Source organism: Streptomyces sp. NBC_01591, assembly GCF_035918155.1.
GTDB lineage: Bacteria > Actinomycetota > Actinomycetes > Streptomycetales > Streptomycetaceae > Streptomyces.
Window position 1 is genome coordinate 57,672 of record NZ_CP109329.1, and the last position, 57,671, is coordinate 115,342.

Sequence of the window (57,671 nt, forward strand, 5' to 3'; positions counted from 1 at the left end):
CGGCAGGCCTCGGCCAGCACTCGTCGCTGGGCCCCGGCGTCGGGGGCGGTGAGGCTCTCCCCGCGGCCGTCGCTGTTGACCGCGCTGCCCCGCAGGACACAGTAGACGCGGTCCCCGTCGGCCAGCGCGGTGTCCAGCGGCTTGAGGACGGCCATGCCGCCGCCCTCTCCGCGCACGATGCCGTCCGCGGCGGCGTCGAAGGTGCGGCAGCGCCCGCTCGGCGAGAGCGCGCCGAGCTGTCGAACCGCTGCCTCCGACTCCGCCGACAGATTGAGCTGCACCCCGCCGACCAGGGCCAGCACGCACTCCCCGCGGCGCAGGCCCGCGGCGGCCTGGTGGAGGGCGGTGAGCGAGGAGGACTGGCCGGTGTCCACCACCATGCTGGGGCCCCGCAGTCCCAGTGTGTAGGAGATCCGGTTGGCCAGGAAGGCACGGCCGGTGCCGGTCATGGTGTAGACGCCGATGTCCGCCGTGCCGCGGGTGCGGGTGAGGTGGGCGTAGTCGTCGCCGCCCGCCCCGACGAACACGCCGGTGCTGGTGCCGGCGAGGGCGTCGGGGGCGGTACGGGCGTCCTCCAGAGCCTCCCAGGCGAGCTCCAGCAGCAGCCGCTGCTGGGGGTCCATGGCCGCCGCCTCCTGGGGCGGGATGCCGAACAGCTCGGCGTCGAACAGGTCGACGCCGTCGAGGTATCCGCCCTCGCTCCGGCCCTCGGCGCGCCAGGCCGGCGGCGGGCCCACGGTGTCGGCGCCGTCGAGCAGCAGCCGCCAGAACGCGGCCGGCGAGTCGGCACCGGGGAAACGGCAGGACAGACCGACTACCGCCAATGGCGCGTCGGGCTCGGCAGGGTGCGGCTGAGCGGGCATTTCGACCTCCGGAGCGGGCCGGGACGGACAGGACTCGGGCGGACGGGCTCAGGAGGGGACCTCGAGTCGCAGGGCAAGGGCCCGTTCCTTCGCCGCCGCGGTCGCCACCCGGTCCCGTGCCGCCTCGCCGGGGCCCTCTGGCAGCAGCGGGACGACGGCGCTGCGGCCGCGGGCCACGGCGGGGTGCCGACGGGCCAGCGCGGTGAGGCTGTTGCCCGGGCCCGTCTCGACCAGCAGGCAGTCGTGGTCGGCGAGCAGCTGGTCCAGGGCGGGCGCGAAATACACGGTCTCGGCGGGCTGCCGGGCCCAGAAGCGGTGGTCCAGGGCGTCCTCGTCAGTGAGCACGCCGCGGGTGTAGGCGGAGTAGACCGGCAGGCGGGGGCGACGCAGCGGCGTGGCCAGCCAGTCCGCCATCGACGCCTCCACCGCGCCCCGGACGATCGGGGTGTGGAACGCCTGCCGGGCCCGGGCGTCGCGGCAGGCGATGCCCTGCTCCCTCAGGGCGGCCGCCGCCCGGTCCAGCGCGGCCCGTTCGCCGGCCAGCAGCAGCTGCCGCCGGGCGTTGACCGCGGCCAGGTGGACATCGCCGTCGAGCCGGCCGTCGATCTCCTCGGGCGAGGCGGCAACGGCGAGCATGCCGCCCGCGGGGGTGCCGGCGAACTGCCGGACGCGATCCCGCATCAGCCGGATGCCGTCCTCGAAAGCCACCACTCCGGCCAGCGTGGCGGCGACCAGTTCGCCCACGCTGTGGCCGAGCAGGGCGACCGGCCGCCCGCCCCAGGAGAGCACCATCCGCCCCAGCGCATGGTCGACCGCGTAGAGCAGCGGCTGTGCGACCGTCACGTCGTCGAAGGCGTCCGACGGCGTGTGTGCCAGCCACTCGGCGCGGATGCGCCGGCCGTCGTCACCGAGGAGCGCGAACGCCTCGTCCATGGCGGCGGTGAACACCGCCTCGTGCCCGTAGAGCCCGGCTGCCATCCGTGGGTGCTGGGCCCCCTGGCCCGGCAGCAGCAGTGCGACGCCCGGTGCGGAGTTCTCGGTGCCGGCGGACATCCGCCCCCCTTTCGTAGCCCGCAGCAAGGGATACGGACCCGGTTTCGAGGCTCGTCCGAGATTCGTCCGAGGATCGTCCGAGCCTCGCGTCTCCGCCCGTTCTCGAAGGGAGCTGGACAGGTGGCGGCCAGGCTCCGGGCGAGCAGCCGACGAACCGCGGACCGAAGGAGTTGCTGTGCGGCTTGACCGTTTGTTCGTGTCCGGCACCGGACTGGCGCTGCCCCGCCGCAGGTCCGTGGAGGAGGCGGTGGTGGAGGGGCGGTGCGACCCGCGGGCGGCGCGCCGGATGCGGATGCGTTCGGTGTGCGTGTCGGATGGGGAGTCCGGCCCCGAGCTGGCGGTGCGTGCGGCCTGCCAGGCGCTGCGGCGCGCGGGCGCGCGGCCCGGCGACATCGATCTGGTGCTGCACGCGGACACCTATCACCAGGGCCACGACCTGTGGGCGCCGGCCTCCTACGTACAGCGCGAGGCCGTCGGCAACGCCTGTCCCGCCCTGGAGGTACGTCAGTTGTCCAACGGCGGGATGGCGGCGCTGGAGCTGGCCGCCTCCCACCTGCTGGCGGACTCGGCGCGGCGCGGCGCCCTGATCACCACCGGGGACCGGTTCTGCCTGCCCGGTTTCGACCGCTGGAACACCGACCCGGGCACGGTCTGCGGCGATGGCGGCACCGCCCTCGTGCTGTCCGCCCGGGACGGCTTCGCGCGGCTGCTTTCCCTGTGCACCGTCTCCGATCCGGGGCTGGAGGCGATGGGCCGCGGCGACGACCCTTTCTCCGATGCTCCGTTGGAGGCCCGGACGCCTATCAGCGTGGAGAAGCACCGGGCGGTGCTGACCCGGGAGCTGGGCATGGGCGAGCTGCTGGAGCGGCTGCTCGGCGGCCAGCGGGCAGCGCTCGACCGGGCGCTGGCCGAGGCCGGGGTGACCAAGGAGGCGGTGGACTGGTTCGTGCTGCCCCATCTGGGGCGTCCCAGGATGGAATTCCAGTTCTTCCAGCCCCTGGGCATCGCCCCGGAGCGTTCCACCTGGTCCTGGGGCAGCGGAGTGGGGCATCTGGGCGCCGGCGACGCCTTCGCAGGGCTGCACCACCTGGCCGTCGAGGGGCAGTTGCGGCCGGGCGGACTGTGCGCGCTGGTGAGCTCCGGCGCAGGCTTTGCCTGGACGGTGGCCGTACTGGAGATCGCCGGGCGCCCGTCCACGGGTGAGGACGAGGAGGTGTCGTGATGCGGGAGATCGTCGATGCCGTCCTGGCCGGGGACCGGTCGGAGCGGACCTTTGGGGCGCTGCCGGTGCCGGAGTCGTACCGGGCGGTGACCGTGCACAAGGACGAGGCCGGGATGTTCGAGGGGCTGGCCGGGGCGGAGAAGGACCCGCGGCACAGCCTGCACCTGGATGAGGTGCCGGTTCCCGAGGTGGGCCCCGGTGAGGCCTTGGTGGCGGTGATGGCGTCCTCGGTCAACTACAACACCGTCTGGTCCTCGATCTTCGAGCCGGTGCCGACCTTCGCGTTCCTGGAGCGCTACGGCCGGACCTCCCCGCTCGCCCGCCGCCACGACCTGCCGTATCACGTGCTGGGCTCCGACCTGTCCGGCGTGGTGCTGCGCACCGGCCCCGGGGTCAATGCCTGGCGGCCGGGCGACGAGGTGGTGGCCCACTGCCTCTCCGTCGAACTGGAGCATCCCGACGGGCACGGCGACACCCTGCTCGACCCGGAGCAGCGGATCTGGGGGTTCGAGACCAACTTCGGCGGGCTCTCCGAGCTGGCGCTGGTGAAGGCCAACCAGCTGATGCCCAAGGCCGCCCACCTCACCTGGGAGGAGGCGGCCGCTCCCGGCCTGGTGAACAGCACCGCCTACCGACAGCTGGTGTCCCGCAACGGCGCGGGGATGAAGCTGGGCGACCTGGTACTGGTCTGGGGCGCAGGCGGCGGCCTGGGCTCGTACGCCACCCAGCTGGTGCTGGCGTCCGGGGCGACGCCGGTGTGCGTGGTGTCCGGCGCCCGGAAGGAGCGGCTGTGCCGGGCTGCCGGGGCGGATCTGGTCGTCGACCGGGCCGCAGAGGGCTACCGGTTCTGGCGGGATGAGCACACCCAGGACCCCAAGGAGTGGCGGCGTCTCGGCGCGCAGATCCGGGAGCTGACCGGCGGCCGGGACCCCGACATCGTCTTCGAGCATCCGGGCCGGGAGACTTTCGGCGCCAGCGTGTACGTGGCCCGGCGCGGCGGCACAGTGGTGAGCTGCGCCTCCACCAGCGGCTTCCTGCACCAGTACGACAACCGCTATCTGTGGATGCACCTCAAGCGGGTGATCGGCTCGCACTTCGCCACCTACAGGGAGGCATGGGAGGCCAACGAGCTGATCCGCCGGGGGCTGATCCACCCCACGCTGAGCCGAACCCATTCCCTCTCCGGGACGGGGCAGGCGGTGTACGAAGTCCACCGCAACCTGCACCACGGCAAGGTGGGCGTGCTGGCGCTGGCCCCGCGCGAGGGGCTGGGCGTCACCGACCACGGGTTGCGGGCACGGTACCGGGAGGCGATCGACCGCTTCCGTACCGTACCGAAAGCGGAAAGAGAACCCCAGGTTCCGTGACTTCACGCGGGCCGGCGGTGTTGCCCGGATATGAACACCGCCCCCGCCGACATCACCCCGTTCCGTGTCGAGATTCCCGAGAGCGCTCTGGAGGACCTTCTGCGCCGCCTCGGCACCACCCGCTGGCCCGAGGAGCCGGACGACTCCGGCTGGGAGCAGGGCGTGCCGCCCGGCTATCTGCGCGAGCTGGCCGGGTACTGGCGCCAGGGCTACGACTGGCGGATCCACGAGGCGGAACTCAACTCCTACCCGCAGTTCACCACCATGGCCGACGGCACCCGGGTGCACTTTCTCCATGTGCCTTCCCCTTCCGCCGACGCACTGCCGCTGCTGCTGGCGCACGGCTGGCCCGGCTCGGTCGTCGAGTTCCTGGACGTGATCGGGCCGCTCACCGATCCGGCCGCGTACGGCGGGGACGCGCGGGACGCCTTCGAGCTGGTGATCCCGAGCCTGCCCGGGTTCGCCTTCTCCGGCCCGGCGGCCGGCGCGGGCTGGGACGTCCCGCGCATGGCCCGTGCCTTCACGGCCCTGATGAGGCACCTGGGCCACACCCGGTACGGGGTGCACGGTGGTGACTGGGGCGCCCGGATCTGCCGGGAGATGGGACTGGCCGACCCGGACGCGGTGGTCGGAGTCCATGTGACGGCGCTGCCCTCGGCAGTCGCCACCCGGATGCCGGAAGAGGACGAGGCCGACGGGCTCGGCGAGGAGGAGCGGGCGCGGATGCGCGCCTCGGCGGCCCGCCGGGCGGCGCTGATGCGGGATTCGATGGCGTACGGCCTCCTGCAGTCCTCCCGCCCGCGCACCCTCGGCTACGCTCTGACCGACTCGCCGGTTGGCCAACTCGCCTGGATCGTCGAGAAGTTCAAGGAGTTCAGCGACTGTGCCAGGGCGCCCGAGGAGGCTGTGGACCGGGACCGGATGCTCACCAATGTGATGCTCTACTGGCTGACCGGCACCGCGGTCTCCTCGGCCCGCCTCTACTACGAGACGGCCCACTCGTCCGTCGGCTGGGATGCCGAGGTGCCGCATTCCAAGACGCCGACCGGAGTGGCGGTCTTCCCCGCCGACCTGGCACTGCCTGTCCGGTCGTTGGCCGAGCAGACCGACAACGTGGTGCACTGGTCGGAGTTCGGCCGTGGCGGCCACTTCCCTGCCCTGGAAGTGCCGGACCTGCTGGTGGGCGACCTACGCGAGTTCTTCCGCACCCTGCGCTGACCAGAGCGCGCCCCCGCCGCGGGCCAGCAGCCCGGCCAGGTCGGCCAGCTGGTGGCACATCACGCCGACCCTGTGGGTGGTCTCCTTGTCGGCAAGGACGTACCGGCCGCCCTCCAGGACGAAGTCGTCGGTCCGGGTGGTCACCACCGTGGAGGTGGCGACGGCGTGCAGGCTGCGCGCCACCGTCCGCAGGTGCTCCAGCGGCTGCTCACTGCCGCGCCGGCCACCGTCCCCGCACAGTGCGACGGGCTTGCCGCGGAATTCGCGTGCGGTCAGATGGTCCAGAGCGCACTTCAGTACCCCGGAGTACGAGTTGTGGTAGACGGGGCTGGCCCAGACGAAGGCGTCCGCCGCGGTGGCGGCCGCCTGCAGTTTCCGCAGCGCCGGGGTCCGGCGCTGCCACGGGGCGCCCTCGCCCTGCGGGACGGCCCACGGCAGGTCGTGCGCCCGCAGGTCGAAGATGCGGGCGCGGTGCCCGTCCAGGGTCAGCCGACGGGCGGCCTCCTCGGCAAGGGCGGCAGTGCGGGACGGGGTCCCGAGACTGCCCTGAATGATCAGTATCTCCATGGGGCCACCTGCCTCCCGGCGGCGCGGGCCGCTCAGCGCCGCCGCCCCGACGGCGCCACGTAACGGCTGTACAGCAGGTCGCGTATGACGTCGTCGCCACCCTCCACCAGGCCCACGTACCGCAGGTCGCGGACCAGCTTGGTGACGGGGTGGCCGTTGGTGTAGCCGAGCCCGCCGAACAACTCCGAACCCATGGTGGCTACGGTCCATCCGGCCTGTCCGCAGTACATCTTGGCGGCGAGTGCCTCCCGCGTGGCCCCGGTGCGGTAGAGGGCTGCGGCCGGGTCCGGGGCGGCCAGCAGGGAGTCGAACCGGGCGGCGGCAGCCAGGCACTGGTTACGCATCACGTCGATCAGCATTTCGATCTGGCCCAGCTTGGCGGCGAAGACCGCGTTCTCGGCGAGCGGTGCGCCCTTGACCCGTTTGTGCACGGCGTACTCCATCGCCAGGTCGCGGATCCGCCGGGAGATCCCGATGGCGGTGGCGGCGATCAGCGTGCGGCTGGCGTTGAGCCCGGCCTCCAGGATCCGCAGTCCGTTGCCCTCGAGGACGTTGTCGGCGGGAATCACGCAGTCCCGCAGCCGTACCTGGTAGGTGCCGGAGCCCCGCATCCCCTGCATGTCCCACCGGCGGACGATTTCGATCCCGGGGGTGTCCCGTTTCACCAACACCACCGAGTGCAGCGACGGGTCCTCGGCAGAGCGGGCGACGACCAGCAGGAAGTCGGCGCCGTCGGTGTTGGTGGAGAACTGCTTGTCCCCGCTGATCACCACGTCCTCACCCTTGCGGTGGTACACCGTGGTGTTCCGGGCCAGTTCGCTGCCCGCCTCGTCCTCACTGACCAGGATCGCGCAGCTCCCGCCCTCGCGGGCCATCATGCCCAGGTGCTTGGCCGCCAGGGCGGGTTCCCCGAAGCAGTGCAGCATCGTCGTGCCGAGCACCGGGAGGAATGAGGCAAAGGCGAAACCTGCGTCACCGTATGCGAGTTCGGAGACGAGGTCGATGCCCGTCGTCAGCGGAGCCCCAGCACCCCCGTGGCTGACGGGCAGCCACCAATTGGCCAGCCCGGCCCGGTGCAGCTCGGCCGAGAGCGGAGTGGGGACGGCCGGGAGTCCGTCGAAGTAGTCTTCCCTGCCGAGCAGCCGGGACCGGGCGAACTCACGTGCGCGGACGACGAGGTCTGCAGTCATCGTGCCTCCCTGAGCAGTGGGGAACGCGCAGAAGGTAGGCCGCCGCCGTCCACGCCGGTTCGTGCGCCGTTCGAGGGTTCTTGGTGCCCGGCGGGGTGCTCAGGCACCGGGCTCGAAGAGCAGGATGATCAGCCGGGCGCCGGGCGAGCTGAAGGGCTGCGCCGAGCAGACCCGTATCCGGCCGACCCGGGGCATGCCGCCCCCGAGGTGCCGCACCGGCAGCACTTCCCCGTCGGCGTGCACCCGGGCCAGGCTGCCGTTCCGGTAGACGGGACCCACCACCGGGTCACGTTCCGCGTGGCGTTCCAGTTCCCGGAGGTCCTCGTTGCCGGGATGGGCGGCGACCGCGGCCCGCAGCCAGGCCGCCAGCCGGGGCGCCCACTGGTCCGACCAGTCGACCAGCTGCCGCTCCCGGGCATCGGGGCACAGCAGCGCCCAGCGCATCAGGTTCTTCTGCCGCAGGCCGATTCGGCCCCCCTCACCAGGGAGGAACATCCGGGCGAACTCGTCGTTGCACTCCAGGACGTTCCAGGCGAGGTCGCAGATCGAGGCGGCCTCTCCGCTGACCCGGTCCACCACTCGGCGCCAGGAGTCGTTGACCGAGGTGCCGGCCTTGGGGTCGGCGGACAGCGGCGGCTCGTGGCCCAGCGCGTACAGGTACAGCGCGCTGCGCTCCTGGTGCTCCATCCGCAGGACCACGGCCACTTTGTCGAGCATCTGCGGGGACGGCGAGCGCAGCTCCCCGCGCTCCAGTTGCGCGTACCAGCGTTCCGTCTTGTAGAGCAACTGGGCGACCTGCGCCTGGGACAGACCTTGGGCGCGGCGTCCCGGGCCGGAAGGGGGCGGCCATCCGATCTCGCTCGGGTCGATTTTTCGCCGCCGGTCGTGCAAAAGGGCCCTGAGGGCTTCCTTTCGGTTCACGTGCTCTCCCCCGTTCGACGGGCGGCACACCGCCCCGATGTGTGGCAGCCAACTCGCGCGGGCTGCCCCGGACGGAGCTTCATCCAGACAGAGGCCCGTATTCAAGGGCTTCGACTGTCCCGTCGCAGCATGGCCGATACAGGGCACTACCTGTCCTAAATGCCCTCTAGCGTCGCCGAGTAGCACGCCGGACCTGAGTTTTAGGAGTGTTTTGCCATGAGCGCGGACCGTACCGACGCCTCTCCCTTACCCCCGAACGTCAGACTCGGTCTCGTACTGTTCGTCTGCTGTGCCGGGCAGTTCCTCGTCGTCCTGGACGCCTCCGTGGTGAACGTCGCGCTCCCGTCCATCAAGGAAGCACTACGTTTCGACACCGAGTCCCTCCAGTGGGTGATCAACGCCTACACGATCCCCTTCGCTGGATTCCTGCTGCTCGGCGGGCGCCTCGCAGACCTCTTCGGCCGGCGGACCGCGTTCCTCGGCGGACTGGCGGTGTTTACCGTCGCCAGCCTGATCGGCGGACTCGCCACCAACGCCGCGACCCTTCTCACCGCCCGGGCGGTGCAGGGCCTCGGCGCCGCTGTGCTCGCCCCCGCCACCCTGACCGTGATCTTCACTTCCTTCACGGACAGCAAAAAACGGGCAAAGGCGTTCGGGATGTGGAGCGCGGTCGCCGCGGCGGGCGGCGCGGTCGGCGTGCTGCTGGGCGGGGCCATCACCGAGTGGGTCTCCTGGCGATGGATCCTGCTCATCAACGTGCCCGTCGGTGTGGTCCTGATCGTCTGTGTGCTCCGTGTCATCACCGAGGCCCGCAACGCGAAGGCGCAGTCCCGGATGGACACGCCGGGCGCGGTCGCCATCACCCTGGGCGTGGTTGCCCTCGCCTACGGCCTGGTGCTCTCGCTGGACGAGGGCTGGGGCTCCGGCAAGGTGCTGGGCGTGCTCGCCGCAGCGGTTGTCCTGCTCGGCCTGTTCGTGCTCAACGAGGCCAAGCTCGCCGCCAATCCGCTGGTGCCGCTGTCCGTGTTCCGCAACCGTTCCGTCTCGGCCGGCAACATCGTCGCGCTGACCAGCAGCGCGGCGCTGTGGGGCACGTTCTACCTGTTCACCCTGCTACTCCAGCTGGGCCTGGGGTACAGCCCCCTGCGCACCGGCCTCGCCTATCTTCCACTGGCCATCGGCATGTTCGTGGCCGCGCGCGGGATCGCCGGGCATATTGACCGGTTCGGCGCGCGGTCGATCCTGCTGACGGGGCTGACCCTGTCGGCGGTCGGGCTCGTGTGGCTGTCCTTCGCCGACGCCGAGGCGGACTTCGCCGCCGACCTGTTCGGGCCCACCCTTTTGCTCGGCGTCGGCCAGGGGCTGGTGTCCGCGTCGATGACTGTGGCCGCCACCACTGGCGTGCCCTGGCAGCAGGCGGGGCTGGTGTCCGGCCTGCTGAACACCAGCCGCCAGGTGGGCGGCGCGCTGGGGCTCGCCGCGCTGGCCGTGGTGGCCGCCTCCTACTCGGGCGCCGACGCCACCTCGCCGGCTGCTCTGGTGGACGGGTACGGCGCGGCGTTCCTGGTCTCCGCCGCCTTCCCGGCGGCGGGCCTGCTCGCCGCCCTCGCCGTGCCACGCCCGCCGCGCGAGAAGACCACGGCATCTGTCCCGGCCAAGAGCGAACCCTCCAAGGGCTGACCCTCCAAGGCGCCGCCCCCAGGCCAGCGCCCGCCTCCCCGACCGCCCCTGTCGTACAGCGGAACCGATCCCCCCGGCCGCGTACGACGGGGGCTCCGGCATGGGCGTACGGTGCATGGACGCCGTGAAGGGCGGGCACCGCCACCGGCCCGACCCTCGCACCACCGGCCTCAACCCTGAAAGCCTCAGTAGCAATCCCGCATGTGCACTCCTCCTGTTTCTGTCCGTCACGGCTGCACCGCAGGAATCGAGGCAGGTCTGCGCAACTGCAGCAGACGCAGCTGACTCAGCGGACCCTTGCCGGTATCGGCCTGTCCGAATGTCTCCCGGCGGGTTCCGACCAGCCGGGGCCTTTCTCCACGGTCGGTCGAGGAAGTACGCCGGGAGCCGGCGTTCGGGCGGCCGACCGCCCCGTACCGCCCGACCGTCCGACCTCGCAGGTCCGGCTCAGGGAACTCGTCATGCGTCAGCCGGCCGGCTTCTGGCAGGTGGCCGGTTCGGTGATGAGCGCGGTGATCTCCTGGGCGAGCTCCGGGCCGAGTTCGCCCCAGCCGTCCCTGTAGCCGTGGACACTCGCCAGGGTGCGGGCGTCGTAGTCGCCGTTCGTGATCTCGATATCTCGATGTCGGTGGTGGTGATGAGTGCAGGGTGAGCGGCGCCGACAGCTCCCGAGCACCCCGGCGCGGCCGACAGAACCTGGACGCCCGGCGACCTTCCGGACCGCGGCGCGCCGAAGGAGCGCAGTGCGGCGGTCTACGTCCGGGTGGCGTGGCACGCGCTGCCGATCGTCCTGGTCGTCCGGCCGCACACCGCGCAGCCGTACCGGACGGACGGCGGCACACGCCTCGACGTCCTCGACCCGGGCCCGTGGTCGGGGTGGATCTGGCCGACACTCGCCGGACTCGCCGACACTCGCCCGACTCGTGACACTCGACGCGATCCGGGCGGTGCGGGTGTGGATGTTCACGTCGCGGTCTGGAGCATCGCCGCCGAGGCAGCCTTCGCACTGCCACTCGCACGGGTCCTGCACCGGCAGGACCTGTTCAACCCGGCCTTCCTGCCCGACGCCAATGGAGGCTGGCAGGCCCCACAGTGCCTCTAGACCGTGGCAGCGGTAGGGGTACTCGCTGTCAGCGCCCGCGAGGTGGTGAAGCGGTTCCGCGAGACGCAGAACTGAGCCCGCGGCAGCTGCTGAGATCTGCGCACAGGACCTGCTGTAGGGGGTGAGCCTGCGGCTTCGTGACGAAGCCGCAGGGTCGGCCTCCAGGAGCAGAGGCCATCCCCGCGGATGCGGGGAGCAGTTGCCCCAGTAGCCGGTAGCCCGGGTGTTCTGGGGACCATCCCTGCGGATGCGGGGAACAGTCCTGGGACGTCATGGTGTCCGGCGTCGAGAAGGGACCAACCCTGCAGGTCCGGGGAGCAGAGCAGGTACGCTCCCCCGCCGTTCTTGCAGGCGGAACCACCCGCACAGTTGCGGGAAGCAGACTCGCGGGGGCCGCAGCGCTCGCAGCGCCCGAGATCCATCCCGCGGATGCGGGGAGCAAACGACGCCCCAGGCCTGGGCGGCGTTGAGCTGGGAGCCATCCCTTGCAGGTACTGGGCAGATGATCACCGGGTCTCGTACGAACTCCGTTACATGGGTCGTCTCTCGCAGTGCGGAGTGGTGTTTCGTCTCGTCCTGCGCCTGATCGACAGCGGGACCATCCTCTGGGGTGCCGGGCTCAACGAGTCAGGAGCAGTCCGCAGCCGTACGCGCGAGCGTGTCCGATCCCCTGGCTCATCGAGTCGACCAGTGCAGCGGGGTCGGTGACTGTGAGCGTGCCCCGGATTTCCGCGCGGACGATGCGCAGGCCGTGGTGGGGGCGAGGGCTGGTGACGGTGGGGAGCATGCGGATGCCCAGGGTCTCCTCCTCGGTTGTGGCACCGATGCGGACGACACCATCAGGGGCTCTGCGTGGGTCGCCCAACGGTTGGAGACGGCGTACGAACCAGTTCTTCACGTGGTCGGGGCGGGTGTGGGCAGTTCTCCGGCCGCGGGCGCGGTCCGGGGCCGGGGACCCGGTCGGGCGGCTGTGGATGGGGTTGACGACCGTCCGGAAGGTCAGGGAGTCGCCGACGTGGAAGGTACGGTCGACTGTGATCACGTGCGGTTTGTCGGTGAGCGCGCCACGGGGTATTCCTGCCCAGTCGCCCGGGACTCGGGACTGGACGACCAGGACGAGTGCACCTGCCTTGAGATCGACCGACCAGGTGGACAGCACCCCCATCTGGGCACGAGCGTCGGGGTCACCGTCCGAGACCCAGCCGCGGAAGCCGCTCATGACGGTGCGGTGCATGTCCTGGGCGTCGACGAGGGACTTGGCGGTGTAAGGGTGCCGGGCGTCCATGGTCAGGACGCTGTGCGTGGCAACAAAACGGGCGGCAGGGGGCTTGGTCACGGGATGACGTCCCATTCGGTGGCGTTCTCGGCAATGGTGACGCAGGTCCGTGTCTCCCACCGCGTGGTGTGTGTGCGACGGTCCGCGTCGAAGGTGACGGGCTGGTCCGGTACGGGGGCTGCTCCGGCGGTGCCCGGTTCCGCTTCGATCCAGGCCCAGGGCCGGGGCGACGGCCGCGCCCCGACACCCTGCGAAGGCAGCAGTGCGGTGGACCGGTAGGCGTCTTCGATCGTTCCGCCGTCCAGCGGTCCGGCCAGTGTTCCGGACGGCGGGCACGACTTGCGGCCCAGCCACAACAGGCGCTTCGGGCGTTCCAGCGCTGTGGCGACGGTTTCGAGGAAAGCCCGATCTGGATGCTGCAGAGCAGCGACGAACGCGGCGTCCGCCAGGTACCAGCGTTCGGTGATGAGTGCCCCCCTGGAGAGCTGCTTCGAGACCAGGGCACCCGAATCCGGTTCGGAGACGATGTACTTCGGTGCTCCGTACCAGTCGGCAAGCTCGTAGTGCCCGAACGCATTGCCCTTGGTACTCGCCATGTCGGCGGACAGGGCTGCGGCCCTGCGGTGGTCGGTGATGATGTCACGTGGACGGACGGGGTATTTGCCGGCGCCGACGACGTGGTAGTCGCGCACCGGAGTGCCGGGGTGGTCGGCGCGGACGCCGAAACGGACGGCCGCGAGTTCGCCGAGTTCCTCGGCGCGGTCGTGTCCGAGGGCCGCGGCGCACAGACCGATGACCCCGGATTTCGTCGGGCGGCTGTGGGTGTCGCGGCGGGAGAACCTGGACACCACCCCCCAGGACTGCAGGGGGGCGGCAAGCCTGATGAGCAGGACGTGTCCGCTCACGCCGTCAGCTCCTCGACTGACTCGATGTCCTTGACTCCCAGTTCCTGCAGGACTGCGTGGACGGCGGGCTCGTAGGTGAGAACGCGGCCTGCGGTGATGTCGTCACGCCGGCGGCGGACGAAGTTGTGGTGGTCGAGGAGTCGGCGTACGGCGAGCTCCCCGGCCGGTCCCCCGTCGGCGACTTCATCGATGGGCTTCTGGAAGGCTGCCGCGTAGTTGAACGGGCGGTCTCCGTCGAAGGCGAGGACCAGGGCGGGCAGTGAACCGGTCGAGGCGGTCGAGTTCTTCTTGGCCTGCGGGAAGGCGTTGACGAAGGCGCTGACGAACTCGGCCTCGGCGGCAACGGCGGCTGCTTCGCTGTCCTGTTCGGACATGCCTGCGGCGCGCAGGTTCTGTCGCAGCTTGCGGCGGTCCAGAACGGCGTGCCGGTAGAACGTGCCGGAGATGAGGGACTGGTAGCCGGTCATGCCGGCTCCGGAGTCGTCGGCGACATCGAGGAAGTCGAGGGCGTTGCTCTTGCGGTTGAGCTTGGCGTCGTCGGCGGCGGCGTAGAAGTCGTCTGTGTGTTCGGCCTCATGGACGGTGAAGGCGTGACCGCTCTGGATCGCACCGTCGACGTTCGGCGAGTCCGCGATCTCGGCGAGGAAGCGGCCGTAGAGCGCGATGTCGATCGCATCCCGGGGCGCCAGCGCGGTCAGGACCGCTTCCCGCGTCGCCTTGGGCAGAGCGGGGAGCTTGGCAGCGCCGGCGTCCGTTGCGGAGTCCGCGTCGTCCGCGCTCACCTCTGCTTCCTCCTGGGGGCTGCTCTTGCGCCGCCCCTTCGTCTTCTTTCCTGCCGCTGCCGCCTGGGCCAGGACGGTGTAGTTCTCTGCCCAGGCGCCGAGCGATTCCCGTTCGGCGTTGAGGTGGTCGGCAATGCGATCGCCCGCATCCGCTGGCGCGAAGAGCAGCACCTTGGTCAGGTTGGCGACTGTCGGCTTGGCCGAGTCGCCGAACTTGAGGCCGATGGCCTGCAGAACCGCTCGCGCTGTCGCCAGCGCCTGCTCCTTGGGCCAGCCGTGCCTGGTCTCCAGGGCGCGGGCAGTCACCAGCGCCCATTCGCGGGTACGGACGCCCATGGTGTGTCCGGCGAGCGGGCCCATCTGATCGTTGGCCCGGTCGCGGGAGTACACGCGCTCGGCGCGACGGCGCGCCTGGCTGGTGATCATGTGCCGTTCCACGCCGCCGTAAACGATGGATTTGGGTGCCCCGTTCTCGTCCCGGACGGGAAGGACGGCAACGAGCGTCTCCAGCAGGTGAAGGGAGAGGAACTGGTGCCCGGTCAGGGAAACGTGGGTACTCACGTCAGCGTGTCCTTCGTCGTGGTCGTGGTCGTCCTGGTGTTCCTGGCGGCTTTCGGCGGCGGCGCGTGGAAGTCGACGGCCCAGCGGTAGCGGATGCGGGCCTGACGGTCGCTCCAGCGGGCGATGTCGTCCGCGAGCCGTGCCCAGGAGGGTGGTGGCTCGCCGCACGACCGCAGCCGGGCGATGGCGTGCTGCAGGTGTCGCTGGGGGGGCCGGCGGCTCGCGACGATGCGGTCCATCAGTCGGCCGGCGCCCGCGTCGTCGGGCCCGCGCCCGATGCTGCTGCCGATCCGGCGGGCGGCGTACCCGAGGCTTCCGTAACCCCATGACGGCTCGGCGGCGCCCCGGTGGTAGACGGCGAACAGGAACGCCACCTGTTCGAAGACCTCGCGACGCTCTTCATCGATCCAGCCCGCTTCGATGTGAGCGCGCTCGCTGACACTCGGTCGGCGCAGTTCGGCGAGCCTGCCGTAGTCCCGGCTGTTCACCAAGCCGACGAGCCACTGGGCGAGCTGCTGGCTGCGTGCGGGCTCACGTGGCTCGGCGCCATCCGCGACTGCACTCCCGGTGCCCGGTTTGTCGGCGATCACTTCCGCTCCCCCTTCAGTTCGTCCGGGGCTTTGGACCCGGTGAGGTCGTTCTCCAGACAACGGACCGCCTTCGCATGTGCCTGGTAACCGCGCGAGTTGGCGGGCAGCGAGTCGAGCCGGTTACGCAGGAAGCGCCCGGCGGCCTCGGCGAGCACGGCCGCGTACTCGACGAGCGCCGCGTCCACCTGTTCGTCGTTCTCGGCCGCTGCCGTGTCGTCCAGCAGCATGTGGAAGGGCTCCTCCGAGTGAGCCCAGTGCTCTGGCCGCGCGTCGAACCGGGCGATCTGTCGCTTCTTGTCGGCCGGCTTCGGGTTGGGATAAGTCACGGTCCAGGCGACGTAAGCTGCCCGGGAAAGGCTGGAGGCCACGTACTCGGCGACGAGCGAAGCCCGCTCAGCCGCGTACCTGAGGTCGCGCTCCCGGCCGGGCACGAAGGGAAACGTGTCCGACACCCAGGTGACGACCGTGGTCTGCTTGGCGATCAGACCGACGGTCCACAGGTTGAGCCGACGGCCGCTGAGCCTGGCAAGGCGGTCGTAGAGATCGGGTCCGTGGTCCCGGTCCGCAACGGCGGCGTACAGAGCGTGCGCCTCGCGCCACAGGGCCCGGGAGGCCGAGGGCCGCAGCGGCTTCACCGTTCCGTTGGGTGCCTTCTCGTACACGGCGTCCTGCATGTGGTGCGGGGCCAGTGGTTCAAGGATTTCTCCGGCCGCCAGCAGTACGCGGTCGACGGCCGGCTGCCCGTCCTCGGTGACGGCGGGCCGCATGAGGACCGAGCGTCCCAGGACGGTGTGCAGGTCGGCCGGACCATCCACCCGTCGCCCCGACGGCTTGGTCAGAAATCCCCGGCGGGGCTCGGGGGCCACCGTCCAGGTGCGGTTGAAACGGCCCGGGGCTTCGTCGGTCGGTATGAGGTTGAGCCGGAGGGTGTCGCCGAGCGTCTCCCCGAGCGCGATGACACGGATACGTGTGCCGAGGCGTCCGGCGGCCAGATTGGTGAGGGTGGGGCCCAAGGTCCCCTTGCCGGAGATCCGGGCGCGGCCGCCGGGTCCGTAGGCGTGCTGGGTGAGCATGGCGCGGAAGGCGGCATCGGCGGGCAGCGGCGCCGGGTGTTCGAGGTGGTGGTGGTCGAAGAACTGGTTGTAGTCCCCGGCGTGCTCGATCACCAGCTGGGCGGGACCTGCTCCGTGTTCGTCGAGGTAGGGGGCGAGAAGAGCGTTCTGGCCCAGCGGCTCCACGGGATGGAAAAGGTCCCAGTGCTCGTCGGGACGGCGATCCAGCCAGTCCGCCGCATCGGTCAGCGGGCTGCGGTCGTGGACCCGGTCACGCCACTCGTCGACCGTCGCCGGGCAGTCCCCGGAGGCGTAGCAGACGCCGAGGAGGTACTCGATCAGGGCGACGGCCTCTCCGGCAGTCGCCCCGGATAAGCTGCGCAGTTCGTCCGCGTGCTGCAGAGCGTGGACCAAGGTGACGGTGGCGTTTTCCCCGGCAGTTGTCAGTACCGGAACGCATGCTTGTCGTCGTGGGTCCCAGCTGGGGCGTATCTCCCCCGCCGGATAGGGGCGCGTTTCGGACAGTGTCACCTGATCCTTACTCCAATCTCCACAGTTGTCTGGTGAGATGAGCCAGGACCGTAGCACGCCGGATGAGGGCAATGTGAGCGAACCAGGAGAACTCAACAGCACTGCGCACAAATGGTGTTGGGGAACGATCGATCTCTCCGACCACACGGTTCGAAGGGGCGGACCCGTGTGGAATCCGCTCGTCGCCGAGATGGTCACCGCCGGTGCCGTAATGCTCGAACTGTGGGACCGGGTACTGAGCCCACGGCAACGAGCCGATATCGCGGAGGGCTTCGCGGCCGAGAGCGAGCAGAGCGCTCGCCTGGTGGCCGCCTTCCTCGCAGGGGTCAGCCGCATCGGCCACGCGAGCCCGCCGCACATGGTCGCGTTCGGCGCGGGGCAGCAGCCCTCCCCCGCAGGCGAAAAGGCCCGCGCCGACTGGCAGGAGAAGGCATTGCGGTCGGGCCTGCCGCTGCCACCGGCCGGTGCCCGGGTCCGCCATGCGGCCCCGGAGCACATCGCGGCGGCGGTTCTGCCGCGACTGACCGGCTGCGACTGCACGGGGTACGTCGACGGTGAGCGCTGCCACGACCGGGAACACCAGGGGCTCTACGTGGCTGCGTACGCGCTCAACCAGCACCGCGCCGACACCCTGCACGCCGACACCGTCGCCAAGGCGTACCGGGCGACCGGCGGCCCCGCCTGGGACGCGGTCCGCGCCGCCTTGGTGGACGCCGTCGCCCGCCATGCAGGACTCGACGCCCGGAGTCTTCCCCTCCTGATCCGGCCGACTGATCCCGCACGTCTGACAGCCTTTGGCCGCCTGAGCTCCCAGAGCAACGGGCTGTCGCAAGGAGACGCATCTCATGGCTTCGCATCCCCTCACGACACCCGGGAGGCGGTGTCCGAAAGAGCACGGCTGCACGCGCAGCAAGCCGTCTCACGGATGTTGGTGGCCGGATGACAGCTGCTGGACGGCTGCGCTCCCCGCTCTGCGGGGCTGATGCAACTTCAGTCGCCACAAGGGCCATCTCCGCGGGCGCGGAGGGGATGGGCCGTCCGATGCGGCGAGCCGATGGTAGTGGGCATGGCAGCTGGTGACCAGCAATATCCGCTCTGCCCCGTGGGCTGCTCCTAGGACTGTGGCAGACACAGCGTCGCGGCGGCCGTCCCAGCCGGACCGCTGAAGGCGATCAAAGGCTGCGAAGTCCCCTGGACACTGTGGTGGGGCAGGACGCCGAGGGACGTCAGGGGTGCCGCAGTGACCAGCCGCAGCAGCTCTTCTCCTGTGTGGAAGTCCCAGAGACGCAGAGTCGTGTCTGTCAGGCCGGCGCTGACGATCAGGTTGCGGGAGTCGGCCGACCGGACGATGCCGAGGGCGGATACGGGCCCGTCGTGCCGGGTCGGCAGCGTGAACGTCTCCTTCTCCGGAGAGTCCGGCGCCCACAGACGTATGGTGCCGTCGACTCCCCCTGTGACCAGGTACCACTCGCCCTCCTCCTCTCCTTGGCAGACGGCCAGGGACGCGACGGCGCCGGGCCGTTGACCGGGCCATTCGTCGTGCGGCGCGTGCAACGGACGGCACAGCAAGATGTCTTGATCGGCAGCAACAGCCAGAAGACCCCCCGTAGGCAGGGGCAGATATGCCAGCGCTCGGACGGGGCCACCGGATCCCTCACCGTGGTGCCACTCCAGCACTTCGCGGGTGGCCAGGTCGCAGTACACGATCGAGCCGCGGCTCGTCCCCACAGCCAGGACGGTCCGCGTCCCTTCCACGAAGGTGGTGAACGCGGTGGGATGGTCCTCTGACGAGGTCCAGGCGTGCATCGTCGCCCAGTCGTCGTTCCAGCACCCGACCGATCCGTCCGGCAGTCCGACGACGACCGTCGTGGAGCCGTCCGACGCTGTGTATGTGGCGAGAGCCGTCACCGGCCCGTCGACTCCTCTGCGGGGCAGGTCGATCGTGCGCGTGACCACGCCCGTGCCGGCCGACTTCACGATCAGGTTGCGGTCGGGGCCGACCGAGATGAGCTCGGCCGGACCCGGGCTCGGGCTTCCGGACAGCATCGCGAGCAGTGTTCCACCGGTGGGACGGGAGGGCGGTCGCACTGTACGCCTGGCCCACACCTCGGGGTTCCAGACACGGACGGTCCGGTCGAGCGAGCCCGATACCAGGATCTGGACCTCTTCGGGACCGGGTACGACGGCGAGGCCCGTCACCGCGCTCGTGTGATCGGTGGGAAACCGGCAGGTCTGCTCGCTTGTTTCCGGGTCCCATATCTGTACGGCACCGTCATGGCCGCCGAGTGCGAGCAGGGTGCCGGAGCCTGGCTGCCGGTAGGGCGTCAGGACGGCTGCGGACTGTCTGATCGTGCGGTGCCGTTGTTCCACACCCGTCAGGGCATCCCAGAACCTGACCGTTCCCGAGGCTGTCCGCGTGGCCACGGCGAGCACCGGTTCGCCGTCCCGCTTCTCGAGCAGGGCCAGCGCGGAGATCTTCCCTCCCGGAATCGGAACGGTGCACACCAGGTCGAGACCGGCCCCGTCGAGCACGTCGACGGCATCTGCTCCGTTGACGGCGAGCAGGGTTCGGCCCCCGGCGCCGGTCAGGACAGCGAGTGCGTTCACCGCGCTCGCCCCGGCGGCGTACTCCACGTCGGCCACCACGGCCCCGGTGAGCGGATCGCACACGACGACACCGTCGGATGTGCGGATCGCCAGCCGCGCTGCCTCCCGGTCGGTGAAAGAAGCCAGGTCGTGGACCGTTGCCGTGACCGGCAGCTGTCGGTCCTGACCGCTCAACGGGTCGCACGTCCACGCACCGCTGTCGCAGCCAACGGCCAGAAGAGGCTCGCCGGACAGCCTCGGCACCACGGCCAGCGCCCGCACCAAGGGCCCCGGCCCATGAATCGGTGGGCCGACCGGCGTCACGGTGGACGGATCCCACACCCGTACGGCACCGTCGGCGCCGCCCACTGCGACCAGCGGCGTCCCGTCCCGCAGGGTGAAGGACACGAGGGAGCAGACATCCGCGTCCGACCGCGCCAGGACGTTGCCCGGCACCGCGAGGTCCTTCCATCTCGGCACGAGATGTGCCGCGGCCGGGCTGCCGGTGTCGCGGTTGCCCGGGAGCACATCAGCGTCCGGCTCCCACAGGGAGAAGCGCAGGCTCTCCGCGCGCGCGAGGGGCGGTGCGTCGGCGAGAAAGGGTTCGATCCGTGTCCACGCGAGGAGGCGCTTCGTGCCCTCGGCGTGCTCCGACAGAAGTCCGAGCGCGCCCCGCACGTTCCCGCTCGTCTCGTAGGGGAGAAACTTCTCGGTGACGACCTGGTCGTTCAGCACGCCTCCGGCCGCCGCGTGCTGAACGAGGTGGTGGCGCAGATAAGGGTGCGGCGGCTCGTCTTCCTTCTGTAGAGCGCTGAACTTGACGGCCAGTTGTCGATGGGACTCTCTGGTTACCATCGACGATGCCTCGGGCGGGCTGGACGGCGTTCCGTCACCGAGAAGGGCATACGGGGTCTGCCGCAGTACTTCGCTGATGCGCTCGTGGATCGGCCGGTAGACGAACCTGCCGTCCTCGACGTCGGTCGTCAGATAGCCCGCGAGCCGAGTCTCGCGTACCCGACGGATCGCCGTCTCAGGAGCGATGATGTCGCCTGCCGTAAGCGCTGCCACCGCGCACGGCCACACTTCGGCCCAAGGAAGACCGGCCCCTTGCGCAAGCGCTGTGGCCCGCAGGACCTGCATGACATGCTCGGCCGGCAGGCCGATATTGCGCCGTACTTCCTCGATGTCCTGCCGCAGAAGCTCCTGTGTCCCCTGGCGCAGGGTGCGCCGCCACTCCGGATCGTCCGGATCGGGCAGCCGGTCTCTTGCGTAGAGCGCCTCGGCGGCGAGGCGTGCGTCCAGGAACGAGGGCGCCACCTCCTCGGCCACGGCAGCCGCCAGCTCGTCCAGGCTGCGGTCATCCGGGCGTACCGAGGAGTCACGGCGGTCGAACAGGGTCCTCAGCAACGTGCTCGCATAGGCGGAAATGTCCTCCGCGGCGCCGGTGTCCGCCCGCAGGGGTTCGTCCGCACCTGTGGAACGGACGAGCAGGTTCAGCAGATCCGACGTCCGGTCCTGCGACGGACGGAGTCGGCCCGCAGTGTCCGCGTGGGCACTGCGGATGCCCAGAAGCATTCGTACAGCGGGATGCCCGTCGTCCGTCCACTGTTCGGCCAGCGGGCGGATGAGGTTGGTGATGATCCTCGCGGGATTCCTCGCCTCGTCGATGCCGTCGATGACGATCGTCAGCGGCCGCCTCGTCCGACGGACGGATCCCAGCACGTGGTCCAGAAGCTGATCGAGTGGCCCGACCCCCCTGTCCCCTGCGGGCGGCTCGTCGGTGAGCGCCGTGTACAGCACCGCTGCCAGTTCGTCAGCATCCGTATTACGCGCGACCACCGCAGCATCGACAGCTCCCTCGGGCACAAGAAGGTCGGGCGGTGTCGCGTCTATGAGGGGCCGGTACGTCGGGTCGGACCTGAACTGCTTATCGCTGAGAGTGACGACCCGAGCGAGGAGAGCCGACTTGCCCGAGCCTGCCTCCCCGGTGACGACGAGCGTGCCTCCTTCCCCCTTCAGGAACTCGGTCATGCGCCGTACATGGGTAGTCCGACCGGTGAAGTACCAGCCGGAGTCAGCAGGGGAAGGCCGACCGGAGGCGCGCAGGAGCCAGTAGGAGTCGAGGTCGGGCTGGGTTCGGTAGCCGGGGTTGGGGAGGCAGGGGCTGGGCTGCTGATGGTCCTTGTCCCTCTGCAGCGACTCTTCCGGCCACAGAGGCCGTACATTGGCCATGCCCTGGGGCTCGAACAGCTTCGTCATCGCCCCGAAGAAGTCCTCGAAGCTCAGATAAGGAAGCGCGTACCCAGAGGCTACGTCCTTGAAGTACGCCATCACCGCCTTGAGAGCACTGGAGAATTCCTCCAGGCGCGGGGACGTGTACTCGCTCGCCGACGCCAGGACGACAAGAGAGTTCAAATTGCGCCGCTCGTCATTGAGTGCTTCAAGCCGACGAAATAGGTCCTTGCGCAGTACTCCCGAGAAGCAGGAGTCGACCATCACGAGGACATGTTCGGCGCGGGAGTCCAGCACGGCCGTGATCAGGTCGGCGGTTTGGACCGCAGTGCCCAGGACCCGGTCCCGATCGGAGTCCGGCATGAGCAGAAAATGGACCTCGGAGTCGCGGCTCACACCGTGGCCCGTGATGTATACGACGATAACCTCGTCGTAGTCCACGTCGTCCAGTTCCTGCTTGTCCATGAAACGGCGCAGGTCCCGAGCTGTTCGTAGACCCTCCGGCTTCACCAGACTGAAGCGACGCTTCTCATCCAGCGATCCATCGGCCCACCACTCCTCGACGACTGCGACCTGGGCATTGATACCTTTTTTGAACGAGGTCTGCTCACCTGGCGTGCTGTCTTCGTCGTCGTACTCCGAGACCGCAATCTCGATGAGCCGCCTCGCGCCCCACTCGTAATCCGCAGCCTGGCTCACCGTCCGTCGGCCGCGATCGCCCGTGCGACCGGAGTGGTCCGCAGGTAGCGCAAGACACTGTGCGGATCACCGATCCCGTTGGCGACCTCAGCATCGGTGGTCCCCGGCGAGACGTCGCTGAGGCCTCTCCCCCCGGTGATGACGTCCCCAGGGTCGAAGACGTTGACCCACTCGATGTCACCGGGCAGCTTCAGGGGTTCGCCGTCGACGATGTTCAGCCCACGCCGTACGGAGGCGATTCCCAGCGGTGAACCGCAGGTCACGAACGTACGCACGCCGGACACACGGTCCGGCGAGATCTGGCCCCTGCGCAGCAGGTCGTAGGCGATCACACTGCCCAGCGAGTGCCCTACGACGACGGACGTGTTCTCGCCGAAGGCCTCGGCGACCAATGCTCGGACCTGCGCTGCGAGGTCGGGCTCGTACAGGTAGAACCGCACTTCCCGCATCGCACTCACAAAGAGTCTGCCCCCACCTCGGGGGAAGCGCCGGTCGTACGCCATCACCAGACGCGTGAGACGGGCCGGCCAGAGCTGCGGCGGCCCAAGTGTCTGCAGCGGCAGTTCCTGCACACGGGCGAGGTCTTCCTGGCGAACCACTTCCTCCAGTGCCCCGGCGACGAACTCGGCTTCACTCTCGCTCAAGGGCACCGTGGCATCGAAGGGATCGTCCTCGGGGCCTAGACGATCTGCTCCGCGCGCAAGGAGCCCGGTCCAGTGGGGCAGTTCCAACGTGGTGGTGGGTATGCCTGGCTGTCCCAGCGCACCGAGGCCGCGGTTGATCGCCTTGCACCATTCAGCTGTCAGCCGGGACTTCGATGTCTTCGACTGCCGAATGCCGTGTACCCCAACAATGCCCGTCACGCTCGTGCTTCCCCCGCCTACGTGTCGTTCGGTCAGGTAATGAGGTTAGTGGGCCTAAAACCTCTGACGGGCGGATTCCTCCCCTTGCACTCGGGACTGCCCGACGACCTCGTCCTCGTGCCGGGCCACACTTGGGCTGATTGCTAACGGGCTGCCCCGCGATTGATCATGAGGCGTGTTGGCCTGGGGAGTTAGCTGGTGGGTGATTCAGCAGGCCGTCGTGCGGACGGGCATGAGTTCGGTACTCGTCTTGTGCCGGGTGGGCCGCTGGGCGCGATCGGAGACGAGGGCGGCGATGGCCTGGTGGGTTTCCCCGTAGGTTTCGCGGCGGCCGGTGTATCGCTGGAGTGGGCGCCACTGGCGTACTTCTGCATTCGCGTGCTCGACGCAGATCCGCCGGGAGGACTGACGGCGCTTGTGCTCGCGCCAGCCGTAGTGCTCGGTGAGCGGCCGCTCGGCCGGGTCTTTCGCGGTCTTCGGTTTCTTCGGCGGGGCAAAGACGTGGTCGGGGAACTCGTTGGCGAGACCGCGGTAGCCGTCGTCGACCTCGGCTTTCACGCCGGGATGCTGGTGGACCTGTTCGGCGATGCCCTCGGTGCGCAGCGCGGTCTGGTCGTGCATGCGGCCGGGCCGCAGGGTGCGGCCCTGGCGGTCGCTGATCGTGGTGGTCTTGAGGGTGTTCTGCCTGCGCTTGCCGCAGACGAAGGCGCGGCGGCCAGGCTGGCCTGCCCGGGGGCGGCGGACCTGGGTTTCCATCCCGTCGATCCGCAGAGTCACGTCCTCGGCTTCGGCATAGGCGAAAACATCGGCCAGGGTGCGCAGGCGCACACCGGGACGGTCGGGAACGGCGAACCCCCGCTCGGTGAGCAGCGGGCGGATCTCGGCGAGGCCCGGCCGATCGTGGAGGACCCCACCTCGTAGAGCACCCCGAGGGCCTCGTGGGTAAGGCCAGTCCGCAGATGTACGAGTGTGGCCAGCAGCCGGTCGGTGAAGACGAATTCGTGCTTCGGCCCGGCTCCTGCCTGACGCTGACGGGCTCCCTCGCGCCGTTGGTGGCGTGCAGACTCACAGCGCGCCTCCCAACGCGGAGCGAGTTCTTCCACCAGCGCGCCCAGATGCTTACGCGAGAGGCCGCAGAAGGCATGATGTGACATGGCCGCGCGGACCTGTTTGATCTTCACAACCCAGACAACTCGCGCGGCCTTCCGTATATCGCCTGACGTGACCAAGATCAATCGCGAGGCAGCCCGTGGCGAAACCGGCGTCGCGTCGCTCAGCGCGCCCTGATCGCCATCTGGCTGCACCGGCGAGGTCGCGGAGCCTGATCGATCGCTGACTTGCCGCGCTCGCCTGCAGCGGCCTCCAGGCCGTTGATGCAGGTAGCGACCGGGCCGGCTCTGGTCACCTGTGTGTGCGGTCTAGGCCGGGGCGCCCCCGGGCGTTGTGCGGCCGCCCCTTCAACCGGACTACGTCAGGACGAGAGGCACGGTGATGGTGAGGTGTTCGTCGGTGGTCGGCAGGGCGGTGGCAAGAGCGTTCATACGAGCTGCGAGGTGGCCGATCACCCGGCTGGTCAGTTCCTCGTCCCACTCCGCTCTGCCTTCCGGTGGCAGGCGCATCTCCTCCCTGGCAGGTGGGTTGTCACCGAGATAGCGCGCGGTGTCCATGTTGACGACCCAACAGGCCAGTGCGATCTTCACCTGCCCGGGTGCCGCCCACTGCGCCCGTATGTGGGCGCACATGCTGAAGTCGTCCCCGCCGAATGTGACCGTAGTGGAGAACGACCTGCCACGGGGATATTGCCGTATCAGCTTGAGTACTGCTGGTTCCACAACGGCTCGCGCCATAGGTTCCGTATACACCGTCTGCCCCCCTGTCGAGCCTGGCCTTCAGCATCCCAGACGGGGCCTGCGACGGACAGATCGGCTGCCGTCCCGACCGTTTCCCCTCCAGGGGAACGCTGTGCACCTCGTGGGCATGCGAACGGCGCCGCACCCTGGGGGATGCTGTTGGCCATGGCGTGACGTCGGTCTTCAGGATCTGGCCCGGGTGGCTGGCTGCTGCGGAACAATCGCGGGGCAGCCCGTAATGTGTGGTTGCTATGCCTGCGGCCAAGGGTGTCTGCGGGCGCTGATCTGCCGTCTCCTCCCGCAGTCGCGGGAATGGCTCCGGAATGAACTTCCGGACGGGCCCGGGTACAAGTGCATCGCCTCGCATTACGGAGATTGCCCTCCCGGCAAGAGGGTCGTCGAAGGCTCGCCGCACTGCCTTGCTCACCTCTGCGGGGTGATGCCCCCTGGGGATCCTCGCTGAAGTTCAGCGTGTCCTCGATACTCCGCCTGGGGGATGGTCCCGACGCGATCTCCTTTACCTTCAACGGGCGGACTTACTCCCTGCACCTGCGGGGATGGTCCAGAGCGCGAGGAATGGGAACTACCCGGCGGACGCTGCTCCCCGCACCCGCGGGGATGGTCCCGGTGACCGGGCCCGACAGGGTCGGGAGCCCGGGCTGCTCCCCGCACCTGCGGGGATGGTCCCAGCCAGACCTGGGTGCAGACCTGTTTCGCAGACTGCTCCCCGCACCCGCGGGGGTGCTCCTCGGTGTGCCGCTCGCCGACCTCGTTCGCGAGTAAGGCCTACTTCTCGTCCGGGGGATCCGTGAACTCCCCGTGCAGGCGGTCAGGGGTGTGTTGCCGGATGTGCCGGTCAGCCACTGCGCCCTGCGTTCGTGTGGGGTCGCCGGGATCGGACGAGCTCTTGACGTCCCTCGCGACGACGGGCTCTGCGGCCTTGATGGTGTCTCTGATGCCCACGCTGGTCCTTGCGTGATGGTGGAGATTGAGAGGCCCGCCCGGCCCCCTGCCGCCGACGGCCTCGGGTACGGGCGGGAGATCAGTACCGCCGCTCGCGCGGATACGGCGTCGGCCGTGCAGAAGCGGGCAGCGGGCACAACTCCTTGTGGAAGCGGAGCGTGATGCCGGGGCCGGTCGCACCGGGGATCTCGTACGGCTTCGACTCCTCGGCCGTCATGGGCTGGTGGCAGCGGTCGCACATCATCGGCAGGTCTCCCGGGGATGGCAGGAGCAGGCGCAGGTGAGGCGCTCGGCGACGGCGTTGCCGACCCGGATGTCGGCCGGTCCGGGGCAGAGGCGGTGCCCTCGTCCCATGAGCCGGCCGTGCCGGTCCTGCACTCGGGAGAGGTGTAGGTGCTGCGTGATGCCTGCTGTGCGAGGGCGGTCATTTGGTCGCCTTCTTGCACCGCGGGCATCGGCAGGGCGGGTACACGAACTTCTCTTCCACGACCTCAACCGGGGCGACTTCCGTCGTCGGGCGACGGACGCGCGTACGGCCGTACCGGTCCACCTCGTACACCTTGATCGTCATCATGGGTCGGCCCCCGGCCTACGTCGATTGAGGGGCATCCAGCCAGATTGCTGTATCGCCCGCCTTCACACCCTGATGATGTGTGTGCACGGTGAGCAGCGAATAGGTCGCCGGATGGCCACGCGTGGCCATGTAGCGGCCATAGCCGGAAGCGCGGGCGATGACACCTCAGACTGGGCACATGAGCCGCAACGACGCACTTCGGGCAGCCCGCTTACGCAAGGGATGGCGGACCGTCGAAGCCGCCGCGACGGCCGTCACAGAGCACGGGCAACAGCTCCTCGACGACTGTCAGTTCACCGTTTCAGCTCGCACCTGGCGCCGTTGGGAAGGCGACCGCCCCGGCTGGCCGGCGGAGGAGACCGCGATCGTCATTCACGACGCGCTCGGCCGCTGGCCGGAGGACCTGGGCTTTACGACTCCGCCGGGCTGGATCCGGCCCGAGCACCACGAAGAGGAACAGGTGCGCCGCCAAGCTTTCGTCCCCGTCACCGCCGCCGCGCTCGTGGCAGGGCCGGTTGCGCCACAGCACGTCGACCCTGCTCTGATCGACTACTTCCAGCAGCAGTTGGAGGGGCACTACCGGGCCGACATGTTCCTCGGCCCTCACGACCTGATCGGCACCGTGTCCGCGCAGTACCAGCTCATCGACAAGCTGCTCCGCTCTGCGAAGGGCGAGACCCGCCGCGGTCTTCTCCGCGTCGGTGCGGCCTACGCCGCGCTCGTCGGCTGGTTGTATCAGGATGCCGGAGACATGGACGGCGCGGCTTTCTGGCGCGGCGTCACCCAGGAGATCGCGATGCGGTCCCGTGACTCGCACCTCATCGGGTACTCGCTCGTCAACCAGGCTCAGGTACGCACCGATCTCGGCGACGGACACGCGGTCGTCGACCTGTGCGAAGCCGTGCTCGACGACGCCGACCAGCTCGTCCCGAAGGTACGGATCATGGCCATGCAGCAACAGGCGCACGGCGCCAGCCTCACCGGTGAACGTGGCCTGGTCGACCAGCTCATTCGACCAGGCCGACCGGCTGTTGCCGCGCGTGGACGACGACCTTCCGTGGGGGAACGCATGCAGGCGAACGCCCGGATACCTGGAAGTGCAGCGGGCCACCTGTTACGGACGACTCGGCCTCGGTGCGGAGGCCGGCGCACTCTGGTCGCAACTCCTCGCGATCGTTCCGGAGACTGCCCGCCGGGACCGCGGGGTGTACATGGCCCGGCAGGCAACAGCTGCGGCGGCTGCGCGTGAGCCGGATCAGGCAGTGGAGATCGCCCGGACCGTGGCGACGATCGCGGTGGAGACCCGCTCGGCCAGGATGCGCAGGGAACTGGTCGCCCTGGAGCGTGCGATGCGGCCGTGGCAGGATGCCCCGGTCGGCCGGGACCTTGCGGAGATCCTGGAGCCCGTGAGCAAGGGGAGCTGAGCGTGGCCAAGGAACCGGTGCCGCTGACGGACAGTGCGATCGAGGGGCGGCTTCTGGAGCTCCGCGGCTGGTCGCGGGTGGGTGATGAGATCACACGGTCCTTCGGCATCCGGTATCACGGTGGCGTCGCGATGATCGTGCACGTTGCTGATGTGGAGCGGCTCATCGGACACCACGCCGACATCGATCTGCGATGGGACACGATCCGGTTCGGGATCACTACGCACGACGCGGGCCACAAGCTGACCGACGCCGACTTCGACCTCGCGAAGCGCATTGACCAGATCGCGGCAGCGCACGGCGCCGAGCCCATCGATTGATGACCGGTCCCGGACGTACGAACCCGCTCCCTCCCGCCCGAAGGCGAAAGGGGGCGTTGTTCATGATCGGCGGCGGTCGGCCAGCAGTCCGAACACGCTCGGGCCCGGGGATGGGCTTGAACGGGGCTGCTCCCCGCACCCGCGGGAATGGTCCTGAGCCGACCTCCACGCATCAGGGCAGCAGCTCCCGCGCGGCGTAGTAGGCGTGCAAGGCGGCCTCGCTGCCGGAGCCCAAGGCGGTCATGATTCGCTGGAAGCGGGCGGAGCGCAGGTCGCCGGCCACGATGATGCGGGGGTGCTGGCCGGTCGGCGGACAGTAGCCGTCCCCGTCGCGGCTGAGGTCGCCGGACGGGGCGGTGGGCGCGTTCCCGATGCTCACGTAGACGGCGTCTGCCGTGACCGCGCATTGTCCGCCGTCCCGGCTCACCGCGTCCGCTGTCACCGTGGCCCCTTCAAAGGGGTGCAGGGTCAGGTGCTCGACGGGCAGGAGCATGACGCGGGGATCGTCGCGGATCTCCTCGGTCTTGTACTCGTCGGCCTCGGGGTGAGCGACGAGCAGGCGGGTTTCGGTGGTCGGGTGGGCGCGCAGGAAGGTGCCGATCGGGCGGTCGCCGCCGAGGACGAGGAGGGTGCGGCCTTCGGCGTCGTCCGCGACGGCCTGCCAGAGCGGGGGCAGGGTGAGGCCGCTGGGGGCGGTGATCCAGGCGACGTTGCGGGGCTGGAGGGGGCCGACGCCGGTGGCGACGACGGCGTACGGAGCGGTCAGGCGAGTGCCGGTGTCCAGGGTGACGGTGACGTGGTCGTCGGCGGCGCGGAGTTCGACAGCATGGCGGCCGAGTTCCAGGCGGCACAGCTGAGTGCTCTTCAGCTCCGTGGTGATGGAGTCGGCGAGCTCGGGGCCGCTGGTGCAGCCGCCGAGGACGTTGTTCAGCGCCGGGATGCGGTACAGGTTGCGGCACAGAGTGTCCGGCTCGATCAGGACCGAGCGCATGCCGACGCTGGCGGCCATGCGGGCGGCGGCGCAGCCAGCCGGTCCACCGCCGATGATGATCAGATCCGTGTCGTGGGTGGTGGGCGAACCGGTGTGGGACGGTGTGTCGGCCATGGGGCTATTTCAGCACCGGGGCCCCTGCGTACGCGGTGAGTTGTCCCACCACATGCTCTGCGGTGACGAGTTGGCCGGTTCCGATCAGGCGGCGGACGACGACGAGTCCGGCATCGTGGACGTCCGGGCCGGCGTCACTCGCCGAGGCGTCGGTGACGATCCAGGGTGCGTAGCCGAGCTCGAAGACGTCGCCGGCGGACTTGAGGACGCAGCTCTCGGTGGCGATCCCGCAGAAGACGAGGTCGGTCCAGCCGGCCCGGCGGATCAGTTCGGTGGCATCTCTTTTGCGAGCCTCGTCCACTTCGGCCGGGCCAACTTCGGCGTGTGGCAATCTCTCGTCCCCCAAGAGATGGGGTTTCCGATCCGGGGATAGCTATCTGAAAATTGGCAGGCAGACTCTACGCTGATCGCTTTGCACTGCCGCCCTGATGCCTGAACGGAAGAGCGGAGAGCGTTATATGCGTTTTGCCGGACTCGGTGAGAGTGTGGGAAAACTGCGTGTCTCCGCGATAAAGCCGCAGGTCGCGCAGCCTGCTCCCCGCGGGTGCGGGGATGGTCCCCGAGGCCTCTCCCTGTAGCCAGCGCCCGCGCACTGCTCCCCGCACCCGCGGGTATGGTCCCGAGCCAGCCCAGGACTCCCCCACCGCGTTCTTCTGCTCCCCGCACCCGCGGGGATGGTCCCGAGCCAGCCCAGGACTCCCCCACCGCGTTCTTCTGCTCCCCGCACCCGCGGGGATGGTCCCCATGAGGTGGAGGCGCCGATCGGGCCGTCCTCCTGCTCCCCGCACCCGCGGGGATGGTCCCGCCTGGCTCGCAGCTCCCTGCTCGCGGCGGCCCTGCTCCCCGCACCCGCGGGGATGGTCCCAGTTGCTCGCCCCGGTCCTCTGGAGTGCCGGTCTGCTTCCCGCACCCGCGGGGATGGTCCCAGCCAGCACCCCGGCGGCATTGTCCGGCGCACCTGCTCCCCGCACCCGCGGGGATGGTCCCCAGGTCGTCTCAGACGGCTTCGTCACCGTGTCCTGCTCCCCGCACCCGCGGGGATGGTCCCAGGCCGATGGTGCCTGTCGACTTGTCGTCGCCCTGCTCCCCGCACCCGCGGAGATGGTCCCAGGCCGATGGTGCCTGTCGACTTGTCGTCGCCCTGCTCCCCGCACCCGCGGAGATGGTCCCAGTGACGCACAACTTGCTCCGACGTCGTCGGGCTGCTCCCCGCACCCGCGGGGATGGTCCCCGCGGGCCACTCCTGGTGTCCCGGCTCGGACGCCTGCTCCCCGCACCCGCGGGGATGGTCCCGGCGCCCCGACCTACTACGCGGTCTATGACGGCTGCTCCCCGCGCCCGCGGGGATGGTCCCAGCTTGGCCGCCTCGTCGCGCTTCAGCGTCGACCGCTCCTCGCACCCGCGTGGATGGCCCATTTGTTGTCCGCGGACAACAAACCGGTGGCTGCTGCTCCCTGCACCCGCGGGGATGGTCCCGCGACGGACTCGTTGGGGTTCTGCGAGTGGGTGGAGATCGGAAACCCGCCCGGACCTCTGCCGCCGGCGGCCTCGGATACGGCCAGGGGGATCAGTGCCGCCGCTCGCGCGGATACGACAGCGGCCGGGCCGACGCAGGCAGCGGGCACAGCTCCTTGTGGAGGCGGAGCGTGATACCGGGGCCGCTCGCACCAGGGATCTCGTGCAACTTCGACTCCTCGGCCGTCATGGGCCGCTGGCAGCGGGCACACATCATCGGCGGGCCTTTCGGGCATGGCAGAAGCAGGTACAGGTGAGGCGCTCGACGACAACATCACCGACCCGAACCTCGGCCGGCCCGGGACAAAAACGGTGCCCCTCGCCCCACGAGCCCGCCGTACTGCTCCTGCACTCAGGAGAGATATAGGAGCCGCGCGACGCCTGCTGTGCGAGGACGGTCATTGGGACGCCTTCTTGCACCGCGGGCACCGGCAGGCCGGGTACACAAACTTCTCCTCCACAACCTCAACCGGAACGACTTCCGTCGTCGGACGACGAACACGCTTCCGGCCCTCCCGATCCACCTCGTACACCTTGATCGTCATCGTCACGACGACACCCCTTCCACTACCCTGAGTAGCCTGACCATCACTGCGACTACGACGGTACGGAGCAGGGACCGCCGCTTGAACTGACCACGGGTACGGGTGCCGGCCACGGTCGGCGGGCAAGGGGGATGCCATGGACACCGGATCACGCACCACCCTGACCGGCAGTCAGGGAACGCCGCCAAGGAGCCGCAGCGGCACAGTGTCCGGGTACGTCTTCCGCCTGATCCGTGAGCAGTTGGGCCACACGCAGGAAGGCCTCGCGGAGCGGGTTCGGGTCTCACCCGACACCGTCGCAGGATGGGAATCAGGACGCCGACCCCTGACAGCTGTCCACGTCGGGCAGATGCTCATGTACCGCCACCAGCTCTTGCAACTGGGCAGTGCGCCGGCCCTGCTCCTAGCCCTGGAGCGGGCTATGGAGGCAGACGTACTGCTGGCCGGTGTACTCAACGAGGGTGCAGCCGCTGACGACAGCCCGATCGGCGCATGGGTCATGCAGCGCGACCTGGTCGAGGTGCTGTCCTGGCCGCTCAGCGGCGTGACTCCGACACCGCTGAGAACGTTGCCCGACCCGCCGCGACCGCGCCGGGGTCCCGTACCGCGCGGGCCGGAGCTCCCCGCCGCCGACCGCAGGCGCTTCTTTTCCCGCATGCGTCTGACCGCGGAGCAGGCGCGCGGCAAGGAACGCTTCCTGTTGCGTCGCCAGGCCCTCTACCTGGCCGGGTACGACGATGCACCCGACACCTCGGAGTGGCTGGCCCAACAGCAGCGGACCGAGCGCCCGGACGGCTGGCTGACAAGCTGGCTCAACTCCCGCTCGGTCGCGGCCGTCGCCGCCAGGCAGGGCGACCGGGACCGGATGGGGCACTTCATCACCACGACGCTCGCCGACGACGACGCGGGCGAGGCAGCGAACCTCAACTACTGGGCGTACTGGATCGGAGAGGCACCGCACATCCAGCTGTCCGACGACTTCATCGCCGCCGCGAACCCAGGCCCGTGGCCCGGCGACAAGCTGATGCGCCACCTCGTACGAGGCATGACCCCGAACCATGGCTTCTTCGACCTGAACGTCCACACCCTCTGGGCCTTGCTCGCCGCCCGACCGAACCTGCCGCGCCCCGGAACCCCGATCGGGAACGAGCTACGCGCATCCCTCCCCGTGATGTTGGATAGCCGGGAGCTGTCGGCGCGAGCACGCCGGGAGCTGGAGGGCATCCGGTACGCAATCCGCCTTGCCGAGGCGTGAGAGGAGAGGGTCGTGGCTGACGACCTGTCCGCAGTGGGCCGCTTCCTGTACGAGGCGGGCACGCTCAAGCAGACGCGGCGCACCGGCTGGTGGATGGCTGGGGTCCGTGACCCCGAGAGCGTTGCCGAGCACTCATGGCGCACGTCGCTGATCGCCACGATCATCGCGAAGCTGGAGGGTGCCGACCCTGCCCGAGCGGCCTACCTCGCGGTCTGGCACGACACTCAGGAGAGCCGGACCGGGGACGTGAACTATCTCGGAAAGAAGTACGCGCCCGCCGGCGATCCGCAGGAGGTCACCGCCGATCAGACGGCCGGCATGCCCGAGGTCCTGGCCTCAGCGGTCCGTGACCTGGTCGCGGAGTACGAGGCGAAGGAATCACCGGAAGCGATCTGTGCCCGTGACGCGGACAAGCTGGAGTGCCTGCTCCAGGGCATCGAGTACAAGGCGCAGGGTTACGAGAACGCGCAGCGGTGGATCGACAACAGCCGCGGGCGGCTCGTTACCGAGACTGCGAACCGGCTGGCCGATGAGCTGCTGTCGCAGGGAACCATTGACTGGCTGCGCACCGCCCTGGGCGAGGGCAAGAAGTAACCCAGGCGCCCTCTTCCGCCGTCGGGCGGAAGGGGGCGTGGTTAATGAGCGGCGGCGGTCGGCAGGCAGCCTCGTCCACTTCAGCCGGGCCAACTTCGGCGCGCGGCCAATCTCTTGTTCCTTAAGAGATCGGGTTTCCGATCCGGGCATAGCCCCCTGAAAATGGGCAGGCAGACTCTACGATGGTCGCTTTGCACTACCGCCCCCTGATGCTTGAACAGAAGAGCAGAGAACGTTATGCCCTTTTTGCCGGACTCGGTGAAAGTGTGGGAAAACTGCGCACCTCCGCGATAAAGCCGCAGGTCGCGCAGTCTGCTCCCCGCACCCGCGGGGATGGTCCCAGGCCGGTGGACTTGGCGGCCATGCGGTCGTACTGCTCCCCGCACCCGCGGGGATGGTCCCGGAGAGCCGGGGTGGCCCGGCCACCGGTTCCCCTGCTCCCCGCACCCGCGGGGATGGTCCCGGAGAGCCGGGGTGGCCCGGCCACCGGTTCCCCTGCTCCCCGCACCCGCGGGGATGGTCCCCACAGCGTGAAGACCGAGCCGTAGCCGGTGGCCTGCTCCCCGCACCCGCGGGGATGGTCCCGAGAAGGTTGGACTGGACGCGGACGGAAACGCCTGCTCCCCGCGCCCGCGGGGATGGTCCCGGACAACCGCACCGTTTCTCCAGTGCTCAAGACTGCTCCCCGCACCCGCGGGGATGGTCCCAGGTACAGGATGATGCCCGCCTCCTTCAGGGTCTGCTCCCCGCACCCGCGGGGATGGTCCCTGACCTGTCGCACCGAACCTTGAGTAAATCTCACCAAAAACTGACGGATTACAGTTCGTCTCATCGAAGGTTAAGTGCGCAGGTCAGGGCGTTGCGGCAGCGGACCGCGTGCTTGCCTAGCCTCCGCGCCCGCGATCGGCTAGAGATCCACGCTGCCCCGCCGGCCTTTGTGCTCGTAGCGTTGGTGCGGCGGCAGTCGGCGAGCCGAACCATGGTGCGCTCGAGGGTCCCAGCGGTGGTGACCCGCTGGCTGTCGGCACACGACTGCAGCGCAACTGCAATGGGAACTAGGCGTTTTCACGCGCTGAGATCTGCGATTCTCCTCGTGACCTCTGGAAACGACGACAGGAAGGACGCGGGGATGAGCGGAAGCGGGGGCGGGGCGCTGTGGAATCCATACGGAGGAGGACAACCGCCGGGAGGACCGGGTTCGCCACCCGTGCCGCCAGGGGGCCCATGGCCGCCGGGTCCGGCGCGCCCGCTGACCTTCGGACGTCTCTTCAATCCGATCGCTGTGGGGCGTGTGGTGTTCACGCCGTCCCGGCCGGACCGTGTGAACGACCCGGTGGTGAAGAGGGTGCAGGTCTTGCGGACGGTCGTCGGCCTGGTCGCTGTCACGTGGATGCTGTTGTCCTACGGGCTGGCATCAGACGCCGACTCCGTACTGAACGACCGCTTCGGCCAGATCCGTACCACCCTCATTGTGCTGGGGGTGACGTTCCCGGTCGCCGTCGCCGCCTTCATCGCGGCGGCCCGCCCACCCAACCGGCGCCTGTTCTTGCGCCGCGCGGGTAAGCCCGCCGGGGCGCTGCTCGCGTTGGTCGTCACGCTCGCTGTGCCAAGACTGATCACGGGGCTGGGGTACGTGACCGAGGAAACGAACTGGACGGCGTCGGCAGGGCGGGTGGCGCTGCTGTTCGCCCTGGGGGCCTTCCTGTTGTGGCTCGCCCCCTTTGGCTTCTACGGCATCACGCAGTCACTCGTGCACGTCTTCCGGACAGCAGACCTCCACGAGACGGTTCCACCGCTGCTCGCGACGCTGCTCGTTTGGGAAGTCGCTCTCTTCGACGTATTCCGGGGTGCATACGACGGTGTGCCGTTCGGAGTGCGGGTGGCCTTCATCCTGGGAGCCCCGCTGACCGTCACCGCCGTGGCGATGTGGGAGCTGCGGCGGCTGCGTACGCGGCACGGCATCACCCTGCGTGCAGCACTGCTTCGCTGAACCGTCGCAACGTAGGTTGCCCTTTGGATCTGCTGCTCCCGACCGCCGTCCAACCCGTACGTGTGCAGTATCGGCGCGATCGTGCGGTCCGCTGCCGCAACGCCCTGACCTGCGTACTTAACCTTCGATGAGACGAACTGCAATCCGTCAGTCTTCGATGAGATTCGCTCAAGGTTCGGTGCGACAGGACAGTCCCGCCCGCGATCGGTCACAGTGATGCGCAGTCGGCTGCTCCCCGCACCCGCGGGGATGGTCCCGTGGCGAGGTCCATCACGATCGCGGGAAGCCGCTGCTCCCCGCACCCGTGGGGATGGTCCCATCACCAGAATGGTGGCGATTCCGGCGCCGATCTGCTCCCCGCACCCGCGGGGATGGTCCCTTCCACCGACCCGCGTCCTGACGGGGGAGTACCTGCTCCCCGCACCCGCGGGGATGGTCCCCGCTCCCCCATGTGCGACCTCCCCGTGTTGCACTGCTCCCCGCACCCGCGGGGATGGTCCCTCGCCCATGCCGGGACGCACTTCCTCGCCGTCCTGCTCCCCGCACCCGCGGGGATGGTCCCCACGCCGCATGCCAGGGCGCCGTATGGGTCCTCTGCTCCCCGCACCTGCGGGGATGGTCCCGAGTGGGACTCGACCCGGCCGTTCTCGGACGGCTGCTCCCCGCACCCGCGGGGATGGTCCCCCCGCTGCGTTCGCCGAGACCGTGCCCGCTCTCTGCTCCCCGCACCCGCGGGGATGGCCTCCCTGTACGAGGAGGCCCTGTGGCCCAGGCTCGCCCACGTCACCTCAGCCGGTGGTTGTTGTCCGCGGACAACAACCACCGGTTTGTTGTCCGCGGACAACAAACCGGCTCAGCGCGCCATCGAAGCCAGCCGCGCGAAGTGCCCCTGGAACGCCAGGTCCACGATGCGGCCGCTCGCGCCGTTCCTGTTCTTCGCGACAATCGCCTCCACCGTTCCCGCCTTGGGGCCGGTGTCCGTGCCGTCCTCGGCCAGTTCGCGATGGAGCAGGACGATGATGTTGGAGTCCTGCTCGATGGCGGACGACTCCTTGAAGTCGGACACCAGCGGTCTGCGTCCCACCGCGCCGCGGTTGAACTGGGCCAGGGCCACGATCGGCGTCCTGAACTCCATGGCGATCAGTTTCAGTCCGCGGCTGATCTCGGCAACCTCCTGCGCCCGGTTCCCGGCTCTCGTCCCCTCCGGTGTCAGCAGCTGCAGATAGTCGGCGACCACGAGGGCCGGGGCGTGGTCGCGGGATGCCATCCATCGCATCCGGGCGCGGATCTTCGACAGGGTGAGGTTCGCCGAGTCGTCGAGGACGAAGTTGTGTGCGTTGGCGAGCCGGTCGCCGACCTGGGCTATCCGGTTCCAGTCGTCCTCGGTCGTCCGGCGGCGGATGAGACGGTCGAGGGGGACGCCGGCCTCGGCAGCGGTGAGGCGGGCCATGAGTTCGCCGCCCCCCATCTCCATGCTGGCGACCAGCACGGGACGTTCTCTTCGCAGGGCGACGTGAGCGGCGAGGTTCATTCCGAAGAGTGACTTGCCTCCGGCCGTGGTGGCTCCCACGGTGACGAGCTGGCCGGGCTTCAGTTCGACGTACTCGTTGAGATCGGCCCATGGGGTGTCCAGTGACTCGGGGTCGGCACCCGCGTCGAGCTGGTCCAGGAAACCGGCCCAGCGGTCCGCAACGGACAGCAGTGGTTCGGCAGTTGACGTTCCCGCAGCCGCGGCCTGGAGCTCGGCCATCGCCGCCTCGACGACCTGGCCCGCCTCCTCCGTACCGGCGTGCGCGAGCTGAACCATACGTGTTCCTGCTTCGATCACCCGCCGCAGTGCTGCGCGTTCGCGCACGATCTCGGCGTAGTGCGCCGCATGGCCTGTGGTGGGCACGGTGTTGACCAGCGAATGCAGATAGGCCGGTCCGCCGACCCTGGCCAGGTCTCCGCGGCGCTGGAGTTCGGCAGCCAGCGTGATCGGGTCGATCCGCGGGATGGAGCTGCTCGCCGCGTACATGTCCAGCACTGCCCGGTAGATGGTCTCGTGGTGCGGCAGGTAGAAGTCCGCCGGGTCACCGAGGATCGCGTCGACTTCCTCGATCGCGCGCACCGACAGCATCAGGGCTCCGAGCACGGCCTGTTCGGCCGCGGTGTCCTGAGGGAGACCCCGCTGGGGGACGTCCTGTTGCAACGGGGTCCCGTCCCCGTGGGAAAGGCCTTGGAAGGGTTCGGCTGTCATGTGCGCGGGCTCCGTCGGATGCTGGCATACGGGTGCATGTGGGCCGGTTGGGTCAATTGCGCGGCGGTACGGATTCGATCACTGACCCCTTGTAAGCCTCCAGGAGGCCCCCTGGAGGGCTTTGAGGGGGCGTCATGACCGATCTCTCATCCGCACCTCCCGCAGGCCCTCAGGCGGGCGTGTGTGACTTTCCGGCTCTGCTGGGGTGGCATTCGGGGCACGGGCTCACCTGGAGCAGCCCATTGGAGTCGGTGCTGCTGCGCAGGCGGCTGACCTCGTCGCAGTCGAGATGGCGGCAGTACGGGGGAACCTCAGCCACCGGGGACTGGGCGTAGGCGTGGGCGGGCGGATCGGCCTGGGCGGGCACCGTTCGCGTGCGCCTGCGCCGGACGAGGTCCCGGATCCGGGTCTTCAGAGCCGCCTGGGGGTTGTGGGCCCCACCCGGGTTCTTCGTCAGTTCGGCAGCAAGGAAGTCGTCCAGCTCCCAGCCCTGGGCCGTAGCGCTTTCGACGAGCAGCGGTGCGTAGCGCTGTGCGGTCACCCTGCCCACGGCCCAGGGCCCCGGCAGTTCCTGAAGGAACTCCACCGCGGCGGCCAGCTGTTCCGGCGTTGCTGCCACAGCCCCCTCCTCCGCCGCCCGCGCAGCGGCGTCACGGTCGGAAGCGAGTTCCGGGAGAGGCGTGAGGGGGCTGGGGGAGGAGGTATCCACCTCCTCCGGGGGGGGTACGGGGGGGAAACCGCCATTGGAGGCACATGGTGCGACCTGCGGTTTTGCCTGGTCAGCCAGGTCTGGTGAATCACCACACCCGGTCATTGGAGGCACATGGTGCGACCTGCGGTTTTCTGTTTTGTCCACACCGGTCTTCGACCACACCCGGTCATTGGAGGCATGTGGTGCGACCTGCGGTTTTGTGGAAGCGGCAGGTACGACCTCGATCTGTTCCTGAGGGGGTTTCGGCCGCTTGGAGATCTCGTAGCGCATGCCCGCGATCTGCCCCCCTTCGCCGCGCAGCCGGTAGGCGCGGATGTACCCGGCCTTGCGGATCAGGGCGAGCTCACGGCGTACGGCGTCCTCGCCCAGGGGCCGGCCGTTGGCGCTCTTCCACCCGAGAGCGCGGAACCAACCGACGAGCTCGTCGACGCCGAATTCCTCACCGGCGGGCAGGAACCAGATGGCCTGGAGCACCGCGATGGTCATCGGCTGCCAGCCATGACCGAAGAACGTCTCGTCCGTGATGGTGACTGACGGCTCGGGCTCGACGGCCCGTGCCCATGTCTCCCTGGGGCCCTGGGGAGACCGTGCGGGGCTCACAGCTCCACCTCCGTGGCGAGAAGGCGGGCGGGACAAGCAGGCGCCGTGAGACAGGGCCTGCTGGGAGGGAGAGGTCCCGCGGCCGGGGCGCGATGAGGGCGGTACACGTACATGAGGGTGGTTCTCCCCTGGATATGGGGGAGTCGCAGAAGCGCTGTGACCAGTTCCGCAGAACTCTGTTTCCGGGCCCTCATGGCTTCCGGGAGTCGAGTCGCTTATTCTGTCCGATAGGTGACCACGGGGGCACAGCCCACGGGGAACACCCGGCGCGGTCACCGCGCTGCTTACGACTCAGGTTTTGGATAGGGCCTATGGAGTCGTACTGCTGGGAAGCCGTTCCTGTTGTGGCGACAGGGGCGGCTTCAGCTTTTACGGGGGTTGTTGAGGCACGGGTCTCGTCTTCCTTCCGGTGCGTTGCGCGCTAGTCGGCCAACGACGCGGCGAAGTCAGGGGCTACGGTCGGATGCTTTTCGGCCAGCCCTCGCATCAGCCGGGCATACGCCTTGCGGCGTACCCCCCGCGGCTCCGACTGACCGTTCTCCCAGCGCAGTACCGCTAAGGGAGTCACATTCAGCACCTCCGCGACCTGTGCCTGCGTGAGCTGGTCCGCCTTGCGCAGGCTGGCGCGCAGATGTGGCGGAGGAAGGTCGGCCGGACGCCTCAGCAGCGCGTCGACTGCCTGCAGCATGTCGGTCATTGATAGTCCCGTCCGTCAACATGAAAGAGATAGAAAACGATAGGTGGGACCGTAGCGTTTCAGAGGGACGAAGGAAGGGCAATCAGCGGCGTGTCGCTGTGACTTCCTGCGGCCCCGGTGGGTGTGAGCCGGCGGTACGAGCCCCTCAGCGACACACCCACCAGGCAGGTCATACGTAGGAGCGAAGCTCTCCGAGCAACTGCGAGAGCTCGTCCGGTGTCAGACCGGCCGCGAGGGTACGGGCCTGTTCCCTCGCCGACGTCCCGAGCTGTCGCACCAGGAGGCGGCTTCGTCCGTCCCCGGAACCCTGGCCCCCGTCCTCCGCTGCGGCCGCGTGCGTGTTGTCCGCGGACAACACGGCGGTGTGGGCGGGGACATCTCCGGGCTGCGGTGCCGACGGGGTGGGGGAGTGGCCGGCGCTGCCGGGAGCCTTGAGTTTGTTGTCCGCGGACAACACGGCGGCCGCACCCGCGGGCGGGGGAGGCGTGGCAGAGCCGGACGCAGCCGCTGCCGATTCCTCCTGCAGCGTGTTGTCCGCGGACAACACGCGACCCGGCGTCACGCTGTCCAGCGGTTTGTTGTCCGCGGACAACAAACCGTCCGGCAGCCCGCCGGTGCCTGCTGCTGGTGCCTCGTCAGGCGTGGCGGTGCTCGCCGTGCCCGCATCGTCCTGGGGAGGCTGAGGAGCGGGTACCTGCCTCTGCTGCCTGGCCTGCTGAAGTAGAGCCTTCTCCTCGTCACGGACCCGGGCCTCCTGCTCCCGGGTGTCCTTCAAGTAGGAGAGCAGCGATGCCCCGTCCAGCCCCGGTTCGTCCTTCAGCCGGCGCGCGAGCAGCCTGCCGTCACGCTCGGGCAGCGAACCCCGGCTGAGCATCGTCTGCAGTTCATCGGGCAGCTCCAGGAGAGCGAGCTGGTTGGTCACCCACGAACGGTCGCGCCCCAGGCGCTTGGCCGCACGTGTCCGCGCGCCCTTCTCCGACTCCTCGCTGCACACCCGGACGAGCTCCAGCACACCGCGGGCCCGCTCGACGACATCGAAGTCCTCGCGCTCCAGGTTCTCCTTGAGGAGATGGTCGACGAACTCCTCGCGAGAGGCCGCCAGATCGTCGCGTACGACGAAGTCCAGCACGTCGAGCGCCACGTGCAGGGCGCTGCGGTAGCGGCGCTCACCGTTGACCAGCACAAAGGCGGAGCTGCCGATCGTGTCCTCGTGCTCGGGCCAGAGCCTGAGGTAGGCATCCCGGGACACAGCCACGCAGGCGGCGAGCTGAGCGGTACGCAGCTCCTCTCCGAAGCGCGTCAGGTCTTCGTCCGAACCGAAGTTGCGCCGCGGATTGAGCGGAGTGGGCGAGACCTCGGCAAGACGCAGGCGCTGGAGCTCGTACGCCGGGACGTCTCCCTGGACAAGGGCCTTGGCGCGGCCGCGGGCACTGCGGCCGCGCGGCACGCTGCCGAAGGACGAACCCGTGCCGAGCCGGTCGGCGACGCTCATGAAGTGATCCTCCGGGCGACGGTGCGCATGACCTCGGACTGCTCACAGTCCGGCGCATAGCTGAGCAGGGGCTGCTTGACGCGCACAGCCTCGCGCTGTTCCTTGAGCTCGGGCATGACCCCCGCGACGGGCGGGTCCCCGATCTCCTTCCAGCTGTTGAGCGAGGAGGTCGCGATGTAGCCCTTGCGGCTGTCGTACATGTTGACGATGAAGCCGAGCATCGAGATCTCGACGTCCATGTCGGCGCTCAGATCCTGGATCTGGTCGTAGAGCATGTCGTAGGCATCCGCGGAGGAGTCCTCGGCCAGCACGGGGATGAAGATGCCGGACGTACCCGGCTCCTCACCCTCGCGCGTGCGGCAGTAGTACAGAGCGGTGTCCATGGAGTACCCGAGGCTCGGCGGGCAGTCGACCACGATGTAGTCGAACTTCTGCTCCAGCGGCTCCAGGGCCTTCTCCAGAGCCGTCTCCTTCACCCGTACGAAACGGCTGGTCGCGAGCTTCGCGTCGAGGAGGAAGGCGTCCTTGCACGCAGGCAGCATGAACAGCCGGCCTCCGAAGACACCCTCCTCTATCGGGACGAGCAGGCTGCGCAGTTCGTCCTTGGCCTCACCGAGCATGTACTTGGCGAGGCTCGGCTCGTCGATGTCGAACAGGTCGTAGCCGAGCTGCTTGGTGAGGTGGCCCTGCGGGTCGAAGTCGATGAGCAGAACGCGGTTCCCGGCCTCGGCGAGGGCCTGGGCCACCCCGGAAGAGGTAGCGGTCTTGCCCACACCGCCCTTCTGGTTGCCGAAGATGATCCGACGCGCTCCGGTCCGGCGGGCCGGGCGGCGGGGAGAGGGGTGCGTGTCGAGCCAGAGCCGGATCGACTGCGCGATCCCTTGATTGAAGGGGATGCCCCGCTGCTTGCAGTCCTCCTTGAACTCCCCGTAGAGGCCGGCGGGGAGATAGGTGGCGAACGAGGTCCCTCCGGTGGTGTCTACGAGGGCGCGCTCGGAGGCATCCGTACGCCAGGCCTGAACACCCTCGGTCACGGCGTCCTTGATATCGACGCCGAACTCGGCTGCTCTGACCTTGAGTTCCTGGCGGAGGGCCACTGGCAGCTTGGCGACTACCTTTTCCCGGTCATCGGGGGAGTATGGAACGGTCATGGGGCTACCTTACTCACCCTGGTGGTCGTTTTGGTGCATCTGGGGGAGGGGAGTTGGGGGCGTGTCGCGCGGAAGGGGGTCGGGGGGAGGGGGAGTGACGTGGCACCAAGGGGCGCATCCGAGAGTGGCGCCGTGGGTGGCTGTGGCTCGTGACTACCCTTGGGTGGTGGAGTTGAGGGCTGCGTGTTTCCGTCGGCGGTGGCGGCGCATTTGTAAGAAAGATCGGTTTTAGGCTTGATGTCGGATTCGCTGAAACTACTTCAAAAGCGCCTCAGCTGAGGGAAGAACGGCAGGTCAGGAAGTCTGCTCCCCGCACCCGCGGGGATGGCCCTGGCAGCCGCGGCGGCGAGGGCCTCCTCGATGACTGCTCCCCGCACCCGCGGGGATGGCCCCGTTCTCTTGAGCCACGGGTCTACCCGTGCCCCCTGCTCCCCGCACCCGCGGGGATGGCCCCGCCCACCGCTCGGCGCCTGGGGTGTTCAGGACCTGCTCCCCGCACCCGCGGGGATGGCCCCTGGCGGGCGACGAAGGTCACGGGCAGGTCCCACTGCTCCCCGCACCCGCGGGGATGGCCCCAGGAGCGGCGGACGCTTCGGCCGGTGGCAACGCTGCTCCCCGCACCCGCGGGGATGGCCCCCCTGACCGTGGGCACGTCCAGCCCGGCTTTCTGCTGCTCCCCGCACCCGCGGGGATGGCCCTGCGTGGCCACCGGCTTGCACGGCGCTGCCGTCCTGCTCCCCGCACCCGCGGGGATGGTCCCACCTGGGGCATCGGCCTGCGAGGTGACGGCCATTGCTCCCCGACCCGCAGGGACGGTCCCCGGTGGCGCGGCTACGAGGATGGCGAGGCGTCCTGCTCCCCGCACCTGTGGGGATGGTCCCAGGGCCGTGTAGTCGATGGTCTGGAACTTCGTCTGCTCCCCGCGCCTACGGGGATGGTCCCGACCCATGCGACGCGATCACCGGAGCCGCCGGCTGCTCCCCGTGCCCGCGGGGATGGTCCCTACGCCATCGACCACTACAAGGTCGTGCCCGCCTGCTCCCCGCACCTGCGGGGATGGTCCCGCCTACGACAGCCGCCGGGGAAAGCTGGTCAACTGCTCCCCGCGCCCGCGGGGATGGTCCCCACCACGCCCCCTGTTCCGGCTGCGGCCGGGCGGGAGGATTCGCGCGTTCAGGGGGCAGGCGCCGTCGTCCTTGGCTGGGTGCCGGACGATCCGCTTCAGCGCCTGCTTGACTTCGTACCGGACTGCCCTGCCGATGTGGCGTGGGTGGTGGTCGCCGCCTGTACCCGGGCTGCTGCCTTCGCCAGTCGGTTTCCTGCTGCTCAGCTCATGTTGCGCGTTCGAGTTCGACAGTTTCATCTGTCAGTTCGATTGCCGCGGTCGGATGTTACTGGCTGATTCCAGCCGCCCCTGCGGTGTCACACACCCGGCTACCGCTCGTAGGCTCGCCGAGTGATTGAGACGATCGTGTTCGACATCGGTGAGACCCTCGTCCGCGACGACCGGTACTGGGCCTCCTGGGCCGACTGGCTGGGCGTCCCCAGGCACACCCTCTCCGCACTTGTCGGTGCAGTAACCGCCCAGGGCCTCGACAATGCAGAAGCCCTTCGCCTTCTCCGCCCCGGCATCGATATCGCGGCCGAGTACGCCGCTCGCGAGGCCGCCGGCCGGGGTGAGCGTCTCGACGAGACCGACCTGTACGACGATGTGCGTCCCGCACTCACGGCGCTGCGGGAGCTCGGCGTCCGGGTCGTCATCGCGGGCAACCAGACGGTTCGCGCGGGGGAGCTGCTCCGGGATCTGGGTCTGCCCGCGGACTCCATTGCTACCTCCGGGGAGTGGGGTTGCGCCAAGCCGTCGCCCGACTTCTTCGCCCGAGTCCTCGGCGCTTCTCAGGCCCTGGCCCGGGACACCGTCTACGTCGGTGACCACCCGATGAACGACACCTTCCCGGCAGCGCGGGCCGACTTGCGGACCGTGCACCTTCGCCGTGGGCCGTGGGGGCACTTGTGGGCGGCCGACCCGCAGGTACGGGAGACAGCGGACTGGGTGGTCGATTCGCTCATGGACCTGCCCGCGATCGTCAACGAGTAGCAGACAATTCCGAATTCGTACCCGCACAGTGACGGCGCGAGTACGGTCGGATCGTGCCCGCCGACTCCCCGTGCGAGGTCGGTGAACGCATCGCCGCCCGCCGCCGCGCCCGCCGCCTCACCCAGACCGGTCTCGCTACTGCCTCCCACGTCTCCTACGCCACCATCCGGTCCGTCGTGGTGCACGGCGGCCGAGCGACGATGTGCTCGAAGCGATCGCTGCCGCCCTTGAGGTGGATGCCACGCAGCTGCGTACGGGGTACGTCGGCACCGAGCGACGCGTCCATCGCGCGTTGCCGGAGCTGTCTGCGGTGATCGCCGGGTACGACATTCCGCAGGGACCTCCGACTCGTGCGCCGGACGAGCTCGCGGATGCGATCAACACGGCCGTGGGCTGGAGACTCGCAGCCCAGTACGGCCGGATCGCGGCAAGCATCCCCGACCTTCTGTGCGACGCCATTCGGTACGCCCACACCGCACGTGGCGCCGAGCAGCAGGCCGCTGCCCGGATGCTGGCCGCTGCTGCTCGGGCAGCGGACGCGATTGCCTTCAAGTACGGCGAGCGCGACCTGTCCGCCAGGCTGGTCGACTTGATGCGCTGGGCAGCTGACCGCGCTGCGGATCCTCTCGTCCAGGCTGCCACGGCGTACGTACGGACCGAAGTCTTCTTCGCAGCTCGCGCCCACCACGTCGGCCTCGCCGCATTGGAGCAGGCGATCGAGGATGCTCCCGCGCCGTCGTCCCGCTCCGAAGCCGCTGCCCGCGGCACCCTCCATATGCGGGCCGCCGTGATCGCCGGACGCGACGCGAACGTAGGCTCTGCCGACAATCACCTGAAGCACGCCCGGCAACTCGGCGATCAAGTCGCGCGCGAGGGCGTCTACCTGGGCACGGTGTTTGGCCCGGACTCGGTCCGTATCCACGAAGTGTCCGTTGCTGTCAGCCTTGGCCGTGACCATGTCGACCGCGCCCTGCGCGTAGCCACCGAGTGGAAGCCGCCCGCCGATCTGCCGGCCGAGCGCCGCAGCGGCTTCTACATCGAGTTGGCCCGCGCGCAGGAATGGGCCGGACTTCAGGCAGATGCGTTCGAGAGCCTCAAGGTGGCCCGCGCAGCAGCCCCGCAGCACACCCGCGAGCACCCGTGGGCTCGTGAAGTCGCCGGCAGGCTGCGACGGTTGTCGGCGGCGGCTGAACTTGGACCCACTCTGGCCGGTTGAAATCTGACCCAGGTGTCTTCGGTTTGGTTGGTTCAGTCGTTGTCGGTGGTGGCGCTGGGGACCCGTCCCAGTTCACGTCCTCGCATGCGGAACGAGTCGCCCTTGAGGGAGTGGACCTCGGCGTGGTGGACGAGGCGGTCGATCATGGCGGCGGCCACGGTCTCGTCTCCGAAGACTTCTCCCCAGCGTCCGAAGGGTTTGTTGCTGGTGACGATCACGGACGCGCGTTCGTATCTGTTCGAGATCAGCTGGAAGAACAGGTTCGCGGCTTCGGCTTCGAAGGGGATGTAGCCGACCTCGTCCACCACGATCAGCGGGTAGCGGCTGAGCTTGGTGAGCTCGGCCTGGAGGCGGCCGGTGTGGTGGGCGGCGGCCAGGCGGTCGACCCATTCGGCGGCGGTGGCGAACGCGACGCGGTGTCCGGCCTGGCAGGCGCGGACCGCGAGCCCGATCGCCAGGTGTGTCTTCCCGGTGCCCGGCGGTCCCAGGAAAACGGCGTTCTCTTTCCCGGCGATGAAGTCCAACGTTCCCAGATGTGCGAGCTGTTGGCGCGTCATCCCGCGCAGGTGGGTGACGTCCAGCTCCTCGATGGTCTTGATCGCGGGGAAGCGGGCGGACCGCACCCGTGCTTCACCGCCGTGGGACTCACGGGCGGACACTTCGCGCTGCAGGCAGGCGACGAGGTACTCGGCATGGGTCCAGGACTCCTTGTGGGCCCGCTCGGCGAGACGGTCAGCGGCATCCAGCAAGGCCGGAGCCTTCATTGCCCGCGCGAGGAAGGCGAGGTCCGCTGCGGTCTGGGAGCCGGTCCTGCGGCCGGTGGCCGATGTGGTGGCGGTGGCGTCGTCGAGGATGGTGGTGGTGCGGGGCATCAGCCGGCCTCCCTGCCCTTGCCGCCTTCGATGACCGTGAACAGCCGGTCATAGGTGCCCAGTTCGCGTTGCTCGACCTCGATAAGCGTGCCTGGGTCGGTCTGGGCTGTTCGGGCGGCTTTGGCGCGGGCGGCCTGCTGGTGGTGCACCTCACCTCGCATCACCTTGCCCGCGGCAGCGTGGTCGGGGTCGGTGATGGTCTGGTGGCGGGCCCAGCAGCGCGGGTGCTGGGCGACGATCTCGCCGCTGGGGGCGAGGACGGTGATCTCGTCGTTGTCACACAGCACGGTGACGGTGCGTCCGATCGCGGCGGGGTGCACGGAGTAGTCGCACGTGTCGACGCGGACGTAGTGGTCGCGGCCGATCCGTGTCTGCAGCCGCCACCAGGCGGGCGGGTCGACGGGCGGCAGGGCGAGCATTCCGGCCCGGTCGGCCTCCCACCGCTCGACGGGGCGGGTCTGCAGAGTGCGGTGGACACGCCGGTTGGCGATGGTCAGCCAGGCGGTCAGCTGGGTGTTGAAGTCGCCGGGGCCACTGAAGGTGCGGCCGGGGAGGAAACTCGTCTCCAGATAGCCGTTGGCCCGCTCGACCAGCCCTTTCGCTTCTGGATCACGGGGCCGGCACAGATGGATCTTCGTGGCGAGCAGGCCCGCGAACGCGGCGAACTCGGCGGTGAGCTTCCCGCGACCGACCCCGGATTCGTTGTCCCAGACGAGCGTCTTGGGCACCGCGCCCCAGGCCGAGAGCAGCCGCCAGTGCCCATCGATCAGATCGCCGGTCGTGCGCGAGGGCAGCATCCGCGCGGCGATCACCCGGGAGTAACCGGACACCATCACCAGCACCGGCGGCCGTCCGCTCTGGCCGTAGCCGAGCGGGATGTCCGCCTCGGGAAACCACAGGTCGCACTGGGCCAGCTCGCCGGGCCGATACGTCGTGCGCGAGACCGGATCGACTGGCACATAGGCAGGCCGCAGGTCCCGCACCCGGTCCTTGAGGACCGTCATCCCGCGTTCCCACCCGATCCGCTCGGCAATCACGGTGGCCGGCATCGTCGGAGTCTCCCGCAAAAGCTCACGGATCTGGACCTCGACCGCGTCCACGACCGACCCCTGAGACGGGCGCTCGTACTTCGGCGGCCGGTCCGTGGCCAGGGCACGCTTGACCGTGTTCTTCGAGATGCCCAGATGCCGCGCGATTGCCCGGATCGGCATCTGCTCAGCCCGGTGCAGCCTACGGATCTCTGCCCAGTCCTCCACGAGGATCACCCTCTCCCTCCTGACCTTCCATCAAGATCAGGTTCAGGCGAAGATCACCAAGTGGGTCACTTTTGATCCGCCGTCAGAGGGTCAGAATTCAAGCGACGCCGAGAACGGTTCCACCGTGCCGACGCCGAGTCCCTGTCGCATTTCGCCCGCTGGATCGGTGCCGTCTGACGGACTGCTACACCTTGTAGCAGCTGTGCCTCTTCCCAGGGGCCACGCTCTATCTGTCCGCACTACACAGGTAGAGGAGGGCCTCATGACTGCACCTGTGCTCGTCGAGGGCCGGGTGAGTATCGCTCGTCTCCATGGCGAAGCCTGCTGGCATTGCGGTGCTGTCACTCGCCGTTTCGTGCCGGCTGGATTCGTCGTCTTGCCGGGCCAGACCCGACAGTGGCCGATCGTCTCCTGTGGCTGCGCTCCTGCCACCGACCAGGGAGCCAACCGTGCCCACTCTGCTGAGTTCACCGTGCCGGACCCAGCGTCACTGTCCGATGCGCAGCAGCGTGGCGCACACTGTGTCTGGTGCGGCACCCCGCTGGCCGCCGGAGCTGCGCACGACCTCGGGCCCCGCCCGGTCGATGCCCACGGGGTTTCAGTCGACTGGTTTCCCCGTTGCTGCCGAACCTGCTGGAAAGGCCACCAGTGATCACCCTGACGAAACCCGCCCGCTCACGCGGGGAAGAGGAGTACCTCACCCTGGTGGGCCACACCTACGCATGCGCGGCCTGCCGCTGCTTGCCCTGCCCGACTGCGGCCCGCCTCACCCGCGTGTGGCGGGAGGCCCGCCGATGATGTGTGACCGCTGCCAACAGCCCATGACTGCCGAGGAGTCGGAGCAGTACGAGGTTCTTGGCGCGACTGGCCCCGGTACCACCCTCCACGTGCACAAACGGCTGTGTGAACTGCCCGCCTCAGCGAGGCCGACACCGTATCCGCGAGAGTGGCGGTCCTGATCTCCCGTCCGTACCTGAGGCCGTCGGCGGCAGGGGTCCGGGCGGGTACTACTTGCGCACGAGGCCGGCGAGAGGGACGCCGATGTTGCATCGCCGCAGTCGGGGCGGTCGGCGGAAGTTGCACGGCCGGACCGGGCAGTGGTGAGGCGGTGCGGGTGGTTCTTGATGCGCGCGGGCGTGGGGACCTGGTTTCGCGTTGGTGGGATGCGCGAGAGGAGCGAAGTGATGGGGGGCGCCAAGGGAATGCATCCGAGAGCGTGATGGGCGGTTGTGACTCGTGGCTACTCTTGGGCGGTGGTGTCGAGGGGTGTGTGCTTCTGTCGGTGGCGGCACCCTGGTCACGAAAGATCGGTTTTGGCTTTTATATCGGATTCTTTGAAACTGGTTCAAAACCGTCCCGGCTGAGGGAAGAACAGCAGGTCAGGGAGTCTGCTCCCCGCGCCCGCGGGGATGGTCCCCAAGGGACTCGTCTGTGTCCAGCGTACGGGACCTGCTCCCCGCGCCCGCGGGGATGGTCCCGCCGCCGAGGCTGCGATGGACCAGGCCGCGGCCTGCTCCCCGCGCCCGCGGGGATGGTCCCATCGAGGTGGTGCCGGTCGCGTCCGGCTCACCCTGCTCCCCGCGCCCGCGGGGATGGTCCTGGACGAAGAAGAAGCAGGAACCGGCACCGAATCTGCTCCCCGCGCCCGCGGGGATGGTCCCAAGGGCGAGTTCTACCGGCTCGGCACCGACGCCTGCTCCCCGCGCCCGCGGGGATGGTCCCGCGCCGTACGCGCCCATGGCCGACCGGGCGGCCTGCTCCCCGCGCCCGCGGGGATGGTCCCCCCTGGGGCACCGTCGCACCGGTGACGATCCTCTGCTCCCCGCGCCCGCGGGGATGGTCCCGGCGAGGCCGGTGACGGCGGGGCCGTGGTCCCCTGCTCCCCGCGCCCGCGGGGATGGTCCCGACGGCGTGGTCGTGGCCAAGCAGGGAACCGGCTGCTCCCCGCGCCCGCGGGGATGGTCCCCGAGCGGATCGCCCGCCGCGTCGCCCGCATGACTGCTCCCCGCGCCCGCGTCCGGCAGGTGTACGAGCTGATCCACCATGCCTGCTCCCCGCGCCCGCGGGGATGGTCCCGCAGTGAAGCCCTCCGAAGTACCCCAGCTCCTCTGCTCCCCGCGCCCGCGGGGATGGTCCCCACCACGTTAAGGCCAATCGGCACCGGCCGACCTGCTCCCCGCGCCCGCGGGGATGGTCCCCGGGGTACGGCACGACGGGCACCGGTACTCGTCTGCTCCCCGCGCCCGCGGGGATGGCCCCACCGGCGGCGCCGGCTGGATCGTCGAAGCCAACTGCTCCCCGCGCCCGCGGGGATGGTCCCGACGGGATGGAGCCCGCCCAGCCGGGCCACCGCTGCTCCCCGCGCCCGCGGGGATGGTTTCGTCAGCGGGAAGACGAGCTGGCCCGACTGCCTTCGGGCTGCCGCCGGACCGCTGCCGCTCATGACCACTGCGGCCCCTGCCCCGCTGCGGCCGAGCAGGGGCGGTTCTGTGCGTCCGGAGTACGGTGGTGACACACCTTCTGGCGGGGGTTCACATGAACGTTTCCATCGGAGACCGCATCCGCGTACTGCGCGAGTTCCGGGACATCACCCAAGAGCAGCTCGCCCAACGCGCCTCCGTGTCGGTGGACACCATCCGCAAACTGGAGCAGGGGGTTCGGGAGTCCGCGCGGATCAACACGTTACGCGGACTCGCCCGTGCCTTGGATGTCCCACTCGAACGCCTCGTAGGACAGCCCACCGTGACCCAGCAACTCACCGACGACGGCGGCGGTCTGATCGCCCTCCGTGACGCCATTCAAGACCCTGGCTCGCTGCCGGGCGTCCTCGGCGACGACAATCTCGAAGACCCGCCCAGCCCAGCAGAATGGACCGCCCAGGTGCAGGCGGCGACCAACAGCTACTGGGCGGGCGACTACTCCCACCTTGCCGCGGTCCTGCCCGGACTCCTCCGCGACGGCCAGGCCACCGCCCGTCAGTACGACACCGAGCAGGTATGGGCGCAACTCGCCCTCGCCTACCAGCTGGCCGCGTCCCTCTCCACCCAGTCCGGGCATCCCGACTGGGCGTACACCGCCGTCGAGAAGCAACTTGCCGCAGCCGCCCGAGCCTCCGATCCGCTCCTCGAAGGCATGGGTGTCTCCACCTTGTCCTGGGTACTGCTGCGCCAGGGCCGCTGGGAGCAGGCGCAGTCTGTGGCTGAGCGGAAGGCGGACCAACTGGAACCTGCGCGCCGACGGGCGACAGCGAATCAACTGGCCGTGTACGGCAACCTGCTGATCGCCGCAGCAACCCCGGCCGCCCGCAGTGACAACCACGACCAGGCCATGGAGTTGCTGACCCTGGCCGAGTCGGCCGCTGTCCAGTCAGGGCCCGTTCGCGCCTACGGCAGCGCGTTCTCCGTCACCGACGTGCGGACCCAGCGAGTCAACGTGGCGCTCGCCGGGGCGACGGGCCGGCCGGACACCGCGCTGTCCGCCTCCGCGAAAGTGGATCTCTCGGAGATCAGCCGACCGGTGCACTCCGCTTCGTACCGGGTCGACGTCGCGCAGGCCCGATACCAGACCGGCGACAGTCCGGGGGCCCTGGAGCTGCTCCTGGAGGTCGAGGCCGACCAGCCGGAGTGGATCCGCTTCCAGACCCTTGCGGCGGCGACTGTGCAGGAGATGCTGGAGGTGGAGCGTCGTCGTAACTCGACTCTGCGCGGTCTGGCTTCACGACTCGGTGTTGACCCTGCTCTGTAGGTAGGACGCAACGTCCTACCTACAGAGCAGGCCCGCTGTCGGTTGGTGAACTCTGCCCCTGGGGTGTGATCGCGCGCTCTCATAGCGTGACTCCCATGCCGTGGCGTCGGCCTTGTCAGGATCGGCCGGCACCGTAATTCACTCCACTCCACAGCCCAGGGGTGCCCATGACCACCATCGACTTGCCTCCCGTTCAGTCTCTGTCCGACGGGCAGCAGCGCGGTGCGTATTGCGTCTGGTGCGCGGTCGCGCTGGCCATCGGAATGGCGCACGACCTTGGGCCGCGTCCCATTGACGCGCACGGTACGGCTGCCAATTGGTTCCCTCGGTGCTGCCGTCGCTGCCGGGACGATCGGGGATCGTCCAAATGGGGATGACGATCAAGGTGTACGAGGTGGACCGGCACGGACGGACACGCATTGTCCGTCCGAAGTCCGAGGTCGTCCCGCTCAAGGATCTGCCCCGGACATCCGCGTACCCATCTTGCGAGTGCGCCCGGTGCGGCCAGGGCACACCCCGCCACATTGCAGGACCAACCCGCTACAGGAGGAACGGCACATGATCAGCGCCATTGCGGACCCGCGGGAAGTCTTCCCGCTCGCGCCCGAAGGAACGCGCACCGTGCGCGGCGACGAGCCGCCGAGCAGCGCGCCCACCCGCCCGTGGGTCCTCCGGTTCGCCCGGACCCCCGATGCCACCCAGGCCATCGTGAAGCCGCAGGCCGTCTACGACAACGAGTTACAGGTGTCCGTCGGCCTCTACGACGGGCCGCTCCCCTTCATGCAGACCCACACACCCACCATCCCGGACGGGTCCGTCGACAACCCGCCGCCGCTCGACGAGGGCCCGAAGGACTGACCCCATGCCCACCGTCCTCGTGATCGCAGCACGCGACGACTGGCCGACCGACCGCGTCGTCAAGGCGCTCACGGACGGCGGCGCGGAGGTGTTCCGTATGGACACCGCCGAGTTCCCGCAGGAACTCACCCTTGCCGGGCGCATCGACGCCCGGCAAGGGTGGGCCGGCGGACTCACCACCGCCCACCGTGCCGTCGACCTCGCCGACATCTCCGCCGTCTACTACCGCGCCCCGAACCCCTTCGCCCTTCCCGCTGCCATGTCGGAGCCCGAACGCCGGTTCGCCGCCGCCCAGGCCCGCGCCGGTCTCGGCGGCATCATCACCGCGCTCGACTGCCGATGGGTCAACCACCCGGCCGCCATGTCCCGCGCCGAGTACAAGCCGCTCCAACTCGCCACCGCCCGGGACAGCGGCCTGACCATCCCGCCGACACTCATCACCAACACCCCGGACGCCGTCCGGGCGTTCGTCGGCGACGTCGGCGGCTCCGTCATCTGCAAACCGGTCGCCACTCCCGTATTCGTCGAGGGCAACCGGCTGAAGACCGTGTACACCCACCGCGTCACCGAGGCCGACCTCGACGACCTGCGCGGTATCGACACCACCGCCCACCTCTTCCAGGCATGGGTGGACAAGGCACACGAGGTACGCCTGACCGTCGCAGGCGACTGCCTGTTCGCCGCCGAGGTGCATGCCGGCAGTGCCGCTGCACACACCGACTGGCGCAGCGACTACGCCTCGCTCACCTACCGCACCACCACCACGCCCGACGACGTCGCCGAAGGCGTACGCCGCTACATGTCGGCCCTCGGTCTGCGGTTCGCCGCGATGGACTTCGTAGTCGGCCCGGACGACGAGTGGACGTTCCTGGAGGCGAACCCGTGCGGCCAGTGGGACTGGATCGAGCACGCCACCGGCCTGGACATCGCGAAGGCCATCGCCGACGAACTGCTGGGAGTCCCCGCATGAATGCTCCGACCATCGCCCAAGCACGCCCCTACATGGCCGGCCTCGCTGACGAACTGACCCGGTCCGGGGCGATCCGGACCTCTGAGTGGTCCCAGGCGTTCTCAAGTGTGCCCCGGCATCTGTTCGTGCCCCGCTGGTTCGGGCAGGAGACGAACGACCGGGCATCGCCGTATGGCGCGAGCACCACGGCGTGACCACAGCCGACGACCTGTCCGCCGTCTACCGCGATCAGACGCTCGTGACCGCCCTCGATCCGGACACCGCCGAACAGGTGGACGGCACCGCATGGACTGGCATCCCCACCTCGTCCAGCACCTTGCCCAGCCTGATGGCCGGAATGCTCGAGGACCTGGCCGTCCAGGACGGCGACCGCGTCCTCGAGATCGGCACCGGCACCGGCTACAACGCTGCCCTGCTCAGCGCACGCCTCGGCGAACACCTCGTGTACTCCGTCGACATCGACCCCGGCCTCGTCCGCACCGCGCAGGACCATCTGTCGTCCGCGGGTTTCACGCCGCAGCTCGTTCCCGGCGACGGAACCCAGGGCTATCCCACCGGGGACAGGTTCGACCGGATCATCGCGACCTGTGCTGTCCAGGCCGTCCCGGCTGCCTGGATCGAGCAGAGCAGGCCCGGAACCATCCTGGTTGCCGACGTCGCCCTCGGTATCGAGGGAGGGCTCGTCCGCCTGGAGGTCGACGAGCAGGGCCGAGCCCTCGGCCACTTCACCGCGACCGCCGGCCGATTCATGGCGGCCCGCGGCGAGGCCCGCACCTACTCAGTGCCGCAACGACCCGAGCGCGCTGCCGAGACAGGCACGTGGCCGTCGTCCGTCACCGCCGCAGACGTGCGCAGCCACTACCCCTTCCGCCTGCTCCTCGCTCTTTACCTGCCCAGAGCAGAGATCGTGTACCACGTCGACGATTCCGGCGCCATGGCTCTCCAGATCCAGGGACCTGACGGGTCGTGGGCCCGGTTGCCTCTCGTCGGCGCCGCCGTAGGTACGGTCACCTGCGGCGGCGACCCCGGCCTCCGGACCCGGGCCGAGGAAGCATGGCGCTGGTGGAACGATGCGGGCCGCCCCTCGCACGACAGATTCGGCTATGCCCGTGAGGCAGACGGGACCGCGTACGTCTGGCACATCCCCGACGGGACCCGTTGGGACATCCCCGTCTGACTGCCAAACGCTCCGATGACCGACGCCGTACCCGCACGAGCGGCGGTACTGATCTCCCACTCGTGGCTGCATCGCGCCGGCCAGCCACGAGTGGGCCTGCTTCCCGCACCCGCGGGGATGGCCCGGCAACACTCCCCCCAGGCGAGTTCCACATCCACTCCCTGGTTCGAACCTGCGCATTCACGAGGCCCGTTCAGTGTCGCCTCGTTCAGAACGAAGCCAGCCATGGTCGGGTCGGTTTGTTGTCCGCGGACAACATGTCGTCCTACACGGGAACGCCAGCCGTTCCGAGACAAGAAGTGTCAGTTGCATGGGCGGTTGTGTACGGCAAAGTTCCCGGCCGCGTGGCGCGGCTCATCAGTCACGTGCCGCCCGACCACCTGATGCGAGGGAGCGCCGCCCAGCCTGTGTCGCGCGGGCGGCGCCCCATTTACCGGGGTCAGTTTCCGTATCGGGTGACGGGGCGTGGGGACGGCTGTAGGGCCTGGTGCAGCAGCTTCCCCGCCCGTTGCCGCCACCGTGATGGACTCGCTGACCAGCCGCGGAGAGCGGGCGGCTCTGGTTCGGAGAGGAGGGGAACCGCATGCGGCTCCGCCCGTTGCCGCTCCGTCTGCTGCAACTGCCCGGTAGTGGGCGCAGGCAGGCCGCGCCGGTAGGCGTTGACTCGCTCCCAAGCCTGCTCCCACAGCAGGGCTTCGGGTGTTCCGGGCTGCACCCTGCCGCACACCCTCACGAAGGTGAGCAGAAGGGTCTTGGAGGGCGTCCGCTTGCCGCTGAGGACCGCGCTCAGAGAGCTGCGCGGCAGGAAGCTGACGCCGTTCTCGATGGCAGCCAGCTCCAGCTTTCGCAGGGTCTTGTTGCCGTGGTCGAACCGCAGGGCGCGCATGGCGTCCAGCAGTTCGAGCGGCTCACAGATGTACTGAGGTGGGAGCACGGGACGGCGGTGCTGCGGCCGGGTGCCGGGCGGGGCCATAGCGGCTTCCGCCTTCTTCCACAGGCGCTCGGCGTGCCGTTCGTCCCCGCCGCACACGCGGACGTAGTCCTGGACGACAGCCCAGGTGGGCAGCCGATTGCCTCGGTCAGCCTGGAAGAACCGCAGGTGAGAGACCGGCTGGTGAGATTCACGAGTCGCAAGATGCGCCATCTGGCGATAGCTCAAACCCGAGCGCTGGCGCAGCGACCCAAGCCACTGCGCCAGCTCAGCTACGGGTGCGGGCGTCGCCAGGGCGCTGGTGTCGCACCCCATGACGCTCCCCCTACACGCGGTGTGCGGAGAACACAGCGACCGTCCGGCGGACGAGTTCCACCGCCAGCAGGCCGCCGATGGTGATCGTTGCGATGACGGTCTCCAGGTTCTGCCACCAGGCCGCCAGGCCGGCGGTCAGGCTCACCACCACCACGATGATGACCACGGCCGGAGTCGGCAGCAGAGAGCTGCCATTCCTCACCGGGCTCTGCACACACGATGCGTGCGCGTGCTCGCGAATATTCATTTTTCTCCTCGGTCGTTGCCACTCGACGCGAGGCTCCGTATGCGACGATCCCCCGGCCTTGCAGAGCCGGAGGATCCAGAGCCTCATTGGACACCTTCCTGCCCCCGCTTCAACGCGGTAAAGGCCGTTCCAGTGCCCGCGTTTCATCGCGTCCCGTGTTGCGGTGACAGCCCGTCAGTACAAAGACCCAGGTCATCCGACGCACCCCGTGCCCTGTGTTTCGTGGCGACCGGCAGTGGTCCCGCTTCTGCCCTCTGTGAGACCTTGCCTGGGACGGATGAAACAACGAATGTTTGGGGACATCAACGCACAGGGCGACCGGGGTCGACCGGGCACCTGACGATCTCCAGCCGAGCGAGAGGGAGGGACCTGACATGGCAATGATCTTGGTACTGGACGCGGAACGCTTCTCGTCCGTGCGAGAAGAGCCGGTCCCTGCCTCTGCGGTCGAGCCGGCCAAACGTCAACTCGTCCTCACCCTCGCCCGTGCCGTGCGGTTACTGCGCCGCCAGTCGCGGTTGAGCTCTCGCGAGACGGCACTGATTTCGCTGCGGGCGACCGCCATCGGGCTGCCGCCGAGACTGCACCAGTCCAGTGTGGGCAGTTGGCCTGGGGACGGGGGAATCGCCGTCTCCAAGGATCTGCCTGTCTCCGACGGGTTCTGGCCCCACCGGAACGGGCTCAAGTGGCTACGCCAGACGTTCGCCTCACGGCCTGGTGGGTGGCCGACGCACAAGCGCCGACGTCGGGAAGAGGCCAGCAGGGGTCCGGGCGGCATGTCTGCTTCCCATTCGAGAGGTGGGGTCACTGCTCGGCGGTCGTCTCGGGTCGACGAAGCCCGTTCAGGACAGGCTGCTCTGCGGTTGAGCAGCGCAGGCAGGCCGCCGCCGGCCTGCGACAGGACTCCGCCCGGCGAAGCAGGCCACTCGCGCGTTTCCTGCTGCGCTCTGCACCGCATCTCACCGGTTTCGGCATCGCGCCGATGCGTCGCGCCCGTGTGCCCTCCAGCGGTATGTCACGGGGTGGATCGAGCCCGGCCTTCCCGCTGGCATTCCCGCTGTCCTGGCCTGCCCCGGCTCCTTTCGCACGCCTTCCTCACCGCCGATTCGTAGGCGACATATCTCTCTCGTCTGGCCCCTAGTCTCGGGCTCGTTCAAGATCGATTCGATACGGGGCTAACGGCGGTGCATCTCAGAACGTTTCCTCTGCCGCTCTTCATCCGCGGCCTATGATCGCGGTCTCCCCGGCCGTTGCCACTCGATACAACAGGGGATCGGGCGGTCTTTGTTGCAGCGAAGCCCGTCCATGGCACGACCAGCGGTCGTGCCTCCGGCGTCCGGTGGCCCGCCTGTTCCCGAAGAGGGAGACGGGCCACCGGACGTCGAGCTACAGGTGGGTGCGGTCGGCTGGGCGGGACTGCCCGGTTGGGGCAGTCGCTGAACATCGATGACCGCGGGCCCGTCACAGCCCCAGCGGCGCCTTGCTGGCGAAAGGTCGGTTTTTGGTTCAATGCCGGATTCGCTGAAACTGCTTCAAAAGCGCCTCGACTGAGGGAAGAATGGCAGGTCAGGGAGCCTGCTCCCCGCGCCCGCGGGGATGGTCCCGGGAGAGCCTACCGCCGTCACCGGCCCGACCGCTGCTCCCCGCGCCCGCGGGGATGGTCCCCGCCATTCCAGTTGGTGGACACCTGGCTGAGTCTGC

At 69.2% G+C, this 57,671-nt stretch carries 45 protein-coding genes, 2 pseudogenes and 5 CRISPR repeat arrays (1 of these 52 only partly in view); of the genes and pseudogenes, 19 read left to right on the top strand and 28 right to left on the bottom strand.

What is annotated here, in order from left to right; genetic code table 11:
* Together OG978_RS47625 and OG978_RS47630 are read right to left on the bottom strand one after the other, a co-directional pair.
* Nucleotides 1-863: the 5' portion of a type I polyketide synthase gene (locus OG978_RS47625; RefSeq protein WP_326771194.1), read on the bottom strand. 2,101 nt of this gene lie to the left of the window's left edge; the window shows 863 of its 2,964 coding nt (coding positions 1-863); it begins with the start codon at nucleotides 861-863; its stop codon lies beyond the left edge, outside the window.
* A 48-nt stretch (nucleotides 864-911) separates the two neighbouring features.
* Nucleotides 912-1,916, bottom strand: coding sequence for an acyltransferase domain-containing protein (locus OG978_RS47630; protein ID WP_326771195.1), 1,005 nt, complete (start codon nucleotides 1,914-1,916; stop codon nucleotides 912-914).
* Nucleotides 1,917-2,091: 175 nt separating this feature from the next.
* On the opposite strand from OG978_RS47630, the gene OG978_RS47635 reads away from it, so the two are divergent.
* From OG978_RS47635 to OG978_RS47645, 3 genes are read left to right on the top strand one after another with little or no spacing between them, the layout of a single operon-like run.
* Nucleotides 2,092-3,138, top strand: coding sequence for a ketoacyl-ACP synthase III family protein (locus OG978_RS47635; RefSeq protein ID WP_326771196.1), 1,047 nt, complete (start codon nucleotides 2,092-2,094; stop codon nucleotides 3,136-3,138).
* Nucleotides 3,138-4,505: a crotonyl-CoA carboxylase/reductase gene (gene ccrA / locus OG978_RS47640; protein ID WP_326771197.1), complete on the top strand. Its 1,368-nt coding sequence runs from the start codon at nucleotides 3,138-3,140 to the stop codon at nucleotides 4,503-4,505. The genes OG978_RS47635 and ccrA overlap by 1 nt, the downstream gene beginning before the upstream one ends.
* A 30-nt stretch (nucleotides 4,506-4,535) precedes the next feature.
* The gene (locus OG978_RS47645) at nucleotides 4,536-5,723 is read left to right on the top strand and encodes an epoxide hydrolase family protein (protein ID WP_326771198.1); all 1,188 of its coding nucleotides are present in this window, start codon (nucleotides 4,536-4,538) and stop codon (nucleotides 5,721-5,723) included.
* Here the strand turns inward: OG978_RS47645 and OG978_RS47650 are convergent.
* The 3 genes from OG978_RS47650 to OG978_RS47660 all read right to left on the bottom strand — a co-directional run bounded on the left by OG978_RS47650 (nucleotide 5,694) and on the right by OG978_RS47660 (nucleotide 8,401).
* A complete protein-coding gene (locus OG978_RS47650) occupies nucleotides 5,694-6,290 on the bottom strand; it encodes an NADPH-dependent FMN reductase (protein WP_326771199.1) in 597 nt (198 codons plus the stop codon). The two genes, OG978_RS47645 and OG978_RS47650, sit on opposite strands and share 30 nt — an antisense overlap.
* Before the next feature lie 32 nt (nucleotides 6,291-6,322).
* Entirely contained in the window at nucleotides 6,323-7,480 is a 1,158-nt protein-coding gene (locus OG978_RS47655) for an acyl-CoA dehydrogenase family protein (RefSeq protein ID WP_326771200.1), read from the bottom strand.
* Nucleotides 7,481-7,579: 99 nt separating this feature from the next.
* Complete coding sequence (locus tag OG978_RS47660; RefSeq protein WP_326771201.1) at nucleotides 7,580-8,401, bottom strand: helix-turn-helix domain-containing protein; 822 nt, start codon at nucleotides 8,399-8,401, stop codon at nucleotides 7,580-7,582.
* Between the two features lie 216 nt (nucleotides 8,402-8,617).
* On the opposite strand from OG978_RS47660, the gene OG978_RS47665 reads away from it, so the two are divergent.
* Entirely contained in the window at nucleotides 8,618-10,081 is a 1,464-nt protein-coding gene (locus OG978_RS47665) for an MFS transporter (RefSeq protein WP_326771202.1), read from the top strand.
* A 466-nt stretch (nucleotides 10,082-10,547) separates the two neighbouring features.
* On the opposite strand, the pseudogene OG978_RS47670 reads toward OG978_RS47665, so the two are convergent.
* A pseudogene (locus OG978_RS47670) lies at nucleotides 10,548-10,753 on the bottom strand (FMN-binding glutamate synthase family protein); the annotation flags it as partial.
* A gap of 91 nt (nucleotides 10,754-10,844) precedes the next feature.
* Here OG978_RS47670 and OG978_RS47675 point away from each other — a divergent pair.
* Nucleotides 10,845-11,183, top strand: coding sequence for a hypothetical protein (locus OG978_RS47675; protein WP_326771203.1), 339 nt, complete (start codon nucleotides 10,845-10,847; stop codon nucleotides 11,181-11,183).
* Between the two features lie 619 nt (nucleotides 11,184-11,802).
* Here OG978_RS47675 and OG978_RS47680 read toward each other — a convergent pair.
* From OG978_RS47680 to OG978_RS47700, 5 genes are read right to left on the bottom strand one after another with little or no spacing between them, the layout of a single operon-like run.
* The gene (locus tag OG978_RS47680; RefSeq protein ID WP_326771204.1) at nucleotides 11,803-12,534 is read right to left on the bottom strand and encodes a type I-E CRISPR-associated protein Cas6/Cse3/CasE; all 732 of its coding nucleotides are present in this window, start codon (nucleotides 12,532-12,534) and stop codon (nucleotides 11,803-11,805) included.
* Nucleotides 12,516-13,364, bottom strand: coding sequence for a type I-E CRISPR-associated protein Cas5/CasD (gene cas5e, locus OG978_RS47685; RefSeq protein ID WP_326771205.1), 849 nt, complete (start codon nucleotides 13,362-13,364; stop codon nucleotides 12,516-12,518). The genes OG978_RS47680 and cas5e overlap by 19 nt, the downstream gene beginning before the upstream one ends.
* Nucleotides 13,361-14,707: a type I-E CRISPR-associated protein Cas7/Cse4/CasC gene (locus tag OG978_RS47690; RefSeq protein ID WP_326771206.1), complete on the bottom strand. Its 1,347-nt coding sequence runs from the start codon at nucleotides 14,705-14,707 to the stop codon at nucleotides 13,361-13,363. Before OG978_RS47690 ends, cas5e begins: the two co-directional genes overlap by 4 nt.
* Nucleotides 14,704-15,297, bottom strand: coding sequence for a type I-E CRISPR-associated protein Cse2/CasB (gene casB / locus OG978_RS47695; RefSeq protein ID WP_326771207.1), 594 nt, complete (start codon nucleotides 15,295-15,297; stop codon nucleotides 14,704-14,706). The genes OG978_RS47690 and casB overlap by 4 nt, the downstream gene beginning before the upstream one ends.
* Entirely contained in the window at nucleotides 15,294-16,763 is a 1,470-nt protein-coding gene (locus OG978_RS47700; RefSeq protein WP_326771208.1) for a type I-E CRISPR-associated protein Cse1/CasA, read from the bottom strand. The genes casB and OG978_RS47700 overlap by 4 nt, the downstream gene beginning before the upstream one ends.
* Nucleotides 16,764-17,046: 283 nt before the next feature.
* On the opposite strand from OG978_RS47700, the gene OG978_RS47705 reads away from it, so the two are divergent.
* Nucleotides 17,047-17,823 carry an HD domain-containing protein gene (locus OG978_RS47705; protein WP_326771209.1) on the top strand — a complete coding sequence of 259 codons (777 nt, stop codon included), beginning with the start codon at nucleotides 17,047-17,049 and terminating at the stop codon, nucleotides 17,821-17,823.
* 170 nt (nucleotides 17,824-17,993) lie between these two features.
* Here the strand turns inward: OG978_RS47705 and OG978_RS47710 are convergent, their stop codons facing one another.
* The 5 genes and pseudogenes from OG978_RS47710 to OG978_RS47735 all read right to left on the bottom strand — a co-directional run bounded on the left by OG978_RS47710 (nucleotide 17,994) and on the right by OG978_RS47735 (nucleotide 26,317).
* Nucleotides 17,994-22,397 (bottom strand): NACHT and WD repeat domain-containing protein, encoded by a 4,404-nt coding sequence (locus OG978_RS47710; RefSeq protein ID WP_326771210.1) that lies wholly within the window; start codon nucleotides 22,395-22,397, stop codon nucleotides 17,994-17,996.
* The gene (locus OG978_RS47715; RefSeq protein WP_326771223.1) at nucleotides 22,394-23,047 is read right to left on the bottom strand and encodes a hypothetical protein; all 654 of its coding nucleotides are present in this window, start codon (nucleotides 23,045-23,047) and stop codon (nucleotides 22,394-22,396) included. Before OG978_RS47715 ends, OG978_RS47710 begins: the two co-directional genes overlap by 4 nt.
* A gap of 420 nt (nucleotides 23,048-23,467) precedes the next feature.
* Nucleotides 23,468-24,414 (bottom strand): annotated as a pseudogene (locus OG978_RS47720) (transposase family protein).
* Between the two features lie 312 nt (nucleotides 24,415-24,726).
* Nucleotides 24,727-25,002 (bottom strand): hypothetical protein, encoded by a 276-nt coding sequence (locus tag OG978_RS47730; protein ID WP_326771213.1) that lies wholly within the window; start codon nucleotides 25,000-25,002, stop codon nucleotides 24,727-24,729.
* A gap of 1,150 nt (nucleotides 25,003-26,152) precedes the next feature.
* Nucleotides 26,153-26,317: a hypothetical protein gene (locus OG978_RS47735; protein WP_326771214.1), complete on the bottom strand. Its 165-nt coding sequence runs from the start codon at nucleotides 26,315-26,317 to the stop codon at nucleotides 26,153-26,155.
* A gap of 508 nt (nucleotides 26,318-26,825) precedes the next feature.
* On the opposite strand from OG978_RS47735, the gene OG978_RS47740 reads away from it, so the two are divergent.
* The 3 genes from OG978_RS47740 to OG978_RS47750 are packed head-to-tail and all read left to right on the top strand — an operon-like array spanning nucleotide 26,826 to nucleotide 28,391.
* Entirely contained in the window at nucleotides 26,826-27,896 is a 1,071-nt protein-coding gene (locus OG978_RS47740; protein WP_326771215.1) for a Twin-arginine translocation pathway signal, read from the top strand.
* 13 nt (nucleotides 27,897-27,909) lie between these two features.
* Entirely contained in the window at nucleotides 27,910-28,071 is a 162-nt protein-coding gene (locus OG978_RS47745; RefSeq protein ID WP_326771216.1) for a hypothetical protein, read from the top strand.
* A 2-nt stretch (nucleotides 28,072-28,073) separates the two neighbouring features.
* Nucleotides 28,074-28,391, top strand: a complete 318-nt coding sequence (locus tag OG978_RS47750; RefSeq protein ID WP_326771217.1) for a 4a-hydroxytetrahydrobiopterin dehydratase — start codon at nucleotides 28,074-28,076, stop codon at nucleotides 28,389-28,391.
* A 172-nt stretch (nucleotides 28,392-28,563) separates the two neighbouring features.
* Here the strand turns inward: OG978_RS47750 and OG978_RS47755 are convergent, their stop codons facing one another.
* Both OG978_RS47755 and OG978_RS47760 read right to left on the bottom strand, forming a co-directional pair.
* On the bottom strand, nucleotides 28,564-29,496 hold the full coding sequence (locus tag OG978_RS47755; RefSeq protein ID WP_326771218.1) for an FAD-dependent oxidoreductase: 933 nt from the start codon (nucleotides 29,494-29,496) through the stop codon (nucleotides 28,564-28,566).
* A gap of 4 nt (nucleotides 29,497-29,500) precedes the next feature.
* On the bottom strand, nucleotides 29,501-29,797 hold the full coding sequence (locus OG978_RS47760; RefSeq protein ID WP_442817914.1) for an isochorismatase family protein: 297 nt from the start codon (nucleotides 29,795-29,797) through the stop codon (nucleotides 29,501-29,503).
* Nucleotides 29,798-31,692: 1,895 nt separating this feature from the next.
* On the opposite strand from OG978_RS47760, the gene OG978_RS47765 reads away from it, so the two are divergent.
* From OG978_RS47765 to OG978_RS47775, 3 genes are all read left to right on the top strand, one after another.
* Complete coding sequence (locus tag OG978_RS47765) at nucleotides 31,693-32,811, top strand: helix-turn-helix domain-containing protein (protein WP_326771098.1); 1,119 nt, start codon at nucleotides 31,693-31,695, stop codon at nucleotides 32,809-32,811.
* Between the two features lie 12 nt (nucleotides 32,812-32,823).
* Nucleotides 32,824-33,405, top strand: a complete 582-nt coding sequence (locus tag OG978_RS47770) for an HD domain-containing protein (RefSeq protein WP_326771099.1) — start codon at nucleotides 32,824-32,826, stop codon at nucleotides 33,403-33,405.
* Between the two features lie 312 nt (nucleotides 33,406-33,717).
* A CRISPR array of direct repeats spans nucleotides 33,718-34,173; the repeat unit is 29 nt; unit sequence CTGCTCCCCGCACCCGCGGGGATGGTCCC.
* Between the two features lie 577 nt (nucleotides 34,174-34,750).
* Nucleotides 34,751-35,395 (top strand): hypothetical protein, encoded by a 645-nt coding sequence (locus OG978_RS47775; RefSeq protein WP_326770370.1) that lies wholly within the window; start codon nucleotides 34,751-34,753, stop codon nucleotides 35,393-35,395.
* A 228-nt stretch (nucleotides 35,396-35,623) separates the two neighbouring features.
* Nucleotides 35,624-36,140: a CRISPR direct-repeat array (repeat unit 29 nt; unit sequence CTGCTCCCCGCACCCGCGGGGATGGTCCC).
* 108 nt (nucleotides 36,141-36,248) lie between these two features.
* Here the strand turns inward: OG978_RS47775 and OG978_RS47780 are convergent.
* From OG978_RS47780 to OG978_RS47800, 5 genes are all read right to left on the bottom strand, one after another.
* Complete coding sequence (locus OG978_RS47780) at nucleotides 36,249-37,634, bottom strand: replicative DNA helicase (RefSeq protein ID WP_326771100.1); 1,386 nt, start codon at nucleotides 37,632-37,634, stop codon at nucleotides 36,249-36,251.
* Between the two features lie 169 nt (nucleotides 37,635-37,803).
* Entirely contained in the window at nucleotides 37,804-38,946 is a 1,143-nt protein-coding gene (locus tag OG978_RS47785; protein WP_326771101.1) for a hypothetical protein, read from the bottom strand.
* A 421-nt stretch (nucleotides 38,947-39,367) separates the two neighbouring features.
* Nucleotides 39,368-39,634 carry a helix-turn-helix domain-containing protein gene (locus OG978_RS47790; RefSeq protein ID WP_326771102.1) on the bottom strand — a complete coding sequence of 89 codons (267 nt, stop codon included), beginning with the start codon at nucleotides 39,632-39,634 and terminating at the stop codon, nucleotides 39,368-39,370.
* A 178-nt stretch (nucleotides 39,635-39,812) separates the two neighbouring features.
* A complete protein-coding gene (locus OG978_RS47795) occupies nucleotides 39,813-41,135 on the bottom strand; it encodes a ParB/RepB/Spo0J family partition protein (RefSeq protein WP_326771103.1) in 1,323 nt (440 codons plus the stop codon).
* Nucleotides 41,132-42,286 (bottom strand): ParA family protein, encoded by a 1,155-nt coding sequence (locus OG978_RS47800; RefSeq protein ID WP_072488727.1) that lies wholly within the window; start codon nucleotides 42,284-42,286, stop codon nucleotides 41,132-41,134. Before OG978_RS47800 ends, OG978_RS47795 begins: the two co-directional genes overlap by 4 nt.
* 303 nt (nucleotides 42,287-42,589) lie before the next feature.
* Nucleotides 42,590-43,043: a CRISPR direct-repeat array (repeat unit 25 nt; unit sequence CTGCTCCCCGCACCCGCGGGGATGG).
* Between the two features lie 702 nt (nucleotides 43,044-43,745).
* Here OG978_RS47800 and OG978_RS47805 point away from each other — a divergent pair.
* Nucleotides 43,746-44,384, top strand: coding sequence for an HAD family hydrolase (locus tag OG978_RS47805; protein ID WP_442817919.1), 639 nt, complete (start codon nucleotides 43,746-43,748; stop codon nucleotides 44,382-44,384).
* A 154-nt stretch (nucleotides 44,385-44,538) separates the two neighbouring features.
* Here the strand turns inward: OG978_RS47805 and OG978_RS47810 are convergent, their stop codons facing one another.
* The gene (locus OG978_RS47810) at nucleotides 44,539-44,670 is read right to left on the bottom strand and encodes a hypothetical protein (protein WP_326771105.1); all 132 of its coding nucleotides are present in this window, start codon (nucleotides 44,668-44,670) and stop codon (nucleotides 44,539-44,541) included.
* Between the two features lie 6 nt (nucleotides 44,671-44,676).
* On the opposite strand from OG978_RS47810, the gene OG978_RS47815 reads away from it, so the two are divergent.
* The gene (locus OG978_RS47815; RefSeq protein WP_326771106.1) at nucleotides 44,677-45,600 is read left to right on the top strand and encodes a transcriptional regulator; all 924 of its coding nucleotides are present in this window, start codon (nucleotides 44,677-44,679) and stop codon (nucleotides 45,598-45,600) included.
* Between the two features lie 32 nt (nucleotides 45,601-45,632).
* Here the strand turns inward: OG978_RS47815 and istB are convergent, their stop codons facing one another.
* On the bottom strand, nucleotides 45,633-46,364 hold the full coding sequence (gene istB, locus OG978_RS47820) for an IS21-like element helper ATPase IstB (protein WP_326771219.1): 732 nt from the start codon (nucleotides 46,362-46,364) through the stop codon (nucleotides 45,633-45,635).
* Nucleotides 46,365-46,471: 107 nt separating this feature from the next.
* Nucleotides 46,472-47,737: an IS21 family transposase gene (gene istA, locus OG978_RS47825; RefSeq protein ID WP_326769809.1), complete on the bottom strand. Its 1,266-nt coding sequence runs from the start codon at nucleotides 47,735-47,737 to the stop codon at nucleotides 46,472-46,474.
* A 1,379-nt stretch (nucleotides 47,738-49,116) separates the two neighbouring features.
* Nucleotides 49,117-49,695: a CRISPR direct-repeat array (repeat unit 29 nt; unit sequence CTGCTCCCCGCGCCCGCGGGGATGGTCCC).
* Between the two features lie 80 nt (nucleotides 49,696-49,775).
* A CRISPR array of direct repeats spans nucleotides 49,776-50,109; the repeat unit is 29 nt; unit sequence CTGCTCCCCGCGCCCGCGGGGATGGTCCC.
* Between the two features lie 154 nt (nucleotides 50,110-50,263).
* On the opposite strand from istA, the gene OG978_RS47830 reads away from it, so the two are divergent.
* The 5 genes from OG978_RS47830 to OG978_RS47850 all read left to right on the top strand — a co-directional run bounded on the left by OG978_RS47830 (nucleotide 50,264) and on the right by OG978_RS47850 (nucleotide 54,477).
* Nucleotides 50,264-51,472, top strand: a complete 1,209-nt coding sequence (locus tag OG978_RS47830; protein ID WP_326771107.1) for a helix-turn-helix transcriptional regulator — start codon at nucleotides 50,264-50,266, stop codon at nucleotides 51,470-51,472.
* 558 nt (nucleotides 51,473-52,030) lie between these two features.
* Nucleotides 52,031-52,330, top strand: coding sequence for a putative ATP-grasp-modified RiPP (gene tgmA, locus OG978_RS47835; protein WP_326771108.1), 300 nt, complete (start codon nucleotides 52,031-52,033; stop codon nucleotides 52,328-52,330).
* A gap of 4 nt (nucleotides 52,331-52,334) precedes the next feature.
* Complete coding sequence (gene tgmB / locus OG978_RS47840; RefSeq protein WP_326771109.1) at nucleotides 52,335-53,300, top strand: ATP-grasp ribosomal peptide maturase; 966 nt, start codon at nucleotides 52,335-52,337, stop codon at nucleotides 53,298-53,300.
* A complete protein-coding gene (locus OG978_RS47845; protein ID WP_326771110.1) occupies nucleotides 53,297-53,494 on the top strand; it encodes a hypothetical protein in 198 nt (65 codons plus the stop codon). Before tgmB ends, OG978_RS47845 begins: the two co-directional genes overlap by 4 nt.
* Nucleotides 53,491-54,477, top strand: a complete 987-nt coding sequence (locus OG978_RS47850; RefSeq protein WP_326771111.1) for a methyltransferase domain-containing protein — start codon at nucleotides 53,491-53,493, stop codon at nucleotides 54,475-54,477. Before OG978_RS47845 ends, OG978_RS47850 begins: the two co-directional genes overlap by 4 nt.
* Before the next feature lie 439 nt (nucleotides 54,478-54,916).
* Here OG978_RS47850 and OG978_RS47855 read toward each other — a convergent pair whose 3' ends face one another.
* Together OG978_RS47855 and OG978_RS47860 are read right to left on the bottom strand one after the other, a co-directional pair.
* Nucleotides 54,917-55,723, bottom strand: coding sequence for a hypothetical protein (locus tag OG978_RS47855; RefSeq protein ID WP_326771112.1), 807 nt, complete (start codon nucleotides 55,721-55,723; stop codon nucleotides 54,917-54,919).
* Between the two features lie 10 nt (nucleotides 55,724-55,733).
* On the bottom strand, nucleotides 55,734-55,970 hold the full coding sequence (locus OG978_RS47860; protein ID WP_326771113.1) for a hypothetical protein: 237 nt from the start codon (nucleotides 55,968-55,970) through the stop codon (nucleotides 55,734-55,736).
* Nucleotides 55,971-57,671: the final 1,701 nt, after the last annotated feature.

Excerpts from the sequence above, each read along its gene's own strand:
- OG978_RS47630 (WP_326771195.1), bottom strand. The coding sequence starts at position 1,916 with ATGTCCGCCGGCACCGAGAACTCCGCACCGGGCGTCGCACTGCTGCTG.
- ccrA (WP_326771197.1), top strand. The coding sequence starts at position 3,138 with ATGCGGGAGATCGTCGATGCCGTCCTGGCCGGGGACCGGTCGGAGCGG.
- OG978_RS47645 (WP_326771198.1), top strand. The coding sequence starts at position 4,536 with ATGAACACCGCCCCCGCCGACATCACCCCGTTCCGTGTCGAGATTCCC.
- OG978_RS47650 (WP_326771199.1), bottom strand. The coding sequence starts at position 6,290 with ATGGAGATACTGATCATTCAGGGCAGTCTCGGGACCCCGTCCCGCACT.
- OG978_RS47655 (WP_326771200.1), bottom strand. The coding sequence starts at position 7,480 with ATGACTGCAGACCTCGTCGTCCGCGCACGTGAGTTCGCCCGGTCCCGG.
- OG978_RS47665 (WP_326771202.1), top strand. The coding sequence starts at position 8,618 with ATGAGCGCGGACCGTACCGACGCCTCTCCCTTACCCCCGAACGTCAGA.
- OG978_RS47680 (WP_326771204.1), bottom strand. The coding sequence starts at position 12,534 with ATGGGACGTCATCCCGTGACCAAGCCCCCTGCCGCCCGTTTTGTTGCC.
- OG978_RS47730 (WP_326771213.1), bottom strand. The coding sequence starts at position 25,002 with ATGTGCGCCCACATACGGGCGCAGTGGGCGGCACCCGGGCAGGTGAAG.
- OG978_RS47735 (WP_326771214.1), bottom strand. The coding sequence starts at position 26,317 with ATGATGTGCGACCGCTGCCACCAGCCCATGACGGCCGAGGAGTCGAAG.
- OG978_RS47740 (WP_326771215.1), top strand. The coding sequence starts at position 26,826 with ATGAGCCGCAACGACGCACTTCGGGCAGCCCGCTTACGCAAGGGATGG.
- OG978_RS47755 (WP_326771218.1), bottom strand. The coding sequence starts at position 29,496 with ATGGCCGACACACCGTCCCACACCGGTTCGCCCACCACCCACGACACG.
- OG978_RS47765 (WP_326771098.1), top strand. The coding sequence starts at position 31,693 with ATGGACACCGGATCACGCACCACCCTGACCGGCAGTCAGGGAACGCCG.
- OG978_RS47780 (WP_326771100.1), bottom strand. The coding sequence starts at position 37,634 with ATGACAGCCGAACCCTTCCAAGGCCTTTCCCACGGGGACGGGACCCCG.
- OG978_RS47790 (WP_326771102.1), bottom strand. The coding sequence starts at position 39,634 with ATGCTGCAGGCAGTCGACGCGCTGCTGAGGCGTCCGGCCGACCTTCCT.
- OG978_RS47795 (WP_326771103.1), bottom strand. The coding sequence starts at position 41,135 with ATGAGCGTCGCCGACCGGCTCGGCACGGGTTCGTCCTTCGGCAGCGTG.
- OG978_RS47800 (WP_072488727.1), bottom strand. The coding sequence starts at position 42,286 with ATGACCGTTCCATACTCCCCCGATGACCGGGAAAAGGTAGTCGCCAAG.
- OG978_RS47810 (WP_326771105.1), bottom strand. The coding sequence starts at position 44,670 with ATGGACGCGTCGCTCGGTGCCGACGTACCCCGTACGCAGCTGCGTGGC.
- istB (WP_326771219.1), bottom strand. The coding sequence starts at position 46,364 with ATGAAGGCTCCGGCCTTGCTGGATGCCGCTGACCGTCTCGCCGAGCGG.
- OG978_RS47830 (WP_326771107.1), top strand. The coding sequence starts at position 50,264 with ATGAACGTTTCCATCGGAGACCGCATCCGCGTACTGCGCGAGTTCCGG.
- tgmA (WP_326771108.1), top strand. The coding sequence starts at position 52,031 with ATGATCAGCGCCATTGCGGACCCGCGGGAAGTCTTCCCGCTCGCGCCC.
- tgmB (WP_326771109.1), top strand. The coding sequence starts at position 52,335 with ATGCCCACCGTCCTCGTGATCGCAGCACGCGACGACTGGCCGACCGAC.
- OG978_RS47845 (WP_326771110.1), top strand. The coding sequence starts at position 53,297 with ATGAATGCTCCGACCATCGCCCAAGCACGCCCCTACATGGCCGGCCTC.
- OG978_RS47855 (WP_326771112.1), bottom strand. The coding sequence starts at position 55,723 with ATGGGGTGCGACACCAGCGCCCTGGCGACGCCCGCACCCGTAGCTGAG.
- OG978_RS47860 (WP_326771113.1), bottom strand. The coding sequence starts at position 55,970 with ATGAATATTCGCGAGCACGCGCACGCATCGTGTGTGCAGAGCCCGGTG.